A 57,671-nucleotide genomic window follows, 5' to 3' on the forward strand; every position below is an offset into this window, starting at 1 on the left:
GGATTGCCTCGCGGCCAAGGCTCACTGCAAGATGGGTCTTGCCCGTGCCCGGAGGGCCAAGGAACAGGACTGTGTCGCCGTGGGCGATCCAGCGGCAGGTCGCCTGACAACTGTGCCACACTCATCCGGCCAGCTGCGGACGCCGTGCCCGCTCGGGGCGAACCAGTCTCCAATCCAGCCCTTCGAACAAGGCCGCGAACATCGCCGGCGACATGCGCATCACGCCGTCGCGAACCTGCGGCCAGACGAACTTCGAGCCCTCGAGCCGCTTGTGCACCAGCACAAGGCCGGTGCGATCCCACACCAAAATCTTGATCCTGTCAGCCCTTTTGGCCCGGAACACGAAGGCTGCCCCACAGAACGGGTCGAGGCCTAGCATCTCCTGCACAGCCAATGCCAATCCGTCCATGCCGCGCCGGAAGTCAACCGGCCGGGTCGCCACGTAGATCTTCAGATCGTTGCCCGGTGCAATCATCGCGAGGCCCGAACCGCTCGGATCACCTGCGACAGCTGTTCGAGGTCAACCGCCGTTCGGATCACCATGTCGTCGATCACGATCTCCACCTCCGCCGGCGTCGATTTCGATGGCCTCATCCTCCGCTGAGGCACCGATGAGTCGTCCACCATCAACTGCGCGAACATCGGCGCCATGCTTTCCGGCAGTGCCAGTTGTCCCTGACGAAGGCGACGCCGCCAATCGTAGACCTGCCAGCGGGTCGCGCCATGCTTGCGTGCGACCGCCGCCACCTGCACCCCCGGCATCAGGCTCTCGGCCGCAATCCGGGCTCTCTCAGCCTCCAAGCGAACCCGCCGTCCCGTTGGACCCCAGAACCTCGAGCCGGCCTGCGTAGCCAGCTGTTGGGACGTCCAAATCGACGTCCATTTTGCCGTCTGCTCCCAGGTAGGCCCTCCGTCTCTCGCGATCGGGGGGATTCTTCGCACATTCACCTCATGCCCCGCACGAGGGGAGCGGCGTGGCGCTTACGGATAATCCCCAAACAAACACACTGATGAATATTGTGCAAAGTCTGTACTCAGGAGCGGATTGCTACCCGAACGCAAGACAAGGAGGTGCCGCGAGTCAAGAAGTGCGCATTGCGACCGTATCGCGCGCGAGGCTGCCGGCGCTGGAACACAGCCCGGATTTCAACGCCCAATCCGTCGCTAACGATCATCTCCGCGCGTGGCCAGCCCCGGCGGGGTGAGGGCGCACCCGGACGCCCGCGTCCACCGCTCCCGAAAGCGTGCTCGATGAGTAGGACCTGCAGGCCTCTCCGCCGGACGCGTGGTTGCTCGCCACAGGTTCGGGCTTCCGTCGAATCAGCTCTCGTCCGTTGCCTGTGTTCGATCCTTCGCAAAAGGAAGTCGAGGCTCACCGAGCGCAGCCAGCGGTTCGCTGCAGCTAGACTGGCCCGTTCCGTGCGGCTGAGGTCGAGCCGGAATCTTGCCCTCTTGCCCGCTCCATGCTGGACACAGCTAACTTCCTTAACCGAGCCAATTTGAACGGCTCTGCAGATACGATCGGCCTTTGGCCCGTGACCATATCAGCGACCAGATGGGCTGCCCCCGGCCCGATCCCAAATCCATGGCCCGAGAACCCGCTGGCGATTACCAAGCCCGGAATTTCGTCAACCGTGTCGATCACGGGCACCGCATCCGGCGTAACATCGATAGCGCATCCCCAGCTTTCTTCGAATTTGGCATTGGCAAACTCAGGGAAAACTTTCTTTAGGTTGCTCAGCCCCTCGCTAAGGATTTTCTCCGAAGGCTTTGGGTTGAGAACCCGGGTTGTTTCGAAGGGGGTGACCTGATCCGATCGCCACCTCTTCGGGGTGTTCATTTCCCTAAAGAACTGACTGCTGAAGCGAAGCCGTATTTCATTTCCTTCCGACCGAAAGGCGGGAAGAAACTGGAAGAACAAACGGAAGCTATCCGGAACGATTTGCGCGATGTTAGCGTTTTTCTGAGCGATCGTATAGCCACCGTCAAGGCGCTTGCGAAAAGCGAAATTCCGACCGGCGACCGCACACTCAGGAGGTCCGTCTAGCCGCTGCGTGCGCATGACGGATCCGATGACTTTCAATTGGGGGAAATCGATGCCCAAGTTGCCGCAGAATAGTCTCGTCCAGGCGCCGGTCGCCAGGACGACGGACTTGCAGCGAATCTCCCCATGCTCCGTTACGACGGAATGGACCGAGCCCGCCGTTGTTTCAATGCAACGCACAGCACAATCTTCAATGATCTGCCCGCCGCGTGTACGTAATGAAGCCGCCATGGCTTGCGTCGCCATGGAAGGTTCGGCGCGTCCATCGCTTTTGGTAAACAGCGCACCTTCCCATTGACCCTTGAGCGTTGGGAAACGCTCTTTCAAACCACTTTGCCTAAGTAGGGAGGAATCGAGATCATGCTGCTTGGCGAATGCTAGCCATTCTTCGTACTTTTGGATGTCCTTCTGGTCTTCGCACAAATAGTAGATGCCGGTTTCGCGGAATCCTGTCTCGATGCCTGTAAGCGCGTTCATTCCAGCCCATAGCTTTGCGCTGGCGATAGCCATGGGTATCTCGGCTGGATCGCGCCCCATCTTGCGCACCCACCCCCAATTGCGGCTGGATTGCTCGCATGCGACATGACCTTTTTCACACACGACGACCGACAGCCCCCGTTGTGTAAGGAACAGCGCGGTGGCTGTTCCGATGATGCCGGCGCCAACAACAACGACATCTGCTCTCGCGGGTATGGACTGGGGCGTCTGATTTGTTTGGTGAGAGATGGTGCTCGGATCGGTCATTTGTTGGATCCGCCCACTGCTCGATCAGACAGCGACCCTGCCATGGCCGATACGGCAACATGCAATGCAACCATGCCCGGATCGTCGCTTCCGACCCCTTTGGATGGCTCAAGGCGCAGCCTCCCCATGATTGCTGGGCAACTGCGAAACTCCGCCAGCGCGTCAGCGGTCGCTTGTCGCGCTGTGGCTCTTATCTCTTCTGCAGTAGAGATCCCCTCGATGCTCCGTGCGACCCGAGTTATTCCGTCCAGCACCGTCTTGTCGCCGAGTCTGGCCTTTGACCGGGCCTGCATAGTCTCAACGGCATTTGACAACGCGGGAGCGATCTCGATCCAGGCAACTTCGTGCTTCGCCGACCAAGTCTTTCCCAGTGTCATTAGTCCTGTCATTACTACGGCACTCAGGCTGGAGCCTGAGGTTCGTGCAATTGTTTTTGCAATCCGCGTTAGACTCTCGCCGACGTCATCCGGATAAAGTGTCTTATCGGCAAGCAACGCCTGTGAAACAGTCGCTAAGGTAGTGCCCATGTCACCGTCACCACCCGCAGCATCAAGCTTGTTAAATCGATCTTTGCTCTCGACGAGCGCTAGCGCGACGCGACGCATGGCTGCGCCGACATCTGTTCCGGTGAAGACGGTCGCCATCACGCTCTCCACAGGGGACATTGGGCAGGGGCATTCAACAGACCGAGCAGTTCATCGTCGACCTGCATAACGCTCACCGAGGCGCCCGCCATTTCCATTGAAGTCGCGTATTCACCAGCAAGTGAGTAGGCGATTTTCAGACCCGCTGCCTCGAGCAACTGGGCTACTTTGCGGTACAGGATATAAAGTTCCTCCAGCGGTGTGGCGCCAAGACTGTTGACTAGTACCGCTACCTTGGTCCCCGCTACGGGTTTGAGATCGTCCAACAGTCGCTCGACCATCTCTGCGGCAATTTCGTCAGCGGGTTTAAGTGCCCCGCGCCACAATCCTTTCTCGCCATGAATGCCCATGCCCATTTCAATGGCATCTTCTTCAAGATGAAAGGTCGGCTCGCCCGCCTGCGGTACTGTGCAGGCCGATAGCGCTACTCCTATGGACCGGCAACCAGCCATAGCCTTTTCAGTCACGGCTTTCACCTCAGGTAGACTAAGTCCCATTTCCGCCGCGGCTCCAGCAACTTTGAATGCGAATATGATCCCAGCCACACCGCGACGGGTCTCGGCTCGATCCTTGTCTGCACTTGCAACGTCATCGGCCACAATTACGGTGGCGCAATCCTTGCCCTCAGCGGTCAACGTGTCATTGACCATACCGAACACCATGGTGTCGCCGCCATAATTGGCAATGACCGACAGCACGCCGCCGCCGCGGTCAGCCGCGTTCAGGCTCTCGGATATATCGTCGTACGACGGGCCGGCGAACACATGCCCGACAGCGCAGGCATCCAGCAGTCCTTCTCCGACATAACCGGCAAAAAGCGGCAAGTGGCCAAAGCCACCGCCGGAAACAACTCCAACTTTGCCTCCGGCCTTTTTCTTAGCCCGTTCAACGACACGGCCGTTGCTGCCGCAAATCTTGTAGGCACCCTGGTGCGCCAAGCTCATCCCCGCCAGCGCTTCATCCACGTATTTCTCAGGACTATTGATCAGCTTCTTCATGTTCTCGCTCTGCCAGTCTATCGCTTCAGTACTTGTGGAAATCAGCCGTGGACTTCATTGGGCCTGCAACCCCGGCGCTGGCACAAACAGGCTACCACGCTCACGTTCCAACGTCCGTCCGATGCGAAGCGCCAAGGCATCGTCGAATTTTCTGACAACAATCTGCAGGCCAGCTGGCAGGCCATTTGATGTCAATCCGACCGGGACCACCAGGCTGGCGAGATCGAGATAGTTCACCAGTCTTCCAAAATGATTGGGAGGCTGGCTTTCGTCTACCTCGGCAAGCGGTACGGGGCTTCGATGGGAGCCAGGCGCGACGAACGCGTCAAATCCTGCTGCCGCTTCCTGAAAGCCGATCTGCGCCAGGCGGCGGGTTTCGAGAAGGCGGTAGTAAGCTGGTCCGCTGATGTCGCGGCCGCGGCTGATGCGTTCTGCAATGACCGGATCCACCAGGCTGTCCGGATGGTCCACATAAGCACTGAGAAGGGCATAGCTCTCGACGCTCATGATTTCGCCGCCACGGCCGAGATAATCGCTGATGGACAATGGCATAGCGATTTTGTGGAATTGGGCGCCAACAGCCGTCAGATCGGCGATGGCGCGATCATGCAGCATCCGGATGTCGGGCTCGACGCCTGCCAAATCCCGCTCGTGGAGCATTCCGATCCGCAGGCCCTTCACGCCGTCCTCGATCGTGGCAAGGGAATGCACGGAGGGAACGTGCCACGTGGCGAGATCGCGAGGATCTGACCCCACCATAGCTTCCAACAGAAGCGCGGCGTCTCGGACGGTACGGGTCATCGGCCCAACGCTGTCATGTGTGGGGCATAGCGGCACGACGCCGCCGCGCCCGACTAGCCCGACTGAAGTCTTGAGGCCGACGATTCCGCACCAGGCGGCAGGCGTGCGGATCGAGCCGCCAGTATCGGTACCCAAAGCGGCTGGTGCGAATCCACCTGCGACCGCTACTGCCGAGCCGCTGCTTGACCCCCCGGGAGCGACGTGAGTATCCAGACCCCAGGGATTGCACGGCGCGCCCTGAACTGGGTTTGTTCCCCATCCGCCATAAGCGAACTCAACCATATTGGTGCGGCCGATGGCCACCATGCCTGCGGATTCGAGCTTTTCGACGGCATTTGCCGAGCGGGTTGGCAGCCTGTCATTGAGAGCGTTTGAGCCGGCGTTCGTGTAATGGCCGGCCTGATCGAAGATGTCCTTTACGGCTAGCGGTACTCCAAGCAGGGGGGACGTGGAAGTTCCTCTTGCTCGTGCTTCGTCCGCAGCCCGGGCGCGTGCCAGCGCGCCGTCCTCATCGACCTGACAAAAGGCGCGCAGCCGGCCATCCAATGCCGCTATGCGCCTGACGAGCTCGGTTACAGCTTCCACGGATGACAGTTCCCGCCGGGCGAAGCGATCCGACAGTTGCTCGATTGACCAGAACGGGTCAAATGTCATGAATAAATCCTCTGGTGTGCTGCTAGGCAGCCGATCCGCGACTTCCGATCACCGCGTCAACGAACAAGACTGCCGCTACGTTAACGACGACGATGAGCGACGACACGGCAAACACCGCCGGGCTAAAGGATGTGTTCGCCTGTTGGAAAAGCCAGATGGAGAGCGGGAAGACATCGACGGAGTAGAGAAAATAGCTCAGCGTGAATTCGTTGAAAGACAAGATGAAGACGAGGATGGCGCCGGAGGCGATACCGCCGCTGGCAAGCGGTAAGACGATCTCCCGAAAGACCTTAGGCGCGGAAGCACCAAGCGTCATCGCAGCCTCCTCCAACATCGGATCAATGCCCCGCATCGCCGCCATGCAGTTGCGCATGAGGAACGGCAGCCCGATGATAGAATGAGCGACTACGATCTGAAACATGCCAAAATCGAGACCGGAGGCGCTTACCAGCACTAGCAAGGCAATTCCAAGAACAACGGCTGGAAATACCACCGGCAGACCGATCAACTCTTCGATAAGTGTCTTGCCGGCGAAACGATATCGCACCAGCGCATAGGAAGCCGGGACACCAGCAAGCACACACACAAGCGAAGTGAGAGCCGCGATTTCCAGGCTGACAAGCAATGACTCCCGCAATCTTCCGATGCCGGCGTCCGGACCGACCAGCATTGTCCAGACCTCCTGATACCAGCGCAGTGAAAGCGCCGGCGGCGGAAACTGCAGCGTCTCGGCACTGGTAAACGAAATCACCAGGACCATGCAGATTGGTGCAAGCATCAGCGCCAGCAGCATGCAGGTGATGCCTTTGACAAGCTGCCACTCGATTCCGAAGCGCCCGGTTGCGGTCGGCATGCTCATCGCTTGATCTCCACGTTGGTGCGGACGATGAGGCGGTTGAGCGACTGCACGGCGAGTGCCAAAAGGATCAGCAAGACCGAAAGCGCTGCACCGAGCGGCCAGTTGGAAAGCGAGCCCATCTGATCGCGGATTACAACCGCAATCGTCGTCACCTTCAACCCGCCAAGCAGCAACGGCACGACAAACGCACCCGTATTGAACCCGAAGACAAGAATGGCGCCCGCAGCCATGCCCGGCCAGGCCAACGGCAGAATTATGTGGCGATAGGTTCTGATCCGGTTTGCCCCAAGAACATTTGCTGCCTCTTCAAGCGATAGAGGAATTGAGCGCAGCGCGGCGGCGGCGGGCAAGACGGCAAGCGGGATGCTCGTCTGAACGAGTCCGAGCATGACACCCGTGCGGTTGAAGAGCAGCGAGAAGGGCCGTTCGGTTCCCGTTACGGCTGAAATCGCTTGGTTGAGGAGCCCATTCGGCCCGAGAATAGCCATCCAGCCGAAGCTTTGCACGAGCAGGCTGATGATCATCGGCAACAGAATAGCGATTAGCACGAGCCGTCGGGCGAATGCTGATGTTGTCCGTGTCAGGAAAAGCGCAATGGGGAATGCTACGAGCGTTGTTATCAGAGCACTCAGCAGTGCCATCCAGATTGTGTCTACTATGATGCCGATGTTTCTGGCGCTGGCCAATTGCGCGTAGGCCCTCAAACTCCAGCCTGTCCATTCGGCATCCCGTTCTCCGACGCTCATGCGCAGGACGACCAGGGCGCAGACCAACAGGAGACCGATCAGCATGCCAGCCGGAAGAAGAAGAAGCCTGATCGGCGGCTTGCGGATCGGCGCGTCTTTTTCCATCGACGGAAGCGGAGCGATGGGGTTCTCGATAGCGGTCATTGGCTAACGATTCTCGCTTTGCCGGAGTCAATCGTAACCCAAGCGGTATCGCCGGCAGATGAGGCAAGTCTGTTTTCGGTCGACTGCGCAATAAGCGTGTTGCCGCCGGGGAATACGATCTGCCAGCGGTGAAGACCGCTGCGAAACTGCGACGACACCACCTGGCCCTCAAAAGCGCCGCCGGGGTCGGCGGGATGAACGATTGTCTGCTCGGGTCGAAAAATAACAAACGCTCCTTCACCTATGTCGGTGCGATTTGCGACACGAATTGCCAGCCCGGCATCGGTCTGCACCAACGATGTCCCATTCGCCTGGTCGAGCACGCGCGCGATCCGAAGGGTGTTGGTGTCGCCGAGAAAATCGGAAACGAACCTAGAATTCGGTGCATCGTAGATTTCCTCCGGCGTTCCAGCTTGAAGGATCTTGCCAGCATTCATGATGATGACGCGGTCCGACATCATAGAAGCCGTTTCCTGATCGTGCGTGACGTAGACGGCCGCAACGCCGAGCTGCTTTTGGATAGCCCTAAGTTCGACCGCCATATAGTCGCGAAGGCGCCGGTCAAGTGCCGCCATCGGCTCGTCGAAAAGGACCAGCGCCGGTTCAGTCACCAATGTCCGCGCCAAGGCTACCCGCTGAAGCTGCCCTCCGCTCAGCTCGCTTGGTCGTCGTTCCGCAAACTTTTCGGGTGAAAGCTGTACAAGCTCCAACGCTTTGGCGACTTTGGTTTCGATCAGGCTGCTGGCGAGACCCTGCATGCGCAGGCCAAAGGCGACATTTTGTTTAACGCTCATGTGAGGAAAGATTGCCAACGACTGGAAAACCAGACCGACATTGCGCTTGTGCGGCGGCTTTCCCGCGACGTCTTTGCCGAGAATACGAACCTCTCCGGAAGTCGGACAATCCAATCCTGCAATGATGCGCATGATCGTCGTCTTACCGCAGCCGGAGGGACCGAGGATCGACACGATCTCGCCCGGCTGCACGTCCAGATCGATATCGTCGACAGCTCTCACTGCACCATGGGCGAAGGTGCGTGAAAGGTTGCGGATCTCAAGGACAGGATTCTGTACCATGTCACCTCAGAAGATAGCGCTTATGAAAGATGATGCGGGTCGGTGTTGGGCCAAGTGGCCGGCCCAACACTGAACGTGATCTTACATCACTGCGTCGGTATAGCGCTGGATCCAGTCGTCACGCACCGAAGCAAGGAAGCCAGAATCCAGCCGGTTGGCGCGTTCCTTGATCACTGCGGGGCTTGGAATGAACGGGCTCTTCTTTGCCTTGTCCGACAAAATTGCATCTTGGTTGATTGGACCGTACCAGACCTCCTCGGCCATCTTCCCTTGCACCACTGGATCAAGAGCGTGATTAAGGAAGGCATTCACGGTTGCAGTATCGCCTGGGTGACCTTTCGGGACAACCATGTACTGAAGATCCACGAAGAAACCTTCGGCCAGATCATACGTGCCACCAATGTTGAACTCCGGGTTCGGGATGAATGTCGAGAACGTTAGAGGGGACATTACACCTGCTGCATTCACAGCGTCCGAACGGAACAAGTCGGCGATTTGGTTCGAGTTCGTCGTGATGGCCAAGGCCTTACCCTTCATCTTTTTCAGCAGTTCGAATCCGGGGGCAGGATTCTTGAGGTCACCGCCAGCGGCCTTCGCTGCGACAATTATCAGCTCAAGCGCACCGAGATTATCCGGTGTGGGAAGTACGATCTTACCCTCATTGGCCGCGTCCCAGATTACATCGTAGGATTTCGGTGGGGTGGTATAGCGCTTCGTATTGTAGATAAGACCATCGCTCCAAAGGAAGTAGCCGATCCCATGACCATTGGCACCGGTTTGATACTTGGGATCGACCCGGGAAAGGTTGGCGATTGCGCTAGTATCGGGCTTTTCTAGAAGCCCGGCTTCGGCCAAAGAGTCCGCGCCAAACCCCGATAGGACGACGACATCATATTGCGGCTTGGATGCGGACGCCTTGATCTTCGCAATCATATCTGATGTGCTGCCGGTCAGGTCGGCAATGACCTTGGCGCCGGTCTTTGCCTCGAAGGTTTGCATAATGTTCTTGACGGCAGCCTGGCCAGTCGGATCGGACCACGTAAGGACCCTGATCTGCTTTCCTGCAAACTCCTGTGCAGAGGCTGATCTGATCAGAGGTGATGGCAGCGTTGAAGCTGCAATTGCAGCCGAGCCGGCAAGAAAGCTTCTGCGGTCAACGCGGATATTGAAGATTTTGTCCGTCATGCTCTTTACTCCCTTTGTTAGGACCCCTCTTAGTTTCTGATCACTTGATCAGAAGTGCACGCCCGTTCGAACCGGTGAGGCGCTCAACCCCATTGCTCGTCACGACGACAGTTTCACTGATGCCAAACCCACAGGCCAGCGCCAGCATGTGGAAGGCCATACCTTCCTTTAGTTCCCAATCTTCTTGTTCGTTGAAGTCGAGCGCTTCCCATTCGGCGGTCTTGGGCGGGAAGCCGATGCCGGTCGAGTAGCCACTGCGGTTGTAATAATCGGGCCGGATCTTGCGGATCGGCTTTCGCACCAGTGCATCGACTTCGCGGGCTGAGGCACCAGGCTTCATAGCCGCAATACCAGCATCCTGAGCGGATACAACAACGTCAGCGGCCCGCCTTACCTCATCCGACGCGTGGCCGATGGCCACCGTGCGCATCTGTGTTGCATGATAGCGCTCAATACATCCGTAGAGCTCGAAAAGCACCAATTCACCACGCTGAATGATCTTCGGGCTCCAGTTCGCATGGCAGACGTTATAGCGGTATCCGGACATGATATGGTGCGGTAGGCCGGTATACTCGCACCCGGCGTTGACGCCGGCCGCGAAAACCGCAGCAGCAACCTGGGCCTCCGTTGCGCCATCGCAAATGGTCGCAAACGCGACCTGCTGCTCGATTTCGGCGATCTGTGCTGCACGTCGGATGTAGCCCACCTCGGCGGGTGATTTGATCACGCGAACGCGATCGACAAGCAAGCTCGCATCCACAATCGTGGCATCGCTAAGTCCATTGGTGAGCGCATCTGCGATTGCAGACGTCAAAAACCAGGACCTTTTCTCCAGTCCGATGCGTTTGCCGGCGGTACCGAAACCGCGCACCAGGGCGAGCGTTTTTTGGATGAGGTCGTCGCCCTCCTTCCAGGTGGAGGCGTCCGGCAGCCACGAATATTCGTCGACATTGCCCTTTTCCAGAAAGCGCAACAGCAGTTGCGGGTCACCGGTCTGAGCGAGCACGACGGTCTGATAGGCGAAATAACCTGATGTCTGGTGTCCCGTGAGGTAGTAGATATTCTCCGGTGCGTGCAGCAAAAGAATATCGATGCCGCGCACCGACATTTCTGACTGCACCCGCGCTACGCGCGTCTTGAATTCTTCGGTTGTAAACGCTTGCCGGTTGCCGGTCATGTGCTCATCCCATGTATGTGCATTTAAAGTGCCGAAACAGAGAGTCGAAAGTGGCGGCCTTCGCGGAACGGGGCGCAATCGGCGGGAGGGTGCCGTCTTGACCACGCGATCCGCGAAGGCCGCGTGAGCCGCTGCTCGTCGCCGACGAGCACCCGGCCTGATCCCGGATCCACGACTTGGGGTAAACTAGTCGTCCGGTTGTCTCAACTTGATCAATGATAACCGGACGCTGTCCAGAGTCAGCAACGGCTGCCAGGAGCCCTTCCGACTGACTTAAAGTGCGATCTGCCACTGGTCTCAGCCTGCCAACTCGACATCCACGCATAATCCGTACTTCCATATTATGGGATTTACAAGAGCTTCTTTTCATATAATGGTAAAAATCATCGAAGAGCCTTCAATACCGTTCACAGGTGACAACCCCCACCATGACCATTGCCCGACACTTTGCAGATTTCCTTTCCGAAGTACGCGACATCGATGGTCCCGCTGTGGAACAAGCGAAGGCGGCGGTTCTGGATTTGGCGACAGCTGCGCTCGCCGGCGTCAATGAAGATGCGACGGTCGCAACGCGAAAGGCGGCCCTGTCCGTGTGGCAGCATGGAAACTCGCCGATTTGGTTCACAACGCATCGCACCAGCGCGGCCGGTGCAGCTCTCGTCAATTCTACAAGTGCGTCGAGCTTGGATCTGGATGATGGTCATCGCGCGGCGGCCGGACATCCCGGGGCATCGATCATTCCCGCTGTTATGGCCATGGCAGCCGAATGCAGATGTCCAACCAACAGGATACTACCCGCGATCGCGCTCGGCTATGAGATCGCCGTCCGCGTGGCTGCCTCGCGGGATTTTGGAACTCTGACGACACTCGTTTCAGGCCCATGGGTTGGCTACGGCGCTGCCGCAGCGGCGGCTTGGTTGCGCGGCCTAGAGCCGCGTGCGATCGAGCAGGCCATTGCCATCGCCGGCTCGACTGCGCCGAACCTTTCCGCGGTCGCATACTCGAAGGTAATGGGCAATCACTTGAAAGAAGGCATCCCCTGGGCAACCGCGACAGCTCTGGTTGCCGTCGAACTCGCGGCCCAGGGCTTTACCGGGCCGGTCGATCTTCTTGACAACGAAAGCATCTTCCACCGTGGTCGCCTGCTCGATGGGCTTGGAACCGAGTGGGCGATCAACGGCATTTATTTCAAGCCTTACGGTTGTTGCCGTTGGGCGCATTCTGCGATTGATGCCGTCTTGGCTCTTAAGGCTGAACATGGGCTGGATGATACCGAAATACAGGCGATAGAAATAGAAACGTTTTCATGGGCACTTCGTCTCAATAACGAAGTGGCGCCGCGCACAACGGAATCCGCCCAGTATAGCGTCCCATTCTGCGTGGCCATGGCATTGACAAAAGGAGCCGAGGCGCTTTTGCAGATCACGAACAGGGACTTAGCTGATTCCGGGACCATCGCACTTGCGAGGCGAATTCAGTTGCGGGTTGATCCCGATTTTGACGCGGCATTCCCTCAGTCTGTTCCAGCACGCGTGGTAATAAGGACGAAGAACGAGCGGCTGTCTAAGGAGGTCCTCGCCCCAACGGGTGAGCCCACAAACCCGATGGGCTGGGCTACTTTGGAGAACAAATTTCGAAACGTGGCACAGCCCAGGCTGGAAGAGCAGCATATGGAAATCTTTCTCGCAGCATTCCGGGATCTTCGACAGGGCGAGCTTGGCAGGCTGATTGAAACTTTGCAGCGACCAATTCCGCGCCTTTCGTCGATAGACGAGCCTGCATTCGAGGCAACGAGCTGTTAGTCCCGTGTAGCTAGCCTCGTTGAGAGCTGTCGTGATAATGGGGCGACGACCTTATGGATCGTTTTGATCCGCCGGCTGGTTGATCGAGGTGCACGTGAAGACGACGACCGAAAGCGAGGAGAAGGCGACGGGAACGCAATTGCTCGATCGTTCCATCGCTATCTTGAATCATCTTGGAGAGCTCGGCCGTGGCGGTGCGCGGGTTTCCGAGATTGCCGAAGCCTTCGGCCTAAATATGTCGACGGCACATCGCATCATCACCGGCCTTGAGCGGCATCGCTACATCGAGCGCGACGAGACAACAAAGCGGTACAGACTAGGGCTGGCCCTATTTGCCCTCGGAGCCAAAGCCGCGGACACGACGGGTATGCGGCGGGTTTGTCATCCTGCTTTGATGCGTATTGCGGCCGAAACGGGTGATACTGTTTTTCTTATGGCTCGCAACGGCTTCAACACCGTCTGCGTCGACCGACAGGACGGTGGCTACCGGATCGACAGCCTCACGGGGCAGGTCGGTGGCCAGATACCCCTTGGGGTTGGCCCCGCTAGCCAAGCGATCTTGGCCATGCTGCCACCAAACCAAGCCGAGGTCATTCTAGAAACCAACGCACCACAATTCGAGCGCTACCATGGATTGACAGCGGATGAGATCAGGCATGCGCTGCCAGAGATCCGCAGGCGCGGCTATGCCGTCGATGATGGGCACCTTGTGGAAGGAATTTCCGCGATAGCGGTGCCAATCATCCTGGAAAGCGGAAATGTAGCAGGCGCGCTCGCCATCAACATGACTAGCGCAAGGCTGCGGAGGAGCAGCGTGGGCGACTTCGTTCAGATTCTGCGACGTGAAATCGACGAAATCGAACGCACGATGAACCCACACGATATTTCGATTGCCGGCTAAGCTGGCAACCTTGCGAGAGCGGAGAGCTATCGAGACGGAAGCCGCTGCCTACTGAAATTTGATCGGAGACACACGATCGCGAACTCTACAATACAATAAGGCCGTGCGGTCGGCAATCACCCAGCCCTGGAGCACGAGCCCGGTCGAAGGCCAGATCAACCGCCTCAAGACGATCAAGCGCGGATTTACGGGGCGCGCCGCCTATCCACTCCTAAAGAGCCGACTGCGGATGCCGCTTGACCTAACCGGGCGCAGGGACACCGAAAAAGTAGTCCTTGCACCAAATATGCGGAAGAACCCAGAATTGTCGGGCCATAGGTCCGGCGGGGCTGTTTCTGGGCTTAATTCGTGACACTGAAACGCAGCGCGGAGATGGTTCACCATGATTTTGAGCACACATGCAGTCGTTGGCGGCGCGATTGCCAGTGTAGTTCCTTCCGATCCCATACTGGCAGCCGTGGCTGGCTTTGCGAGCCACTTTGCGATCGACGCCATTCCGTTTGGGACTACCCGCTTCGGTCGATCTCAGTTGGGGAGGGTGCCGACAATCGGCGCCTTAGATTGAACCGAGACGTAGTAATCGATCTGATCTGCATTGGTGTTGACGCCTGCGCAGGCCTAGCACTCGCGATGTGGCTGTTTGCTACACCTTCTTCAGCTTGGGTTGTCTCGCTCGGCGCCGTCGCTGCAATCTTGGCGGATCCGCTGCAGTTCGTGCATAGCATCCATCCACGAGAGCCCCTTGTGTCACTCCAGCGCTTTCATGAGTGGATCCACTCCAACCGTAAGTTGGGTTGGAGGTTAGGGGTCAGCTCTCAGATAACTTTTGCCGCCGTGGTGTCTTCGGTGGCGCAAGCCTTCAATTGAACAAGGTTCCTTTAATCGGCAAGTAGATTCCGAAGTGAAAGGCCAGCGGTCACGCCGCCGGCGTTTCATGGCTCGGGAGAGAGGACCATGAGTGCCGAGCCGTGGCAGATTATAGGAAAGCATTTGTCGGAATCGATGTTACCAAGCAGAATGCCGTCGCGGTTGCGGAAGCCGGCCGGGAAGGAGAGGTTCGCTTCTTCGGCGAGGTCGACGCATCGGATACAAGCAATGCGCCGCGTTATCCAACGGATCGCCGCCAAGGTCGATCGGATCCACCTTTGCTACGAGGCGGGCCCAACTGGCTATGGCCTCTACCGGCTGATCCGTTCCATCGGCCATGATTGCACCGTAGTCGAGCCGTCGCTGATTCCAAGGAAGCCTGGCGATCGGTGAAGACGAACCGCCGGGATGCTCTTTCATTGATAAGGCTGCTGCGCGCCGGCGAACTGACGGCGGTATGGGTTCCGGATGAAGACCACGAAGCCATGCGAGAACTCGTTCGCGCGCGGGCGGCCGAGGTCGAGACGCTGCGGGTCCATCGCCAGCAGGTGGGCGCTCTCATGCTCAGGCATGGTCGTATTTATCCGCGCACGAAGAACTGGACCATGCGCTACCTGCGGTTGGTTGCAGGAGCCGCGGTTCGATTATCCTGCACATCAGATCGCGCTCCAGGAGATGGTCGAAGCGGTGCACGTCTCGAAAGAGCGTGTGGAACGGCTTGAGCGCGTGATCGAATAGTTCATCCCGAACTGGTCGCTGGCGCCGATCGTACGAGCGCTCCAGACGTTGCGTGGGGTCGATCTGATCGTCGCCGTGACGTTCGCTGCCGAGGTCGGCGACGTGAGCCGCTTTGAGAGCCCTCACCAGCTCATTGGCTATCTCGGCCTCGTTCCCGGCGAGCGATCGATCGGAGGGACAATCAGGCGTGGCGGCATCACCACCGCAGGCAATGGCCGCGTTCGCCACATGCTGGTCGAGAGCGCCTGGACCTATCGACATCCGCCCCGGATCGGTAAGGCGAAGCTTTATCGGTTGGAGCAGGCATCGCCGAAAGTCCGTGAGATCGCATGGAGGGCTCTGGCCCGCCTGACGGCCCGCTATCGAAAGCTGGTCGCGCGAGGCAAGCGAACGACGGTGGATCTGCTAGGCAATCGCCTGGGAACTGGTCGGCTTCATGTGGGCCGTCGCCAGGGAGGCACGCTCACCTGATCGCTCGCCGCGGCAGTATACACCTCGCGCATGGGCGAAGGCGGGACCACGGCAGGGGAATGCCCGTCAGACGCTTTGTGGCCGGCAAATTGACCGATGCCCGCAGTAAGATAGGAACAGTCCCGGACGCACAATCGGGAATGCGGTAGCCAACCCGCGCATCAGAGCTTGATCACCGACGTCCATCACTTCCGCCCCTGCCATGCGCGATCGACAACCTGCACCTGAGTACACTCGGATATTTGAAATAAAGTTCCAACCTTACACCCTCTCCTTCACGGGCGTGCTAGGGAAATCCTGATCCCAAAGGAGAAAGTGATGAGATATTATGTGGCGGCGCCGGCGGCCAGTGTCAACAATCTCAAGACGAGTGACTTGGCGACAGTCAGTAGCGATATCCATACCGAAGTCAGCCCGCAAGGCAGCCCTCCTCGGACGCGTACACTCTGTCGGCCTGCAGGAGAAGTTGACAATCGAAAGCTCGGTGAAATCAGCGAGCGGAAGGCATGGAGCACGGGCAATCACGGCGTCGACTACGCTTCCGACTCTATGAACTTATTTTGCACAAAGTAGGCGGAAGAACCCAGAATTGTCGCGCCACATGTAACAGAATGAAAGCGCCATAACTGCCGTGTCGCATCGGCACTGTTAGACTGCGGACAAAAACAGAATGCAGTTGTCTTTAGCAGTGTGGATCGACGGCGAAGGAGAACCGCTCTCTGGTTGCCGGAGCCATGGAGTGCCAGCCGCTTGGGATCAGCATGAGCAATGAACACGGCCTCGATGCCGCGGGATGTCGCCCAAGTGCCTCTTGCCGGTTCCGGCCGGCCAAGGAAGCGAACGGCGGCGAGGATGAGGATGCATCTCGCGGTCGAATGAAGGCAAAAAAATCGAGGCCTGAAAGTGTTTTGATGGCGGCAAGGCGGCTCCTCCGTAAGGCCACAACGCAAGGCTCCACCTTTCCGACCAAGTCCGCAACGCCGTCACGACGAAGGCGACGTCGCAGAACAACAGCGCCAATCTCATCCAGTCCGACGAGGCTGCACACGTTCTTGCCAGCGTCAATTCCAAGCACAATTATCGACATCGGTCCGTTCCTCTCTCGCTCCAAACAATGCCATCCTAACGGATCGCTCCAGAGAGGGGCGGGCCCTCCCATAATCATAACTCGCCAGCAGGTGGAATCCCTGGATTGGTCGAAGTGGGAGGGAAGAGTGCATGTAGGAAATTACCCAATTCTACCCGATGCGTCGAGATCCGCGAATTGATTTGCCACTGTCCGACGAGTAAGCCTTCCTTCGGTGAGAGACCGCCGGTGAGGCAATACTCAGGAGGGAACCGAAATGGTCGCGGACAATTTGAACATTATCATTCTTTCCGATCACGCGCCCAGATCGGAGTGGATCCAAAGAGGCGCGGCGCTGTTGGAGACCAAAGGGATCACAACCACGATAATGCTAAGCAGCCCGTCATGGCGAGACGAACTGCGTTCGGCTCTACCGAGCGCAGATCTTCTTCTTGTAGCTCCCTGGACGGTGCCGGACATCGCCATGGACGACGAGTTTCTGGACAGCGCGCTGCGCCTGAAGGCAATCGGGGGAACTTTCGACAACCGCTTTTCTAGCTTCGTGTCGATCGATGCACTAACCCAGCGCGGGATCGTCTTAATCGACACCTCGCGCTCAATGACGCCCACCGTCGCGGAATTTGCATTGGCTCAAACTCTCAACCTATTGCGCGACATTCCGTCAGCGATTGCACTCATGCGAGCGGGTGGTTGGAAGCGATCTTCGTGGGACACGTTGGGGTACGTCTATGGCGATCTTGCTGACAAGAAGGTCGGTCTCGCTGGCTACGGCAGCATCAACAGGCGCTATCACCAACTGATCGGCGGTTTCGGCTGCCCGACCGCTGTCTACGATCCGATGCTCGACAAGTCCCGCGCGGAACGGCTGGGATTGACTTACACGGATTCGCTCGAAGAGCTCGCAGCCGCCTCGGAAATCTTCGTCGTAGGCATTCCACCCCTCAAATCGTCGCTACGCGCGATTAGCAAGACAGTCTTCGACGCCCTACCCATCGGTGGCCTCTTCATACTTGTGAGTCGCATGGCCGTGGTTGACGAGCCGGCGTTGTGGGCGGCGGTTAACAATCGCCGCCTCAAGGCCGCGGTCGACGTCTTCAGCACCGAACCGGTGCCCGCAGACGCATCATTCCGCTTCCATCCCAACGTGCTGGCGACACCGCACATTGCTGGAGAGGCGTTCTACTGCCACGACCGCTGTTTCTACGATGCGTGCGTTGACTGCCTTGCCGCGATCGAGCAACAGCCGCGACGCTTCGAGGCCGCGCGGATCGATGCGACCATTTATATGGGGGTAGATTGGTCGCAGAGTTGAAGCCCCGCCGGGTGGGCCACCCCACAGGCAAAGGGACTGGCTGTTTTACCGGGCTTTCGACCGTCGCCCCTGGGAATGTGGCGCCTTATCTGAGGCTACCGAAGACCGCATCCAGTCGAGCGCCTTTGGGTTCGGCCATGCCGCGCCCGTTGCGGCATCTGCTCCTTCTAGGGTCGGTGCGAGATAGCTGATGCATATGACATGTGCTGTCGCTCGACACCGACGCGATCTCAATCGGCGAAGATGTGAAATTGCTCAATGTAGCCCAGCGATTGGCCGGTATGCCTTTCGACCCCCTGCCCTCCAACCGGACTGTAGTATCGGTGCTCAAGCGAGGAGGGGCCGGACTGCGGAGTGCCCGCCTTATCACTGGTAAGGACAGGCTCACTGTCAGTCACCGCGACGACAAGGGCGATCAGGTTCACTTTGATTCGTCAGCCTTGTCGGCGCCCCCTCTGTCGTGGTCCCATTGCCAATCATATTGCGGAAGCGACTGCCCCAGCCGCTCGCCTTTGGTCGATTCAATTTGATCGTGGATTTACGCACGTCAAAGCGGCACAGCCGCCGCGCAGCCAGTTTATGACTCTTCGCACCTGCACAAAAATATCCCAACGCCCTTTCGGTCCTTCGAGGAGAGTCCAGGAAGGCATTCGGTAGCTGCGCCAGCGCTTATGGCTAAACTTGGCTAGTCTAGCCAATTGCACAGGTCCATCCCGACTATGATGTCGAGGCCGAAAGGACCCTTCCACTTAGTGCCGCATCGGCTGATCGCGCGCACCGTCCAGGTCCGGCTCACCCATCCGGTTGTCGAGATCTCCTACGGTCACCAGCGCCACGTCAGCCATGTCCGCCGCTCGCAGCGCTCCGGCCTGTCACCGTCAACGCCCACATGCGCAAGGCCCATTAGCGCTATGCCAATACGACGCGGCCAGCCTGATTGGCCGGACGGCCAAAATCGTCCCCAACACCGCCATTCTGGTTGCGCATTTCGCAAAAGCCGGACAGGGGTTCCGCTAATTCCCGGACTGCCCGGGATTTAGCGAAAAGGGTGGAGTGCACCCCTCACATGGGAACACGCAGGGCGTCACCGACTACGAGCACTTCATAAAGTCGGCGCCAGCGGCTTGAAGAGTTGCTAACGGGAGATGGACACGCCTTGCCGAGGCGCATGAAGACCCAGATCAGCCGAGAACTGGACCGGTTGGACCTGGTCATGAATCCAGATCAAGGCTGTCGAGGATGAACGCGAAGCTCATCGCGGCACAGATTACTGACAACACGAAGCCGTCGCCGGTCACCATGCTAGTGGAGATCAAGGGGCTCGGCGTGGAGTTTGCCAACATCCTCTGGTCAGAGGGACTGGTCCGGCATTTTGATAACCGCCGTCAAGTTGCTGCCTATGCCGGCCTGGCGCCAACGCCCTGGCAAAGCGGCTCGATCGACCGCGAGCAAGGCATTTCGAAGGCGGGCAATCCGAGATTGCGCACGACGTTGATTCAATTGGCCTGGCTGTGGTTGCGGCCGTGCCAATGACGGTCATTGCGAAGCGGCGGAGCGTGCAGGTTTTCGGAATCGATGGTGCTAGGCCGCCTTCCGCTTCCTGTGTGGCAACTCGACAAACGGCCGGTTATGCTCAATGGTCGCGATCTTCGTTCCTGGTTCCGGCGACGCCCTATCAGCCGTCCTTCGCCCTGGCGGCAAGCAAAGGAGCCAAAAAAGCCAGATGCAATAACCTCACTCGTGGCCTTCAGCTCATGTTGATCCCAAGCAACTGGCACACATGGCTGTGGCAGATTTCGGCCACCCGAACAGGCCAATCAGATCAAGCTGATTGCAACGGCCTTCCCTCTTTGTTTGCAACCTAACGATGTCGGGAATGCAACACGGACCTCGTGGAGCTATCATGCTGATAGCAACGTTCTTTCCATTTGGCACGGAACATGCTCGAGCAGTGGCGAACGAAATCAAAAGGATTAGACAAATGGACAATCATCGCGTCGGCAACCCCATTGCGTCTGCACAACCGCTGGCTTGACCAGCATGCCGCCCGGTTCAAAGCCGAAAACTGCAACTCTGCGGCGCAATCGTGCCTCCAGCGGATAATGCCCAGTATCCCTCCGACAATATGTAGGTAAACATAATGAGTACAGCTCTAGTTACCGGCGGCTCAGGGTACTTCGGGCAATTACTGTGCAAACAGTTGCTCGAGCAAGGGACCCACGTTCGAGTGTTGGACCTGAACTTCCCTGGCGTTAGTCATCCTAATCTGGAATTTATCAAAGGCTCGATTCTGGACCGCAACGCGGTTAAGCAGGCAGTCTCAGGTGCGAACAAGGTGTTCCACAATGCTGCCCAAAATCCTTTGGCCAAAAATGTAGACTTGTTCTGGTCCGTCAACAAGGACGGAACGCAGATCATTGCTGACGAATCAGCGGCGGCGGGGGTCGACAAGCTGATCTATACCTCATCCACCGCGGTCTTCGGCGTGACAAAATCGAATCCCGTCACAGAAGATACGGAACCCAATCCTGGCGAGGATTACGGGCGCGCTAAACTTGCAGGAGAGATCATTTGCAAGCAAGCAATGAAACGCCATGGTCTGGATGTAGCGATTGTGCGTCCGCGGACCATTCTTGGCCATGGCCGCCTTGGCACCGTCCACATCCTGTTTGACTGGATCGAACGGGGCCTCGACATTCCAGTGTTTGCTGGGGGGAACAACAGATTTCAGTTTATTCACGCAGATGATTTGGCCTGGGCATGCATTGCAGCGTCGAATGCAACAGGATCTGCCACATACAATATCGGTGCTGCTGAATTTGGCACAATGCGTGAACTTCTGCAGGCGGTGATCGATCATGCCGGAACCGGAAGCCGAATCAAGTCCATCCCGATGGGACCAACTGCAATAGCGGCGAATCTGGCAAGTGCGCTCGGCCTCTCCCCCTTGGGCCCCTATCATTTGCTGGCTTACGGGCGACCAATGTATTTTGATATATCGAAAGCGGAAAGAGAGCTTGGCTTTAGGCCAAGTTATTCTAATACACGAATGATCATCGATAGCTACGATTGGTATCGGGCCAACAAGGGGTCTCTCAGCAAAATTGTCGCGTCGCACCACAAGTCTCCAGTCAAACAGCAGATTTTGGCACTGATTCCTTATCTGTTGAGAGCGATCCCTGGATGAATGTACCGCCTCTGGTCTTAGTTCTTGCTGCGGGCCTTAGTTCTTGTATTGGAAATCTATTTCTGAAATGCGGCAGAGCCTCTCTGCCTGCCGACGCCGGACTGGCCGATAATTTTCTCTCAATGGGCTTTATGGGTGGACTGGCGTTTCATGGCATCAACCTAGTGTTGTTTGCAAAGGCTCTCGGCACCATGGAGATATCAGTTGCTTACCCCATTTTGGCTGGCTCGGGGTTTGTGATGCTGATGATCGCATCACACTATCTTTTCGGAGAACCATTCCACCCGCACAAGTGGATTGGTGTCGCCCTTGTTTTGGCCGGTATCGTTTTTCTGACCCGAGGGGGGTGAGATGGGATTTGATCGAGTAATCGTGGGTACGCTGATACCTTTGTGGCCATTGCTCGACGTCGAAGAAAGACCGGTTGCAGTAACTGCAGTCGCAGAAAGCGTCACCCTAGCTATTGCAGGCGCTCCCTTCCATATTCGTCTAGCCGTGCGAAGCGTTTCGATATTCCTGAGCCTTTGCGTCTCCTTGATTTCAGCCGGCGCTGGCGGTCCGTTGGCAAGCGCGCTCCGCGCAGACAGGTTTTATAATCTTGTGGAGAGATCGCCCGGTCCCATCAGGTCCGTCGTGCGCCTTTATCGATCGATTACGCTGCTTGCATTTTATGAGCAGATCCCCGTGGCAGCAAGGCTGTTGTCCTTACGGCCTGAAGGGAATTAAAGGACTAGGACATGAAAGGGAGTTTTCATCCGAGCAGCGCGCTGCAACTGGAAGCGGATGCGGTGATTATCGGCTCAGGTGCGGGCGGTGCCAGCGTTGCCGATGTGCTGACAGCTGCCGGCATTTCTGTAATCATGCTTGAAGAAGGTAAGCATATTCCTTCATCATCAGCTTCACCTAACGCAAGCGAGGCATTTTTGGCAGCCTGGCGCAGCGGAGGAATAACAGCTGCGATTGGCCGCCCCCCCATTAACTATGCGGAAGGCCGCTGCGTCGGGGGAGGAACAGAAATCAACAGCGCTATTACCCAGCGAGCCGACAGCGATCTCATTGATCAATGGCGCAAACTCTATAAGATCGAGAATTTTACGCCGGATGAACTGGCGCAATATTACGAGCGCGCTGAGACAGCGGTAAATGCAAGCCTGACCCCCGGTCCGCTCGGACGCGCCACCGACATTCTGCGGCAGGGGGGCGAAGCGCTCGGATGGAAAGTGTCGGAGCTGAAACGGGCGCAACGTGGCTGCAAGGGCGCCAACCGGTGTTCTTATGTTTGTCCGAACGGCGCCAAGCAGTCCATGGCGGTGACCCTTCTGCCAAAGGCAGTGGACCGCGGCATGCGGCTGCTGGCGCAAACGCGGGTGGACAACATACGAATTGAAAAAGGGCGTGCCACAGAAGTCCTTGCCCATTCACGCGATACAGGCGGACAAGCCGTGCCAGTGCGCGTAAAAGCCGGCATGGTGTTTGTTTGCGCAGGTGCAATTCACACCCCGGCGCTTTTGCGCCGCTCCGGCCCGCGTAAATGCATTGGCGATACGCTGCGCGTTCACCCGACTATCAGGGCAACGGCGCTGTTTAATGAGCCGGTCGATGCGCATCAGTCGCGGCTTCCTCTGACGGCGATTACCGAATTCATGCCGGAACAACGGATCGGTGGATCAGTATTTACGCCCGCGATCTTTGGCCTCTCGCTTGCGGAAGACTGGACCAATCGCGGCGATCTGATGCGGAACTGGCGTTTTTGCGGCTCATACTACGGCATGATACGGTCGCGCGGAATGGGCTCGGTGAGACTGCTTCCCGGAATCAACGAGCCGCTTGTCAGTTTCAAACTCGCCGATGAGGACTGGGTTGCTTTGAGCCAGGTTCTCACCCGTCTTGGCCAAGCCATGTTTGCGGCCGGTGCTCGCAAGGTTTTCCCGGGCATATCCGGCCATGAAGGGTGGACGAGCCCTGATCAGGTGCATGAGTTCTGGAACAAGCCTTTGCCCAAACGGGCAACCAATCTGATGTCCATACACCTGTTTTCGAGCTGCCCGCCTGGCGAGCATCGGGACGCTTGCGCCGTCGACAGTTACGGACGGGTGCGTGGCATCGACAACCTCTTTGTCGCCGACGGCAGCCTCATTCCGGAAGCGCCAGGGGTCAATCCGCAAATGACCATCATGGCCCTGGCGTTCCGGGTTGCGGAAGCAGCACTCTGCCATTCCGCACAAGAACGCGCCCGGTCAGCCGCAAGAGAAAGAAACTAAAACCTGCCGTGGTTAAGACCGGACAGATTACCGGTTTTTAAGGCTGAGCGGAGTATTGTGAGCTCTGACGCAGCATTGGCGAGCTTTAAAGGTAAGACCTTATGTCCTTTCTGGTTGCCGTCTGTGAGGTGGTTCGGGAGCTACGCCGAACGCTTCCGCAACTCCCTCACCGACGACGCCGCGCTCGCCAGGTCGACCAACGCGCGCTTCTCGGTGCAACTCCACAGCCTTCGTTGCCGCACGCGCCCGGGCACCGTTGCAAGATCTTCGGCCGCCGCGGCGCCGCTTAACTCGGCGACCAGATCGCCCCTTGCATGTTCCAATATCATGGCTCGAAAACTCCATGTTCATCGGCCTATTGCAAGGTGCCTGGGCGCATCGCTTACCTTTAAAGGCGTATTATCGATAAATCCGCCAGCTGCCTTTTTTCTCGGACACGAGCTTGTATACTGAACTGTTGTCCAGAACCGGTTTATCCCACAAGCCATCTCTCGTCGTAACCACAAGAGTCTTACAAAGATACCTTTCTTTCATAACTCTAAGATCACCTTCCGTAGCCTCACCTCTGAACGCATCGACGAAGAGCTTATAGACCTCTGATGCTTGATCTGGCGTAAGTTGAGCTGCATAGGAGCGCAATAACCCCAACGTCGTTGCGCAATTTCGCCTTTGTGACAATGTTGCCCAGGAAATGTTCCCTGGTTGATACGTCACGTTTGCAAAATCGAGCGGATTGTTGGCGACCGCTTCGTTCGAAGGCGTTACTTCTCGAACAGCTTTCCACATTTCAGGAGATGCGCTGAAAGCTGTGCCCTCTGATGTTTCAGGTCCTTGAACACGAAATTGGAGGTCGGACAAATATACAAATTGAGCACCAGCCAAAATTGAGGGCGCCAGGAATACAATTGCAGTTATAGTCGTTAGACGCCCGATTAAGGTGGCTTTACCAATTTGCAAAGAGAACAGCGCTGCAGTAACCGCCACCATAACTAGCAATGATGGAATTATCACACGCCACGCCAAGTCGTTATAGAATATGACGCTATGCATAAACTGAGCGCAAAATAGCGGAGCGACAACAATTACAATTATCGCCCGATCGATTTTGGAGTATATTGCTGTCTCTTCGTATGGCATCGATAATGCCCAAATGACAAATGACGCATACATAATACTGAAGTCGATGATAAGCAAGACGAACCAGAAACCTGGTAGATCCAGGAACCACCCCATTCCGACGAATATTGGAAATACCCAAAATTCCACGGAATTTCTGGCATGTAATATGACAGCCTGTTCGTAGACTAATACACCTGCGCAGAGTACGGCGATGGCAATAGTGACTGAAAGTAATATGATAACTTGCATCAGCCGTTCGGCCCTTACAACATCCGAAACCGACAGCACCCCCACAATGGGTAATATCAAAAGCAGTGAGAATCCGCCTGCCCACATTGAGCTGCCATAAGCAGAAGCCAGCATCGCCCCCGAAAACACTGTCAAGCTGAGATCGCGCCCGGCGTTACAATGTAGAATTCGTATGTAAGCCATGATGGCAATTAAGGCAACGGATCCGGAAAATACGTGCTGGGGTGCCCATGAGGTTTGAATGATCCACGCGTCGAAACTGTATTCCTGTGCCATCCAAGTGTCGAGCCACCTTCCAGAGACAAACCGCACGATTGGCTTAAGGGAACCGACAAGCAAGAGCGGGAGTGCCCACCATGCGGCATTTGCACTTCTGCTTCGTGCCACGGCCAGCCATGTTACGACAAACGTCGAGCACAACGCCGTCATGCCTGTAAGAGCAATATCGGCCTCCCAGCCGCTTGCGCCCGTGATGACGGATGAACACGCGGCGATGAAGTGCCAGACGTAATAGTAAATAAGTTTGCTGGGAGTACCTGCTTCGGAATAGTACGGATTGCCGGGAGGCAAGCCGTTTTGAGCTATTTCATTTATAATAGCTATTTTAGTATGGTCCCAGATCGGGTCACCGACGCCGGCACTTTCCCCATAATGCTGCGGAATGATCGCGAAGGTTGGCAAAAGGCAGAGGAGAAATGCAACAGTTAACCAGGAAAAACCAGGATTGGTCGGCGAGCGCAAGAGCGGATCGACGGCGCCTTTCGATAGCCAGAATGCGACAGCGAACAACGCAAGGACGACCAGAATAAGATTGATTGCGGTTAAAGGTAACAAATGAAAAACGGAAACACCTGCGGCGCCGAATATTCCCAGTCCGATGACCGGTGCTATAAGCAAGCGCATCCGGATATTGCTGTCGAAAAACTTCGAAACAGGCAGCCCTATGGCATATCCTATGGCAGTTGAAACGAGAGCACTGGAAATAACGGAAGAAGTTTGTACTAACAATGACAATCTCCGAATTCTTCGGCAAGCCTTAATTAAAATGCCTGACCGTTCGTCAGGCACCAATCGACCGAAAGTCGCATGCCTTCGCGCAAGGCGATTTTGGGCGCGTAACCGAGCACTTTTCTGGCTTTGGTGATATCGCAGGCAATTGTCTTGTTCATTTCGGACAGCACATGGATCTTCTGGTGATAGATGCCGGTATACTGGAGAGTCGCATCAACTATCGTTGCGACGTCGCCGACGATGTCCGGCAGATGGAACTTGTTGGGCTTGACCGTCATGCCAAAATCTTCGTGCAGGACCATGCCGGCGACCTCGACAATTTCGTTCATGGTGTACGGCGTCTCGTCTGCAAGCCAGAATATCTCTCCTGCCGCCCGCTCGTGAACTGCGGCAAGAAGGAGGCCCTGCGCCAGGTTGTCAGTGTAGCCCATCGAGCGGCGGTTCCGCCCCGATCCAACAATTGGAAACTTGCCATCCTTGATCATCTTAAAAAAGAGCGTTTGCCTTGGCGGCTGGTTGGGACCGTAAAACCAGGGCGCGCGGACGATGACGACTTCCATCGGGCTGCCAGCAGCAAGTTCCGCATGCAGTGCCTTTTCCATCAGCATCTTGGAGCGGCCATATCCCATATAGGGGTTATAGGGGCTTTCCTCCGTGAATCTGTGGTCCGGATGCGGATTGCAGCCGATCGGCGAATTAGATGACATGACGACCGCGCGCCTCGCACCTGCCTTTTGCGCTGCCGTAACCAGATTGATCGTGCCCTGTGTGTTGATGGCTTCAAATTGGGCAACCGTTTTGGGATGAATGATGCCGGCCATGTGGATCAATACGGCGCCCTCGGCACCAGCCACGAATGCGAGGACAGATTCCATGTTCCGGATATCACCTGTCACGATTTCCAGGCCCTGGTCGCACAGCTGCGATACGTCTTCTCCCGCAGGAACGAACGCCCTTACCCGGAAGCCGCCGCGTGCGAGAAGTCCTGCTTCCGGCAAACCCGTCGTCAGCGCCGCCGCGACGCGCCCGCCCAACCAGCCGGCAGCTCCAGTCAGGAGTACGAGGGGCGCATTCAGGGTTACTAGGTTCGTCTCTTGCATATTGGCAACCGCTTTGTTTTACACAGCCAGTGCAAACGCCAATGCGATGATGGCGCCGATCAACAAGCTGGTCTTGTCCTTGAGCGCAAAGACAATAGGATCGTCGTGCAAATCCATGCGATGACTCAGGAGCCATATCCTTTGCAGCCACATGAACACGCCCGCCGGTGCAACATAGAGCCATGCTGGATTGTGATATTCTTGCGTGACTCTGGCTTCGAGCGCGATGAAAAGCAGCATGATGACGATCGAAGCCGAGGCGGTAGCAAGGCCATAGCCCAAGGTGAGCGGCCAATCGTCAGGCAAGTATCCGCGACCTTTGATGGCGCCCTTCCCCTTTGAGCACGCGCGCATTGCTTCCACATGACGCTTTGCCAGAGACAGCGAGAAGAAGAACATGGCTGAAAAGGACAAAAGCCAAGGCGAGAATGCCAGATCATTCAGCACCTGACCCATGACAATCCTCAGTGTGAACAACGCTCCGATGACCGTCACATCGAGTAACGCGTAACGCTTCAAGCGGAATGAATAGGCCAGCGTCAGCACCAGATAGGCTGTGACAGCCAGTGCGAATTGAGGGTGCAAAAGTAGGGCCACCCCAATACCCGCACCCAGCATAAAGATGCTCGCCAGAAAGCCATTTATAACGCTTATTCTACCTGCAGCAATCGCCCGGAAGCGCTTGGTCGCATGCGCCCGGTCCGCCTCCACATCAGCCAGATCGTTGATGATATAGGTCGCCGAGGCAATCAGGCCGAAAGCAACAAAGGCGACTATTGTCCTCAGCACTGCATGCAAATCGCCCGCAATATGGCCGAGAAACAGGGGAACGAAAATCAGTACATTTTTTGACCACTGGTGTACCCGGAGTTCACACAGCCAGTCCTTCACCGGATTGGTTTTTTCAGGACTGATCGTCCTGACTTCAACGCCAGCTTCACGGAGCTGGCTTGCGTATTTCACTCCGTTGCCAACCAGAACCGCTCCGGAAGCCGCCTCCCAGATCGGCAGGTCGGCGGCACTGTCGCCCGCATAGATGAATCCCTCCGGGAAGCTATCCTGAAGCCATTTCAACTTGTTGCGGCTCTTCAGGTTCAATGACCCATCACTTCCCTTCGCGCCGGCGAAGCCGCCAAGGTGACAAATGATACTATCCGCTATGCTCTGATCCGCTGCCGTAACGAGATAAATTTCACGCGCGTCAGCTTTCGCGCCACGCATCAATTCCAACATCTCTGCACGATAGGGAAGGGCCCGCGGGGCTCAATCGAACAAACGTTTGCCAGCGTTTCCTTCAACGCCGCGCGGCCCTTGAACCAACTTGGAAAAGTGCGAAGCAGGTGCTGTGGCGAATGAAAGAAGGCTTCAAAGAAGCTCTCATGGAAAGTATCTGATCTTATCAGAGTGCCATCCAAGTCACAAACCAGGGGCAACTGACGGTCAAAGCCGTCCAGATCAAGCATCATCTCATTCCCCAAATCAGGTTTGTTCAGCTTCATCGCTGCCCTTCATCAAAGACGAAAACATTATCCGCGCCGAAGGTCCGATACGGGCAAAGTCCAGATCACTACGGCGTTGCTGGGCCGTCAGCCACGCGTGCCAATAGGTCGGCAGCTTAAGCTGCGTCGCGAAAAAGGAGCATCAAAAGTCGTGCCAACTGTGCACAAAGAGCTCCAAAAGAGATTTTCTGCGTGCTATTCAATGACATGCATGAGATTGGGACGGAAATTCTGCCCAATTGGACTGTGTCGCGAACTGGGCAAAATCGACAAGGTGTCGTTAGTTGACGTTCCCATCAGACCGTGAAGCATTCCAGCCACGAATATGTTCGCGACACGGTCCACGTCAATTGGTGGAGGGTTTCAATTCCCGCGTTCGGCGCACGATCGACCGTGTCTTTCACCATATCAGCCCGCAACATGCCGACCTGTATTTCCATGAAATTGGCTTCCGCTGGTCTCAGCGCGTCGCGTCCGGAAGCGCCGTTCGCAAAACTCGGCACGACCGGGAAATCTGCGAACTCTTGCCGCCAGCGCTGCAACTGCCGACTGTCCCTCGCGCTGCCACGGGACGTCAGATGCGCCGATGGCGGCATCACCATCAAATCAGCTGTAGCTGTCTTTGGTTGATAAAGGCCATGTCGGCAGAGGACAAATCGACAACAACCGGCGACGGCATCGAAAGTGTGGAAACACCTCAGACAGAAGACACCAACGAGAATGACGATGTGGCGAACGCCGGCCTTCGAGGCGAGCCGGGTCTGGAGGCGCACCAGGAGATAAACACCGGAACGGATGGTCGCGTCCATTAATGAGTTTGACGTGGATCCCGACGAGCCAGAACGCGACGCGGCTGCTATTCGCACGCTTGCGCGCCGCATGCGTCAGGGCGCGCGGCAGATATCAATGGACCCAGACGACGGGATGGAACTGTGAGACATGTCGGTACGGTCGGACAAGAAACAACGACTGTCGGTTATCTCGAGCCGGACCTGAAGCGGCGGCTTTTGGACTTTGCCGATCGGCGAGAGCAATCAGCTTAATCAGCTTCGCTCATCGCAGAGGCTGCCATTTCATCTTTCCTCTCCCCTGACACGGATGAGCGAAAAGAGGCGGACCATCGTCAAACGCCTGGATCGGATCGACCGTTGTCTTCAGCGGCTGGAGCGAGATCTGGAAATCACGAGCGAAACTCTAGCGTTATTCATTCGGTTCTGGCTGAATTCGACTGCTCCATTACCAGAGACAGCGCAGGCGGCCGCTCGAGTTGAGGGCGGAGAGCGCTATGACCAGTTCTTTGAGGCTCTCGGCCGCCGCCTGTCCCAGGGCCGAAGCTTCAGCACGAAGTATCTGTAGAGCTTGCTGAGAAGTAAGCAAATGCTGGGGAATGAAGTGGCGATTTCTCCATCCGCCGTTCAATCGAGATGTTGCCAAGAAGCTCTTTGTTTGAACGTAGAGTTCTCATCATATGATGCGGAATGCGTTCGGACTTGTCCAATGGGTCATGCCGACCACCAAGCTGAACACCTGTTCAAGGCCCGCCAACGGCGTCAGGAAGTCGAAACAGCCCCAGTGTCGTCTCATGAGCAAGCTCGGAGAGCTCGGCAAGCATGGCGTCGCTCGTGTGCCGTACTGCGATCAGTCCGCTCACGCCGATGGTGACGGCTTCTTGCGCCATCCCAAAACTGTCAACCACAGCGAGCGCACCGAACCCCTTTGCGACCGCCGTACGCAGCAGATTGATTTCGGTCGTCACCCCGTATCCGAAGTCCTCGAGGCTGACGCGCATTTCGCCGTCGATTGCGGTCACGCTCGGGAAGTTGACGACACCGGGGCAGCTGGTCGTCCCAAGAGCCTTCAGAATGTCCTCGTGGCGGCGGAATGGATCGAGGGCAAGCACACCCGCAAATATCTGGCTCCGGCGTGGAATTCCGTTCCGGAGCTCGGCCAGAAGACGTCCGTTTGTGTCGTGAATCGGAAGGAGCACGAGGCTGTCATAGGCGCTGCCCTGCAGTCCTTCGCAGGAAGGGCAATAGAGTGTCACGGACTGTTGCTCGTCGGAGATGGCGGCGAGATCCGTCACGATCGGGATGGGCCGAAGAGTGGAAGGAGAGTGCATTTGTGTACCTGCGGGACGATTGCCCAATTCTACCCAAAATGTCGATATGCGCCAATTGATTTGCTGCTGGCAAGGCGACTAGGATTTTGTGAGGTCAGGGCGGCTGACTGAGGAATGGCCGGGAGGACAACAATGAAAATTGTCTATGTTGTTGGGACCTGCGATACAAAGGGCAGCGAGCTGCGCTATCTCCGCGATCTTATCCGGGATGCAGGGTGCGGCGTCGTTCTGGTCGACGTTTCGGTGTCGGAGTTTCGCAGCGACGCTTCGGATGTCGACGTCCAGCCGGCGGAGGTGGCGCGCTTCCATCCGAACCCGCCGAAGGCCGAGGAGCTTAAGGATCGGGGCAAGGCAGTCGCCGCTATGTCGCAGGCTTTGGTGGAGTACATCCGATCACGCCCGGACGTCGACGGCATCATCGGTGCGGGCGGCTCGGGAGGAACTGCCTTGATCGCGCCAGCAATGCGCGCTCTCCCGATCGGCGTACCGAAGGTGCTTGTTTCGACCGTCGCCTCCGGCAATGTCGCCCCTTATGTGGGACCGACCGACATCAGCATGATGTATTCGGTGACCGACGTGTCGGGGCTCAACCGCATCTCGCGGGTGGTCCTCGCTAACGCAGCCCATTCCATTGCCGGGATGGTACTCAATCAGGTCGGCGCCGCAGCCGACGAGAGGCCCGCAATCGGGCTGACAATGTTTGGTGTCACGACGCCCTGTGTCCAGGCAGTAACACGGGCGTTGGAGGCAAACTTCGACTGCCTGGTGTTTCATGCTACCGGAACAGGTGGGCAGTCCTTTGAGAAGCTCGCGGACTCTGGCCTGCTGGTCGGCGGGATTGATGTGTCTACCACCGAGGTCTGCGACTATCTGGTTGGAGGCGTTTTCCCCTGTACGCCCGATCGCTTCGGGGCATTCGCGCGGACCAAACTGCCTTATGTGGGCTCCTCCGGCGCGCTCGACATGGTCAATTTTGGGGCCATGGAAACGGTTCCGAGCCAATTTCGCTCGCGCCGGCTGCACGTGCACAATCCCCAGGTCACGCTGATGCGAACGAACCCGGAGGAGTGCAGCAGGATCGGTCAATGGATCGGCGAGCGACTGAACCTCTGTGAGGGGCCGGTACGCTTTCTCATCCCGGAGCTGGGCGTCTCGGCGATCGATGCGCCCGGTCAGCCCTTCCACGATCCCGAAGCCGACGCTGTCCTGTTCGCAGCGCTTGAACGCACACTCCGCCGCACCGACAAGCGACAGCTGACGCGCGTTCCCCTTCACATAAACGATCCGCAATTCGCGGACCTCCTTGTCACAAACTTTAAAGAGGCTTTTCGTGAGCACTGATCGCTGCATCAAGCGTCCGACACGCTCGGAGCTGGTCGACCGTTTCCAGAAGAAGATCCGGACCGGAGAGCCGATCATCGGCGGCGGCGCCGGCACCGGCCTCTCCGCCAAGAGCGAGGAAGCGGGCGATATCGATCTCATTGTGATCTACAATTCCGGCCGGTATCGCATGGCCGGCCGTGGTTCGCTTGCCGGACTTCTCGCCTATGGCAATGCCAATCAGATCGTCGTCGACATGGCCCGCGAGGTTCTGCCGGTCGTGACGCGCACCCCTATCCTTGCCGGCGTCAATGGCACTGACCCGTTCGTGGTCATGCCGAACTTCCTACGCGAACTGAAGGAGATCGGGTTCGCTGGCGTGCAGAACTTCCCGACCGTCGGACTGATCGACGGACTCTTCCGCCAGAACCTCGAAGAGACGGGCATGAGCTATGCGCAGGAGGTCGAGATGATCGCTGAGGCGCATAAGCTCGATCTCTTGACCACGCCATACGTGTTCGGCCCCGAAGATGCGGCGGCGATGGCGAAGGCAGGGTCCGATATTCTCGTCTGCCACATGGGACTGACGACGGGTGGCGCGATTGGTGCGCGTTCGGGCAAGTCGATGGACGACTGCGTCGTTCTAATCAATCAGTGCATCAAGGTTGCCCGAGAGATCCGCGGCGACATCATCATCCTTTGCCATGGTGGTCCGATTGCCAATCCGGAGGACGCTCGCTTTATTCTCGATTCCTGCCCTGGATGTCACGGCTTCTACGGAGCAAGCAGCATGGAGCGGTTGCCGACGGAGGAGGCGATCAAGTCCCAAACACTCGCCTTCAAGGCGATCCGCCGCAAGACAGCCTGATAGTAGAAGGGAAAGAAAAAGATGTCGGTTTTCAAAAGCGGAGAACAGCCGCCGGATTGGTGCGAGCTTACCAGGTTCGAGTTTGTCGAACTCACCGGGCAGCCTCGACCGATTACCGTCACCGACCAAAAGCAGCGTCTCCTGGTGACGCGAGGCTCGTGCCGGTTGGCGAACGGGAAGGGAGCGCAAGTGCTCTCTGAAGGGCAGTTCTGCGACCTGGAAGAAGCCAGTGGTCCCTTTGCCGCAGATGCCGGCGATCGAACAGCGCAGGTCATCATCTTTTCCGGCAGTTGGGGCACTGAACTGGGCGGATGCGGCATTTTCGAACTCACTCCCAGCACCCCGGCTTGGGTAACCGGAGACCCTGTCAGCTATCCCAAGTCGACCAACTTCGACTCTCACTATCACGACTGTGACGAGTACTGGGTGATCATCGAGGGGGCAGGCACGGTCGTTGTCGGATCGCGCAGCTTTGAAGTCGAGGCGGGTGACTGTGTCGCCATCGCGATGGGACACCATCACGATCTTCCGCAGGTTTGGGCTGACGTGAAGGGTGCCTATTTCGAGACAACACTCGAAGGCAAGAAGCGGTTTGGGCACCTTTGGGACTACAAGCACGGCCCCGCTAATCCCCGCCGCGAGCGGGTTTGAACTCAGCACAAGCTTTCCCGTTTTGGAGAAGACACATATGACCTATAAGGTCTTACATATTGGAGCCGGTGGCTTTGGAGAGTATTGGTGTCATACATTTCTTCCGCTGAATGCGGCAGACGGGATTATCGAGGTGGTGGGCTTGGTGGATATTGACTCCAAAGCTCTGGAAAAGGGCCGCAATCACCTCGGACTGAACGCGGAGCAGTGCTTTACCTCGGCCCAGGAAGCCTTTGAGGCAGTGGATACGGACTTCTGTACCATCGTGATTCCGCCGGCCCTGCACGAATCCATCGTCGACCTGGCCCTTGCCCGAGGCATGCACATTCTCTCGGAGAAGCCGATTGCCGACACCATGGAGGCCTCCGTCCGTGTCGCTGACAAAGTGAAATCAGCGGGACGAAAGATGGCAGTGACTATGAGCCACCGGTTCGATCAGGATAAATCGACGCTGAAAGCGCTGGCCAGTGAGGACGCCCTCGGCCGTGTCAACACGGTGTCATGTCGGTTCGCCGGCGACTTTCGTGCCTACGATTCTTGGAGGCGCTTTCGCCACGAAATGGATCATCCGATGCTAATCGAGGGTGCGGTGCATCACCTCGACATCATGGCCGAGTTAGCCGGGGCCCCTTGCACGTCGATCTATGCTCGCACCTGGAGGCCGGAATGGGCGGAATACAAGGGCGACACCGACGTTATTGTGGTCATGGACTTCGCCAACGGAGCGCATGGTGTTTATGAAGGGTCGTCAGCACAATCCACGGGGCTCAATGATTGGTGCTTTGAATACTTTCGAGTGGAAGGGGCATCCGGGACGGCGATCCTCGATCATAGAGAGGTCGAAGTCTTTCACAGGGATACGAAGCGGACCTATCAAAAGAACCGGCAAGGGAGAGGGCAGCAGGTGTCTCTGCTTCTTGGGAAGAAATGGGGAAATACACTGTTGATTGAGCAATTCTGCCATTGGCTCGATGGCGGACCGCCGATGGCTACCAACGTCGAGGACAACCTGCAGTCCGTGGCGCTGGTGTTCTCCGCCGTTGAAAGCGCACGCCTCGGCCAGCCCGTGAAAGTACAGGAATTCCTCGAGTCCTTTAGAAAGAGCGCTTCGATCGAAGCTCAATAAAATGTAGGTTGGCCCCACGATGGCTGATCCAATCATTCATTCTGGGGATCCTCGCTTTACATTATCCGCTCTCGCGCACACGAGAGCGGATATCGTTGCGGCCCTTAAGGCCACGCTTGGCAAGCCCAATTCGACTCTCGTCGGCGCGGCGATCGGCACAGGGATGGCCGCCCAGGCGGCCTCACGCGGCGGCGCAGACTTTATCCTCGCAATGAATGCGGGGCGTTTGCGTAGTATGGGCGCGCCATCCATCTTTTCTCTGCTCGCATTGCGGAACAGCAATGACTTCGTCCTGGATTTCGCCCAAGCGGAAATCCTGCCCTTCGCCAAGGTCCCGGTCTTTTTCGGCGCCTGTGCTTTCGATCCCCGATGTTCGATAGAAGCGGAAGTCGAAAAAATTGCAGATGCGGGCTTCGGCGGCATCGTGAACTTCCCGACCTGTATCTTCCTCGATGGACGTTTCCGGGCTGACATCGAGGGAGCAGGGCTGGGTTTCCAGCGAGAACTTGAAATGCTCCGGACCGCCCAGAACAGAGGCATGGCGACTCTCGCCTATGTTCGAACGGTGACAGAGGCGCAGCAGGCGGCTCAGGCCGGCGTGGACATCGTCAATCTCAATCTCGGCTGGAACGTCGGAGGAACTATCGGAAGCCGCACCGGGGTGAGCCTGACCCAGGCGGCCGAGTATGCGAAAATCGTCTTCCGTCATGTACGCGCCATTTCGGAGGATACCCTCTGTGTCCTGGAGGGCGGCCCCATTGTCAGTCCAGATCAGATGTACGAGGTCTCGGCGGTTTCCAAAGCGGACGGATACATCGGCGGCTCCACCATCGACCGGGTGCCCCTCGAGGCCTCGATGGAGCAGATCACATCGGCCTTCAAATCGGTCGGCACGTTGCAAAAGCGGATTGATGAACTGGAGCGCCAGCTCGAGCATGTGCAGCGCGAATACTCGATCGTCGGGCGGTCGCCGTCGATCCAGCGGATCAAGCAACGGATCGAAAAGCTCGCAGCCTCTTCTCTGCCGGTCCTGATTACCGGGGAAGCCGGAACGGGAAAGAGGCTTCTGGCACGAGGCATTCATGAAGCTGCCAGACGGCCCGCCAGCAAGCTCATCAGCGCGAGCACCGCGGAATCAAGCGGAGAGGCACTGTTCGGCTCTGCCCCCGCCGAGGGCGGTCGCAAGGTGCTTGGGCTGCTTCAGTACCATTCCACGGCAACCTTGCTGATCGAGAATGTCGAAACCCTGTGCGTTGACGCCCAGGAACGGCTGATGGAGGTCATTGAAACGGGGGGCTACCGGCGCCTAGGCGATAACGACAGAGGGCGGTTCGAAGGACGCCTCATCCTGACATCGACGCAGCCGCTCTCCCAGCTCGGCTCAAGCGGGCTGCTGATACCTTCGCTGGAGTCGCGTCTCGCCCCCGGACACGTCTTCCTTCCCAATCTGCGCGATCGCCTTGAAGACCTTCCCCTTCTTGCGGAACACTTCCTCCAGGCCCTCCGAAAAGATCGTCGAAGCCGCAAACTGTCGGTTGACCACTCGGCCTATCGCGTTCTCATGACATATGGCTGGCCCGAGAACATCCGTGAGCTGCGTTCCGTGCTCGAGACCGCCGCCATTTGTTGCGAAGGCGACTGGATCAAGGCCGAGCATCTACCGCCCCTAAGCGATGCGGGCGCGCCGCAGCCGCATCCGGCAGACGAACGGGAATGGATACTCGACGCACTGCAGCGTCATCGTTTCCGCCGCGGAGAAACAGCGCGCTATCTCGGGATTTCGCGAAAGACCCTTTACAACAAGATGCGTGCCTACGGCCTGCCACTGACAAACGCGTAAGCCAAGGAACCCTGCCCGATCTAAGGACACTTTCTATTTGTCGCGAAAACCCTGCGTTCTTCCGCTGATTGCGAATGCCCCTTCCCGGAGATCGCAGTGGGCGTCGAAGCTACGCGCTAGTAACCTAGCAACTGCAGCAGGTTGGGCGCATCAAGTGACCAACCATTCCTAGGGAAGTACCGTCTCCTTCAATGTCATCGTCTCTCGCCCATCATCTCATGTCGCGCCAGATGGGCTGAGCTTCACACTTACCCTCCAGCGGCGCCAAAGCCACAAGAACGCGGCGCCCTGGATCAGGATACCGACCCCAGTTACCATCGAGGCAACGGCTGCGATGCTGGGCGTAATCTCAAGATTGATGGAACGCCACATCAAGCTCGGAATAGTGAGTGTTCCGCCTTGTCCGACAAAAATGGCAATGACAGCTTCGTCGAACGAGTTCACGAACGCCAGCGCCGCTCCCACCACGATTGCAGGCACTACAAAGGGAAGCAAGACGGTCCGCCACGCGTAAACACGCGACGCGCCAAGCGACTCCGCAGCTTCAATAAGCTGATCATCGAAATACTCGAGCGCCGTGGATACCGAAACGAAGACAAATGGCATGACGAGCAGGCCATGCCCAATCGCCACACCAAATCGCGTCCCCACGACGCCAAGTTTGGCCAGCACGAAGAAAAGGGCGATCGCAAGTACGATGACAGGGACAACCATAGGGCCCGCGGCCGCCGACCTCACGAATGCCCGCCACCCAGGTGGAGCGTAATGGTTCGCGAGCGCCAGTCCGAGCCCGGCGGGAAGTGCAATAGAAACCGCGAGCAATGCTATCGAAAGAGAATTCAGAGCGGCTTGGCGCCACTGACCGTTCGTAAGCACTTCTTGGTACCATCGAAGTGACAATTCCTTGGGCATCGTGAGAAACTGTCCTGCAGAAAACGACATAATGACAATCACGGACAGCGGCAGCAAAAGGAAAAAAATTGTCATGATCGTCCAGAGGATCAGGAATCGCTCGCGCCATCCCTCTGCATCGAACGACCGTCTCATTGGTTTTCTCCGTGCGTTTGGCAGAACCGCCGAACCGTAGGCCGATTCACGTTGGTAGGATAATTTCGGAGATGTGCTGAGTGACATTGTCGAGTGTCCTATCGTCTAGAATAGCGAACGCAGTGACAAGCCGGGCTGCTTTTGAAGGACCATGACCAAAAGTGCAGAGCCGCTCAAATTTCTCCAAGAGTTCGGAGCGGGTCATTGCGTTGTCTGGCTCTCCCTTTGGGAAGTCGACTTGGTGTTCATAGACGCCTGATCGCGTCTCCACGACCAACCGGGCGCTGGTCCGAGCCGGGAAAAGGGCGTCGAGTTGGGGATCGATCCTTAGGTCGACCTTCCGCGCGAAGCTGATGAGGTCCGATCGGTGAAGGACGGCAGTATCGGGCAGGACCAGGGCATTGCTTCCTTCAATCGCTGCCACCGCAAGACAGAATGGAACACTGAACTGGGCCTCGAAATGTGCCGATGGATCCGGTTTGTTGTTCAATCGTACCGCGGGTCCGATGGTATGGACCTCTACGCGGGAGATGTCACGTGCCTGCACCGCCTCGCGATCCATGATAATGCGCAGAGCATCAATGGCTGCGTGAATCCATCTGCAACACGAATAGGGTTTAGTGTAGGTGCGCTCGATCTCGAACAGTTCGCCCCAGTCGCGATGCAATGCGCTCCCATCGAAAAGCTCTGGTATATCGAAGATGTCGAGCGATGCAGTGAATCCGTTCTGTGCAAGGTCGACCGCCACGAAGCCGGTGAAGGAAGCCCAAGCTATGCCCTCCTTAGCGTGTCCTAACTGTTTGCTGGTCCCACTTGGCAGTTGCGCTGGGCGATGGGTCGCGGCTATCGCCAAGGCCTGCGTAAGTCTCGCCCTGTCGAGGCGGCGGAGAAAACCAAGCCCCGCAGCAACAGCGACCGGTGCCCACCGGCCCGTCGCATAGAGGCGGCTGTCCTGTCTGTTGGACTGGGCTGAGGCGACACGGATGCCAGCCTCATATCCGATAACGATCGCGGCGAGCAGCTCCTCGGAACTCGCGTCGCTTGCTTCCGCTTCAGCGATCATGGCCGGAATGATTGCCGCACCCGGATGCCCGATTGCTCGCCGGTGTCCATCATCAATGTCGAGGGCAACTGCAGCCGCGCTATTTGCAAACGCAGCGGCGGCAGGTGAGAGCCTTTTGTCCGTGAACCAGCACAGTGCCAAGCCGGGAGAGAAGAGGCCTTGGCACACGGCGCGGGTTGCAGCGGCGGCCTCAGTGCGAACCCCTGCCGCGGCGGCGCCAACGACGTCAATGACCAGATCGGATACCTTTCCACGCGTGGCCTGCGAAATGACCGAAGGATCAAATTCGGTGATGAGGCCCGCCAATTTTTCCGCCGACCACATCAGAGGATCCCCAATTTGCGTTCATCGGCCCGTGAGCTCGCCGAGGCTTCGTGAAGGCTCACCCACCTCCGTTCCGCGAGCGAAGTGCCGATGGCTTTGAGGGCGCGCTGGCTTTCGAGTCCGTCGTGAAAGCCCGGGGAGCGCCTGGGAGCCCCTGCGATCTCGGCGGTGAACTGGTGGGCGAGGCCGCTCATGAAGCAAGCACGCCACGATTCCGCCCAACCGACACGGTCGGTATAGCGCCGGTCGATCTCGATCGGCTGCATCTCTCGCGTGGGATCGATACTTGACAGAACTTGGCAAAATGGCCAGCTTTCGGTCTTGCGCCAGCCTAAAGCTCCGTTCTGACCGAAGACCGCAAACTCGACGCCAAAGCTAAGACTCGAACTCCAGCTGACGTGGAATAGGCCCTCCGCCCCTCCGGAAAAGTTGGCAAGCCAGGAGCAGACTTCATCCACGTCGACCTTCTGCATGGCGCCTCCGACATCCGGCCGTTCGGGAACAAGCGTGCGTGCATTGGCGCACAATTCTGTAATATCTCCGGCCACGGATCGAGCGAGGTCCAGACCATGGCAGCCGTATTCGACTGAGACGCCGCCGCCGGTGCGTTCGGCGTTCATTGTCCAGTGGCAGGGCGTCTGCGGATCGAAGAACTGAGCAAAATGCGAATGGTAAAGGATGCTGTGAATTGGACCCACAGCACCACTTTCAAGCAGCTCCTGCAACTGAAGGAAGGCTGGGCTGAAGCGCAACATAAAGCCCATGCAATCAACCACTCCGGCTGACCCGGCCATCTCCTTCAGTGCCGCAGCTTCGTCAACCGTGCGTGCCAGTGGCTTTTCGCACAGTACATGCACCCCCCGGCGCAGCGCCGCAGACGCTATCTGGAAATGCTGGTCAACAGGCACAGCAATCGTGACGGCGTCCACACCGCCGGCAAGCACGTCCTCGTGATTATCGTAGACGCTGGGTATACCAAAACGGCTGGCAAGCTCCCGCGCTCGATCGGTATTGGGGTCCGCGATGCCGACGATCTTAACTCCGCTGATGCGGGCAAATGCTGGCAGATGCGCTCGCTCAGCCCAAACGCCGGCCCCCACGATGCCGAGCCGAATATGTTTCGAACTCATTGTCTTTGCCCCGCCCTGAAGACCCACTGCACCGCACTGAGCAGGAAAAGTGTGATCACCATCAGCAGGACACCGGCCGCCGCCGCAAAGCCGAAATCACCGAACTTCGATATGCTGATGGCGATCAACTGCCCCAGCATCATTTCGCTTGGACCGCCAAGGAGCGCAGGTGTGATGAAGAATCCTAGCGCAATCACAAAGACTAGTGACGCGGCGTTGATGATGGACGGCAGCGCAAGCGGTAAATAAACGGTACGCAGCGCGTACCAGCGCGATGCGCCAAGACCTTCGGCTGCTACCACCAGATCAAAGGGCATGTTGCGAAATCCCGCGAAAGCGGTCAGCGCGTAGATAGGAAGGAGGAAATGGATCATGCCGACAACCACCGCTACCTGTGTTGCGAGGAGGGTATGTACGTCCAACCCTGCTACGTTGAGAATTGCCACGATCGGCCCCTGTGCTCCGAACAAGATCATCCAGGCGAACGCGCGTATGAGCGAACTCGTGAGAAACGAGAGTCCCAACACGGCGAGGGTAGCGACGACCAAGGCGCGACGCTTCGAATGGGCAATTGCATAGGCAACTGGCGTGCCGATGAGGACGCACCCGGACATTGCAAGGAAGGATATCCAGATGGTGCGCCACCCCACTCGTAGGTAAGTCTGGGACCCTAGTACCGCTTTATAGTTACCCAAGCCAAACTCCGGGTCCGTGAGACTGCGAACTGTTAAGTTGGCGAGCGGAATGGCAAAGAAGATGACGAGCAGAGCAATTCCGGGGGCAGCGGCGAGAACTATCGGGTTGATTTTGATCCGGTGAGCTGGCATGGCAATCAACTCTCTGGCAGAACGATTAGATTTCCGGCGCGCCAGGCAACGTCTACTGACTGGCCAGGCGCATAATCGTTGTTCAGGTGAGCTGTGATTTCCCCATGCCGGGTCGAAAAAACCACTTGGTAGTGCGTACCCATGAAGGTCGTGCTCAACACCGGCCCGGACATGGAGACCACGCTCGTATCGATACCATAGCCAGTCTCGGCTTTCTCCGGTCGTAATAACAGAAGCGATTTTTCGCCCACACCAAGCCGCTCAGTGACACCTGCCGGAATGGGAACACCGACCTCCGTCCCCTCTTCGAGCCTGACCGTTGCGAGCCGCCCATTGCGAGCAGTGACGGAGCAACACACGATGTTGCTGTTGCCGATAAAGCCCGCTACAAAGCGGGAATTCGGTTCGAGATAGATCTGCTCGGGTGATCCCACCTGCTCCAGTCGACCATCACGCATAATGACCACCAGCGAGGAAAGCGCCAGAGCCTCAGACTGATCGTGCGTAACGTGAACAAAGGTAATGCCCAGGTCTCGCTGCAACTCCTTCAGGAAGTCCTGCATCTGCCCCCGTAAATGTTTATCGAGCGCGCTCAGAGGCTCATCGAGCAGCAGAAGCTTGGGTCCGTAAACCAGGCTGCGTGCCAAAGCCACGCGCTGCTGCTGTCCACCGGACAACTCGCGCGGATAGCGATCGGCCCACTCTGACAGGTGCACCCGCTCCAGGTATTCCAGCGCACGTCGGCGTCGCTCCTCGCGCGGCAACCTGCGGACTTTAAGCGGGTACTCAACATTTTCTCTCGCCGTGAGATGGGGGAAAAGGGCATAGTTTTGGAAGACCATGCCGATACCCCTGGCGCGGGCAGCTCTGTCGGTTACGTCGACACCTGAAATGCTGACTGTCCCCTCACTAACACTGGCAAAACCAGCGATAATCCTGAGGAGGGTTGTTTTTCCAGAACCGCTCGGCCCAAGAAAGGTTGTGTAGGAACCTTCCGGAATTGTAAGGTCTATACCTCGCAACACTTCCACTGCACCATAGCACTTCTTCAGTCGGCTGATCTGGATTGCGGGTGGCGACCCGCAATCCTTACTGGTGTTGGACACGATTGTTACCTCATTGCTTGCTATCGACCCGTAGGCGATCGAACTCGCCTACTTGGTGAGCCATTCATTAAAACGCGCGGTGACCTCCCGTGCGTTTTTTGCCCAATATTCGTCGTTCCACACGACGACGCCCTTCAGATTATTCGGGTCGACAGTGAACTTCTGATTGGCAGGCAGCAGGTCGTACGCCTTACGAAGTGCTGGAGCGTAGCCGATGCAGGTTGCGAATTTGGCCTGTCGTTCAGGGTTGTCGATGAAGGCAAGAAAACGAGCGCCGAGTTCGGAGTTGCCCCCCTTTGGCAGAATCCAAAGATCCGGTTTAACGATCGCCTGCTCAGTGGAGAATTCGATCGTACCGCCGTCTCGCTGAAGGGCTTTCACTCGGCCGTCCCAACCGGCCCCGATCACTGCGTCGCCTTGTTGCAAAAGCGCGACTTGCTGAGTTCCAAAATCATACCAAAGGATGTCGCTCTTGATAGAGTCCAACTTTTTCAGCGCACGGTCTACATCCAGTGGGTAGATATTTTCAGGCGCGACCCCGTCGGCCAGAAGGGCAACTTCCAGCACACCGAAGTCGACGGGGACGTTGGAAAACAGACGTTTGCCAGGGTACTTTTCGGTATTGAAGACATCAGCCCAGGTCTTGGGCTTGTCGCCTTTGAAAGCCTTGGAATTGTAGGTGACGACAGTCGAGAAAATTTCGGTGGGTAGAGCATAGATCTTGCCATCAAACTTGGGCACTAGGCCCGGAAAATCGACGAGGCCTCCATTTCTATTAGGGAGTTCGGGATCAATCGGCATAACCCACCCATTTTGGACCAGCTGGCGCAACTGGCCGGGGTCCGACGTGGCAACGTCCCACTCGGTCTTCCCCGTCTCCTGCTGTGCCCGCCAAACACCGAGGTCCCATGCCCCACCGCCTACAACGACTTTAATGCCTGTCTCTTTCTCCCATGCGTCAAGATAGGCTTCCTTGACGCAGGCGTCGTACGACCCCCCGGAAGCAGAAATGGTAAGTGTCTCCTGGCTCTGCGCATGCGAAACATGGAGCAGCAGAGTAGCCACGATTGCTCCAATTGATGTCTTCGAAATGGTTCCTATATTGTTCATATTTTCCTCCCGGGTTGCCTGAACTGAGGTCAGTTCAGGTGGACTTTCCCTTCTTGACTGTGGTTTCGACCAGCGGATGGTCGATCAAGCATGGGATTTTTCTCGATATGACTCAGCCTCAAGGGACGACGAATCGGCGGGCCGTCCTATTTTTCCGCCTCTTCGAGGGCCGAGAGCACAGGCGGCGTTCCAGTGCCCGTAGCGACCCCGTCCTCGATCAGCGTTCGCCTGTCAGGCAGCTTACGAGCCAATTTGTAGTGGTGGGTTACAGGCAGCAGCACGGCCACTTTATTCCCCTTTGTTGAAGTTGGTAATTTATGTGCTTGCCGAAGACAGCGCCGTCCTTAAGTGTGTATCGGACAAGGTTTTGGTCGATCAGATATGGCAAATCTCGATAGGTCGGCGCCTCAAGGACCACCAGGTCTGCTGGCCGCCCGATCGCGATCTGGCCGGCGGTTGAGGCGCCTCTGATGGCGCAAGCGGCGTTCCAAGTCGCAGCAACCAACGCCTCAGCTGGGTCCATTCGCAACCAGGAACATGCCAGGCCCATGACGAACGGCATCGAAAGGGTCGGACTGCCTGGCCCATGATCTGTCCCGAGGGCAATCGGTACTCCGCTGTCGATGAGTTGGCGGGCGTCCGCGAACCTGGGAGCAAGCAGATAGTGAAACGTCGCCGGAAGCAAGACTGCAACCGTTTGTGCCCTGGCCAGCGTTTGGGCAGTGTCTTTTCCTAGGAAACACAAATGGTCGGCTGAAACAGCGCCGAGCTCAGCTGCGAGTTCGGCACCGCCGGCGGCGGAAAATTCATCGGCGTGAATCTTGAAGTTTAAACCGCGCCTGCCCGCTGCTTGCAATATTTGCCGCGCCTCATCGTGCGAGAAGGCCCCGACATCGCAAACGACGTCGCAAAAGCGTGCATGGGAGGCAACGGACGGTAGAAGGTGGTCGATGACGTATCTGGCATATTCCCCAGATCCTCCAAATCGTGCCGGCGTGCCCAACGCGACATGGAACGTTTGAACGAGATCGATTGGCTGAGACGCTGAGACTTCGGCTATGATATCCAGCGCCGCGCATTCTCCTTCCGGAGCGACCCAGTAACCGGTTTTGATTTCCGCAGTCGTTGTCCCATTCAGCAACGCTTTCTCCAGCCTCGCCGTCAACGCCTGCTTCAGTTCGCTTGAGGTTGCGTCGGTGCTTTCGCGAATTGTGCGGGTGACGCCGCCGCCGCTGGAACTAATTTCACTATAACTAGCGCCCGCGACCCGCATTGGGTACTCGTCAGCACGCGAGCCGCTATAGAGCAGGTGGGTATGGCAGTCGACGAAGCCAGGTATCACCGCGCCTCCGAACGCATCAAGAACTCTCGGCGCGGCTCCCTTCGGCAATCCGGCCATCACTCGTTCGGCAGGCCCAAAATCCCTTATCCGCCCCTGAACGACATGGATTGCAGCGTTCCTGATCGCCTTTAGGTGTTTCAGGCCACCTCTCTGAGGACCCGGCCCAAATTCATCAAGGGGTGTTAGTTCCGCAATGTTCGTGATCAGCAGCCCGGCAGCCTCGCCTTTCCCAAGATCGGAATTCGGGCCGGAAAAGGCGCTGGCCGACGAGGTGGGACTATTGGGCAATGTAGAGCTCCCGCGGCAGGGATGTCAGGCGTTCCGAACCCGTTTCCGTCACCAGAATAGTCTCGCTGAAGGAAATGCCGTTGGCATTGACGAGCATGTGAAAGATCATCCCGGCCTGGAGCAGCCAAGTATCGCCTGCCATGAAGTCGCATACTTCCCATTCGCCGGAAACCGGTGGGAAGCCGATGCCCAAGGAATAGCCAACTCGCGGATAATAGGTTTTCCGAAGTCCCGCTTTCAGGACCGTTTGGCGCACTGCCGCATCGACTTCGCCAGCAACTGCGCCTGGTTTCATCATGCTGAAGGCACGGTCTTGGCAACTTATTAGAAGATCAGCCGCCTGAGCGATTTCGGCAGCCGGCGCGCCCATCACGGCAGTGCGCATCATTGCTGCACTGTAGCGCTTCACGCAACTGGTGATCTCGAATTTGAGGACGTCGCCGGCCTCGATCACCTTCTCGGTTGGCGTGGCATGACCGATCCTCATTCTATAACCAGATGAGAGGTAATTCGGCAGGCTTGTGTACTCAGAACCGCCCAGGACTTGTTGTTCCTGGATCGTCGATGCGATTTCGAGTTCCTTTTTCCCGACGGCGAGGGCCTCGAGTCCTGTGCGCATCGCAATGTCGGTTATTTCCGCAGCTCGACGCGCATAAGCGATCTCCTGCGACGATTTGATGAGCCGCACGCGACCGACGATACCTGATCCATCGACTACTTTATTCGGCCTCGCAGCATGGCAAAGCTCCTCGTAGTCTCTTACTGCCAGATTGAAGCAGGTTTTTTCGACACCGATTGGGTCGCTGGCTGCCGTCCATCCAAGTTCAGCCAACCACCGACCCGTCACGGAAGCCGGATCTTCGTTGTCGAGATAAACGGACTGCCGGTCGAGAGCCAGCCACGAATACTCGTCTGCATTGGTCCGTTCCAGTTCACGGACCAATAACAGCGGCTCGCCGTCGGCGGGGACGAACAGGACTTGGTAAGCGAAAAAGCCCGAGGTGTGATAGCCGGTGAGATAGCAGATATTATGCGGCGAATGCACAAGCAGGCCAACCATCCCGAGCTGTTGAATGGCGTTTTGGACCTTTGCCAGCCTTTCTCGATATTCTTGAGGCGAAAATGCCATATTACGTCCAGTCACGGCTTTATCTTCTCTCTAATTATTGCGCTGTGTCGATCACGGCCTTTGATGCCTCCTATGGGCACATGAGTTTATTTTCTTGTCAAGAAAATTCTCGTGCATACGCTGCCATCTGTTTTTTCCGATTGAGGCGTGATAGGGGTAAGCGAAGCGGCCCCGAGATTTCCCCTGCGTTCCCCGTACGCGTTAGGTGCAGTGTAGCGGCCGCGTTCGAAGCAAGCGCGCAGGAGCGGTGATGGACGCAAGATCCGAGGTGGAAAAACAGATCAATGGCTTGGTTGGAAAGCGGCTGCGCGAGGCCCGAAAAGCCAAGAGCCTTAGTCTCGAGGCGCTGGCCGGAAAGGTCAGCATGTCTGTGTCGCAGCTGTCGAAGCTTGAAACGGGAAAGGCCCCGGCGTCGATCGCAGCTTTGGTGCGTTTCGGCCTGGAATTGGATCGGCCAGCGCAATATTTTCTTCAGTCGGATTCTGAAATGCCGCGTTGTTTGGGCACTCTGGTACCGTCCTGGGATCCTGAGGGCAGAGCTATCGAGATGTTCTCGTCCCTAGTCAGCCAAAAAACAGGATACGATCTTGCGATTTCGGTATTTCCCGGGGGGCAGCTTGGTCCCGCTGAAACTCAAGTGCGAGCCCTCGTCAATGGAATTATTGACATTTTCGTCGAAAGCCTGGGGTTTTTTCAGCACTATTCGGATCCCGTTAAGCTAGCATCACTCCCGTTTTGCTTCGACGATGAAAAGCATCTGGAACGATTTTCGGAGAGCTCCTTGTTTGATCGAGAAGTCAGGCAGGCCCTCCGAAGCAATTCGGTCGAACTTCTAAATCCGAGCTTGAAGTGGAAGCGGGGTCCTTCCCTAGTTTTGCTATCGCGGACTCCTATCTTATCACCGGATGACCTAAGAGACTTGCCCATAAGGTGCCCCGAAAACGATACAATGTTCCGCTATCTGGAGATTATGGGGTGCCGACCTGTAGTTGTTCCGTGGAATGAGGTGGTGGACGCGTTCCAGGACGGCAAATTTGCAGCGATGATTACCAATCTCAGTCATGTTGTGAGCATGCGTTTCACGCGATTTGCTCGGTTCATGACAGCATTGGACTACCGGCCGCTCGACCTGACATTTGCAATGAACCTACAGCGTTATCAAATTCTCGCTCCACACATTCAAACCGGGCTGGAACAAGCTGCCGTCCAGGCTGCGGAATTTTGTTCGAATTTGCTTGGCCACACGCGTGATCTTTTGCCTGCCCTATTGGAGGAGGACGGAGCGGTTCTGTGTACTGTCGGGGTAAAGGCGTGGCGCGCAAAGTCCCGCCAGGTGTTTGAAGAGATGGAAAAGGAGGGAGCCTGGCGTAGTGGTCTGGTCAAGGAGATCAGCGGACTAGCCCAAGTTGCAGGCGACGCGTGAATTTTCTTGACAAGAAAATTTGGAGGGCTAAGAGGGGATCGTAATTTTCCGCCTGACAAGGGCCGCAATTTCGATGGCGTCTGCGCTACCTATCCCAATTATGGTATTGTCGGGTTCTCCATACGAGCGTGGCTTTCAGCATGGCAATCAGTTCGCTGACCTAATCGGTCAGGCCTTGGGCCGTCGTTTAGCATCCTTGTCAGCCGCGGATTTGTCCCAGGCACACAAGCGCGCTAGCGCTGTTCTGGCAACGGTCGATGTGATGGCTCCTCATGTTGGAGCCGAGTTGCGCGGAATCGCGGACGGTGCTGGTCGCGAGGTGTTGGGTATCGTCCTGCGCAGCTCATTTGAACTTCTTGCGCCGCCTGCGGCGACCGGCTGCAGTGGTCTGGCGGTGCAAACGCGTGACGGAGCGCTGATTGCACAGAACTGGGACGGGCCGCCCGGGAGCGATGCGGAACAGGCTCTTTTCATTCATGTCGGCCCAAGTGGCTTTGAATTCGCCACCGTGGCAGCCGTAGGTGGTCTCGGTTGGGTAGGGTTCAACCGAGCGGGCTTTGGTTTCGTCAACAATGACCTCGTATTGAAGTCACGTTGCGACGGAATTCCGAGCCAAATCGTTCGCCGCGTTTTTCTTGGCTGCCGGGACGTGAATACAGCAATCGAAGCGGCAAATTCGCTGCCGCATATGGCTGGTCGGGCATATCTTTTCGGCGATGCGTCAAAGCAAATCGCCTCGATAGAGGTTTCCGCGAGACATGGCGTGTCAGTGTTCAGATCGGGTTCATTCTTTGCCCACACCAATCATGCCTTGAATGACCAAATTCGCGCTGACGAAGACTCTGAGCTTTTGGCCAAGCAATATCCGTCGACCCAGAAGCGCCTCGAGGTTCTGAAGATACGAGAAGCGGGCTGCACGAACGCCTGCGAGGTCATGGATATTCTGCGGGATCGGACCAATGCACCTGACTCGGTCTGCAAGCAGACCTCGTTGCGTGAGCCGACGCAGACGGCCTTTTCGGTCGTCATGCAGTGCTGGAACAGGACCTTGTTCCTGGCTCGAGGAATGCCCTCAGCGACCGAGTATCAGCGGATCAGCCTGTAAGGTAACACCATCGGATTGCGAGGCGACTATGAAAATTACCGGCGTCAATATCTATTTGCTCAAATCTGGCCGCCTGCATCCTGTCTTGCTTGAAATCTTGACGGACGAAGGCATAACGGGGGCCGGCGAGGCGGGAATAGCCTATGGCGTTGGCGGGACCGCAGCGGCAGGGATGATCAAGGATCTCTCGGAACGATTCTTAATCGGCAAAGACCCCGGCCGGATCGAAGAGCTGTGGTCTACAATGTATGATCATTCGTTCTGGGCAAAGAATGGTGGCGCGATCATCTTTGCCGGCATCAGCGCGATAGAGCAGGCTCTCTGGGACGTCAAAGGCAAATGTCTCGGGGTCCCGGTTTATGAGCTTTTCGGCGGAAAAATCCGGGACCGTGTGCGGGTCTACGCGAACGGTTGGTACGGTGCGGCTGATACGCCGGACGAATTTGCCCGTGCGGCAGAAAGCCCTCTGAAGGAGGGATATGGGGCGCTCAAATTCTACCCTTTGGCACAGCGGGTCGGCTCGGCTTTGCAACACGTGACACGCCGATCAATGTCAGCCGAAGCAATTGAGCTTGCATACCGACGGGTCAAGGCTGTCCGTGATGCGGCCGGGCCCGAAATTGAACTCATGATCGATCTCAGTGGCGGCTTGACTACCGATGAGACGATTCGGTTTTGCCGAAAAATCGCTGAGCTCGATATTTGCTTTGTCGAAGAGCCCTGCGATCCATTCGATAACGGGGCGCTGAAAATAATTTCGGAACAAATTCCATTACCGATTGCTGTTGGAGAACGTGTCTATACGAAGTTCGGGTTCCGTAAGATCTTCGAGTTGCAAGCCTGCGGGATTATCCAGCCTGATATTGGGACAGCGGGAGGCTTGATGGAGACGAAGAAAATTTGCGCTATGGCAGAAGCCTACAATATGCGTGTAGCTCCACATGTGTGCGGTAGTAGTCTAATCGAAACTGCAACGCTCCAGATTGAAGCCAATATCACCAATTTTATGATCCATGAACACTATCCTGCCTTCAGGGACGATGACGGCTACGTAGAGGTGCTTGAGAATCCCCCGTCGAGCAGTTCTGGATATTTCGAAATATCCAACGCGCCCGGACTGGGAGCAGTTCTTATAAAACGAAACATCGAACCGTACCTCTGGGCCTCATGCACATAGGCATCACCCCGATAGACTTCCCCGAGTACGGCTTTCGGGATGCGACCCGTGGCCTCATTTGGCCTCATCGATGGGGACTGTCGAAGAGGCCCAATCGCTCACCTGCGGCGACCCTCGAATTGCTCTCGCCAGCATCCATCGAGTTCAACCTGCCGCGCAGACGCTTGAGAACCGTGGCCAGGTATTCAGCTGCAGGGGAACTGATCCGGGCGGCTCGTGAAAAACTCTATATCGACGCGCGCACCGTGGTTGTCCAAATCCGTCGGCTCAGATTCTCAAATCGAGGTCATCCTTGAAATCAATTAACTTGCCAAGGGTGATCGTTCTCGTCATCTTTCCTCTCCTACCACCTAAAGAGGGAAGCAGCGAACGTGGGAACGACTGGTTCTCCGGCAAAGAACTGTTGGAGCAGCGCACTGGGGAATTTGCCTGCTTTGAAGTCACCAGCGGCGTCCCTATGTATGCCGCTGGCGATGAAGAGCACGTCCATGCCCTCGTTTCGACCACCCGCAACGTCGGTCCGTAGCGAATCACCCACTGCGAGCACTTGATGTCTTTCGTAGCCGAGAAGGTCGAGGGCGCGTCGGTAAGCCGATGAATACGGCTTTCCATGGTAGAAAACCTCCCCTTCCAACGCTTCGTATTGCTCGGCGAGCGCCCCCGCACAAACAACAAGTTGATCGCTAACTAAAACGACCAGATCGGGATTCGCGCAGATCATTGGAAGTTTGCGCAAAGCACATTCCTTCAGCAGTGCCGCAACTTCATCTGGCGGCTGAGTGCTCGCCCCGGTGGTTAAGATAAAGTCGGCGTCTCCAGGTGAAAAGACCTCGAACCGATCTAATCCCCGGAGCAAGCCCGCCAGCTCAGGTGGTCCGATGTGGAAGTAGCGAGCTGCTAGTGCTCTATGCCAGTCGTCTGAGGCATTTTCTAGCGCCTCGTAAACCAGCTCTCCAGATGTGACAATATAGTTATATTGAGACGGTTCTATTCCAATCGATTCTAAGCTTGTAGCAACTTCGTAGGCACGACGGGGAGAGTTCGATAGGAGGCAGATATCAAGCTTCTTGTTTCGCAAAGCATTCAGGGCGGTGATCGCGTGAGGAAAGGCAACTTCCCCGTCGTGCAAGACACCCCATATATCCAGAACGACAGCACGATACTTTTCTATGACCGTTGCAATGCCTTCAATTATGATTGGCGCTTGCAAATTATTCATTGACCTTAGCTCCTTTTTCACGCCTTCCTGCAACTCCTGAGACAGCCAAACGTCAGTGCTACGGGCGCGCCGCGAGTCCGGCCATCGCTAGAAGGTACCCAACTGTTGATGCGATAATGATCCCACCCCCAACGAGGGTCGACAGGGAGGGTCTTTCGCCGAATGCGAGCCACACCCAAAATGGAGCGAGCGGCGTTTCTAGCGCTCCAATCAAGGAGGCTTGCGAAGCTGGAACGCGACGAGCGCCAGCCGAATAGAACACAAAAGCCAATCCCACTTGCACCAGGCCAAAAAAGCGCAAGATATACCAGATGTCTCAGAATTGGTGATAGCGGCGCAGCGAAGCACAAGCTGAGCAGTGAGACGAAAACGTTGGCCGCGCAGATGGAAGCCAGAAACGATTCTTCGCGGTGGATACACACAGCAACAAAGGCGGTCATGAAGGTCATGGCGACGGCAAGGGCGTTGCCAACAACGTCGGAGTCTAGACCTGTTCCCCAGACGAGCACGCAGTTACCTGCGGCCATCGTTACTATTGCCAATAGGGCCGCAGGACGAATTTTCTCTCCCAGCCAAAGGCACCCCAGGATAGCCGTGAAGACCGATGTCGTCCCATAGAGGGCTGCTACGTTGGCGATCGAGGTTAACTGACACGCAGGGATGAACACTAGCATGGCGATTGCCATGCAGGCTGGAACAATCATCCCTCGCCCTGTTGGACGAAGGCTATGTCTTGGCCCATCTACAAAGAGATCAAGTTGCCAGGAAAGCCGCTGCAAACAGACTGCGCCAAAACAAAATTGTCCAAGCGTCAAGTGGCAGGCCCCTGACGAGCAGCCCTGCGGTGCTCCACGCGACTGCAGAGATCGTGACAAAAAGAAGCCCCTTCCTATAAATATCTTGAAGCAAGGCAGTCGGGCCTCTTCGCTGTAGCCGAGGATGGCGCGCGGATCGTGGCCATAACCCGCATTAGTAAAATTGCTCGGGAAATCCAGCAGATGCAGAAGAACTATTCACATACCGCCTTGCGCAACCGACACCAAGCCGCGTGAGCACTTCTTGCGGATGAACTCCAGCGGTCGCGGCAAGGTCATCGACGGTGAAATCGTCGCCCAGCAGTTCGACATTCGTACCCGGACCACAAAGCGTCTCAGGAACATCCGTTACATCAATTGTTATGTATTCCATGGACACCCTTCCGATTAAAGGAGCAGGATATCCAGCAAACCGGACGGATATCTTGTTGGCGCAGACCCATGGAAGGCCATGCTTATAGCCGATCGCGACGACCGCTATGCGCCTGGCTCGGGCCGTGCGGAAAGTCGCACCGTATCCAACTGCCTCACCCCTTGCTACATTGCGCACCTCGAGTGTTTTCGCCTTGAGGCTGGCAACGGGCTTTAAAGGATTTGGCCGGATGCCGGCATTGTTAAGCCCGTAAAGTGCCGAGCCCACCCGTACCATATTGAAGTGATAGCGTTCCCCTAGCCACACACCGGCGGAGGCAGCGAGGCTGCGAAGTGTCGGTTTAAGCAGATCTGACGTCGCCCGAAAGCGGTTCCTTTGTAGCAAATTCATTGGGTCCCCAGCGCGTTCGCTGCATGCGAGGTGGCTGAGTACGGCCGAAGGCGGATGCCGGTTGAAGATACCACAAAGATACTTGCGCCGGACGTCGTCGAAAGCGAGGCCAAGGCGAGAGAGCCCAGTCTCCACGTTGAGAAAGTATGTTTGCGGCTCCGGTGCACCGCTAATGGCATCCAGTTCGACACAATTGTTCACAACTGGTATAAGGCCGTTCGATCGATAATGTCCGCCATACCTCGCAAACTCATCGCAAAAAACCGCGATTGCCGCGCCCATGTGGGAAGACCTCAGAAGTAGCGCTTCGTGGAGATTGCCGACGAAGAGCAGATCACATCCGGCGTCAATGAGCGCGCCTGCAATCTTAACCAAGCCAAGCCCATAGGCGTCGCTTTTGACGACAGCGGCTACCCTTACCTGTGGCCCAACGAGGGCCGATATGGTCCGAAAGTTCGCCTGAATCGCGCTGAGATCGATTTCGAGAACAACATCGGCAGGTCGTACCGAGCTCAACATGTCTTGCTCTCCACGGTCCTCGGCCCGTCTTTCGAAGCACCGCAAATTTGCCGGGCGGCATCCAAACCGTAACATCGAAAAGCTCAGCCGCACTCCATACCTCCTGCCACGCGTCAGCGAGTATCAGCTACAGGCTTGGTATAGACAGATAAGAGCAGAGACAGTTCCCCCTGCATAGTGGTTATACGTAATATAATGTAAAAGTTATATTGCAATTGTTTCACTATGTGGCATAAATTTCACGGAAATATCCTTCCATCCTTGCGAACTCCACGTTAGAACCTTCGGCAACGAACCTGGAGAGCTGCAGTGAATGGCCGCGTAAAGATTCTGATCGTTGGGCACGGCGTACTTGGTGGGGCCGTTCTTGATTTTCTCTGCCAAAGCGGCAGACCCTACGATCTGCACGTTGGAGCGCGAGATCTGCAGCGAGCCTCGTTGAGGGTCAACCTCGCGAAGTACACCGCCGTAAACCTCGGTCTCTCTCCGACCATCGAGGTAGTTCCGCTGGAATTGTTGAATACAGAGGCTACAGCAGAGCGCTTAGCGGCCCTCCGTCCTGATATAATTTTTAATGCCACGACTTTGCATTCCTGGTGGCGGATAACGCAATTGCCGACCGATGCCTATCAGCAGATCGATCGAGCACGCGGCGGCGTATGGACACCTATGCATCTAATGCTCATACGACGCCTCATGAGGGCTGTGCGGCAAGCTGGTGTGGAGAGCATCGTCGTAAACGCATCCTACCCTGACGTGACGAATGCCGCACTTGCGGCCGAAGGTCTCTCGCCGACAATTGGGATCGGTAACATCGCAAATGCCGTGCCGGGCATCAGGTTGGCAGCTGCACATCTTCTGGGTTGCGAACTGAAAGCGGTGGATGTGCAGTTTTTTGCGCAACATTATATCAGTTATCGTATGCCAAGCACCGGTTCCACGGACGGGGCACCCTATCACTTGACCATATATCGGAACGGCCAGGAAGTTAAAACACAGGAATTGGGGCACGATGAGATCTTCGCGAACGTAGCCGGACGTTTCCGCCGGGTGAAAGGTCTTGCGGGGCAATCCGTCACCGCTTCGTCAGCGACAGCGATTCTGCGTGCCTTTGCCGATCACTTGGAACGCGTTGTTCACGCGCCGGGGCCACTAGGTCTCGTGGGAGGCTATCCCGTTAGGATTGCTCCAACTGGTATTTCGATCGAACTGCCTCAAGGCTTATCCTTGGACGATGCGGTGGAGATCAATTCGCAATGCCAGAAGCACGATGGGATCGAGGCGATCGAAAGCGACGGTACCGTGCGCTTCACGGGAGAATCGGCAGGAATCCTGCGTGAGTTACTCGGCTATGATTGCGAAGCAATGGCGCTAGATGAGTGCGAAAAACGCGCAGAGGAGTTGGCAGCTAAATACGCCGAATATTGCGGTCGCCTTCAATCAGGCGCCACTCGCGCCGCCTAACTTCATAACTCACGGCCTGGCTTCCCAATGTACAGCTGTTTGTTCGATCTGAGCCCTTTCACCCTCCCGGGCGCCTATAGGTTGTCCGCCACCGCAAGCGTCTCGCCTGATTGCACAAAAAATGCAGCCGACCACCGGCAGAACTTGGAACACCGTTTTCTCCACTGTATCGATCCGGTCTGGGCACCCCGGCGGGTGCGGTCTGTGTTAAGCTGCAGCGATGGAGATCGACACCGACAAGATCGATGATGCGGTCCTGGCACTGCTTTGGCCGGCCCTGCACAATGAACGGTGCACCTGGAAGGGCTTTGACTGGGACGTGACGGATCGACTTCACCGGATGGGATTGATCGGCGACCCAGTCAACAAGGCAAAATCCTTGGTGTTGACGGACGAGGGTCTTCGGCGCTCGGAGGAGCTGTTTCGCGCGCTGTTTACGCGGCCGACGCCATGAGCGCCCGAGCGGGCTGCCAGTTCCATGGCAGCAGGCCCTCGAGCCGTGTGATCGGCGTGTCGGCGATGCGGGAGAGAACGTCGGCAAGCCACGCCTGCGGATCGACGTCGTTGAGCTTGGCGGTTTATGCCGACCGTCGAACTATGCCGAGTGAGCAATTTTTTACCAATGCTTTCCGTAACGTAGCGATAGCAGGATCGGCATAGCCTAGGCTCTCTCCGTCGCAATTGATGCGAAGGAGAGGACACATGAACGCAAGTGATTATCTGCAACGCAGCACACTTTATCGAAAGCTGATCCACGGGTCGTATGGCGAGTTCGCCCGCATTTACGCGGCCAGATTGTCGAACGAAGGCTTTGGTCGGCAATGCACCTGGCGATCGCTGAGCCTGCTTCGCGAGCTGATGGACTGGCATGTTGGCAACGGGCACGATCCCCACGATTTAAGCGAAGTTCACGTTGACCGGTTTCTTGAGCACCGTTCCAAACACTGGAGCCTCGACTCGGGGGACCGATCGGCGCTCCGGCGCTTGCTTTCTTCATTACGGCAGGAAGGTTTGATACCAGCCGTGCCTCCGATTGAGCGCACGGAGCAGAGCAGATTGTTGATGTGTTCGCGGCTTATCTCACAAATGAGAGAGGGCTCGCCGCCTCGACGGTGGAAAGCCATAAGCTGCTCTCACACCGATTTCTGCAAGAGGTCTGCTCGGCTGGCGCAGGGGGGTTTGCAGCGCTTACCCCGGAGATCGTCATCGGTTATGTCGAGCGACATGCTCTCGATGGCTCCGCCGACAGCGGCAAGGCGATGTGCGGGGTGGTGCGCGCCTTCCTGCTGTTGATTTCCACCGAGAACTGATCCGGGATTGAGAGATTTTTCCATCGAGAAGTGACCCATGTTTGAACCTGCTGCGTGTTTCATAAATTCGCGGACACCCATTCCGCTAATTCGCGGACAGCGATTTCACTAATTGCGGGACAGCGATTCCGCTAATTCCCGGACAGTTTCGGAGCGGATATAACGGTCGGTTCTCGGGAGCGCCGTTCTGGCATTTTGCCCTCTCATCATCGGGTTGAGAGGGGCCATGCCAAGACGGAAGCAAGCGAGACGAACGACAGTGAAAGACCTACGATCAATCCTGCGCCTGACGCATGAGCAGGGCGTGCGGTGTCGGAACGGCTGAAGATCAGCAAGACTTCGGTTTCGACCTATCTGTTGCGGGCGCGTGAGGCTGGCATCTCGGACTGGCCGCTTCCGCCGGGCTGTGACAATGACGTATCGCTTGAGAGGCTTCTGTTTCGCCGGGTTGGCCGTCCGCCGCAGGATCTGGACGAGTCCGATTGGGCGATGATCGCGCGCGAGTTGAAGCGCAAGGGCGTGACGCTGACGCTGTTGTGGCAGGAATACCGTGCGGCGCATCCCGATGGTTATGGCTACACGTGGTTTTGCGACCGGTTCGGCGCTTTCCAGCGCCGGGCGAGCGCAACGTTCCGCAACCGCCACGAGGCGGGCGCAGTGATGCAGACCGACTATGCGGGCCACACCGTGCCCGTCGTTGATCCCGATACTGGCGTCATCTACCAGGCTCAGATCTTCGTTGCGGTGCTGGGCGCCTCGTCCTTCACCTTCGCCCATGCCAGCTTCAGCCAGAAGCTGCCGGACTGGATCGAGGGCCAGTGCCGGGCACTCGCCTTCTTCGGCGGGGTAACGAAGGCGATCGTCTGCGACAATCTGAAGGCCGGCGTCGCCAAGGCGCTGTGGTTCGAGCCGACGCTCAACCAGACCTTCGCCGCCAGGCCGAACATTACGACACGACGATCCTGCCGACCCGCAGCCGCAAGCCGCGCGACAAGGGCAAGGTCGAGGGCGCGGTGCTGATCGTCGAGCGCTGGGTCCTGGCCCGGCTGCGCAACGCGGCGCTTCTTCAGTCTCGGCGATCTCAACGCCGCAATCGCGGGGTTGCTGGAGGATCTCAACAACCGCCCCATGCGCCATGTCGGCAAAAGCCGCCGCGAACTGTTCGAGGAGATCGAGCGGTCGGCTCTGGCGCCGCTGCCGCCGGCGCCGTTCGAATATGCGGAGTGGAAATCGGCCAAGGTGCATCCCGACTACCATGTCGAGATCGACAGGACCTTCTACTCGGTGCCGCACGCGCTGATCGGGCGGCGCGTGGATGTGCGGCTCACCCACCGGGTGGTCGAGCTCTTCCATGATCACAAGCGCGTCGCCAGCCATGTCCGCCGCTCGCAGCGCTGCGGCCATGTCACCGTCAACGAGCACATGCCCAAGGCGCATCAGCGCTATGCCAACACGACGCCGGCGAACCTGATCCGGCAGGCAGCCGGGATCGGCGCCAACACCGCCATGCTGGTCGAGCGGATGATGCGCGACCGTCCCCATCCCGAGCAGGGATACCGCTCCGCGTTTGGCATCCTCTCGCTGGCCCGTCGCTACGAGCGGGATAGGCTCGAGGCGGCCTGCGAGCGGGCGCTGGCCATCAATGCGATCACCTACTCCTCCGTCAACGCCATCCTCAAATCCGGCCTCGACCGCGTGCCGCCCGCGGCCGAGCCGGCCAAACCCACGCCATCGCACACCAACATCCGCGGCGGCTCCTATTATCAGTGAAGGAAGGAAACCAACCATGCTGACACATCCAACCCTCGACCAGATGCAGGCTCTCGGCCTTGGCGGAATGGCCGCCGCCTATCGGGACCTGGCCGACCAGAGCAACGCCGACGATCTCAGTCGCGACGAGTGGCTTGGCC

General features: G+C 57.3%; 45 protein-coding genes and 10 pseudogenes (1 of these 55 running past the window's edge). 25 read left to right on the plus strand and 30 right to left on the minus strand.

Annotated features, from left to right (window positions below; translation table 11 throughout):
* From NKH78_RS23365 to NKH78_RS23420, 12 genes and pseudogenes are all read right to left on the minus strand, one after another.
* A pseudogene (locus tag NKH78_RS23365) lies at positions 1 to 103 on the minus strand (ATP-binding protein); the annotation flags it as partial.
* A gap of 18 nt (positions 104 to 121) precedes the next feature.
* Complete coding sequence (gene tnpB, locus NKH78_RS23370) at positions 122 to 475, minus strand: IS66 family insertion sequence element accessory protein TnpB (RefSeq protein ID WP_352480788.1); 354 nt, start codon at positions 473 to 475, stop codon at positions 122 to 124.
* Entirely contained in the window at positions 472 to 762 is a 291-nt protein-coding gene (locus tag NKH78_RS23375; RefSeq protein WP_352884290.1) for a transposase, read from the minus strand. Before NKH78_RS23375 ends, tnpB begins: the two co-directional genes overlap by 4 nt.
* A gap of 640 nt (positions 763 to 1,402) precedes the next feature.
* Complete coding sequence (locus tag NKH78_RS23380) at positions 1,403 to 2,788, minus strand: NAD(P)/FAD-dependent oxidoreductase (protein ID WP_352884293.1); 1,386 nt, start codon at positions 2,786 to 2,788, stop codon at positions 1,403 to 1,405.
* Entirely contained in the window at positions 2,785 to 3,432 is a 648-nt protein-coding gene (locus tag NKH78_RS23385; RefSeq protein WP_352884296.1) for a DAK2 domain-containing protein, read from the minus strand. Before NKH78_RS23385 ends, NKH78_RS23380 begins: the two co-directional genes overlap by 4 nt.
* Positions 3,432 to 4,430, minus strand: coding sequence for a dihydroxyacetone kinase subunit DhaK (locus tag NKH78_RS23390; protein WP_352884299.1), 999 nt, complete (start codon positions 4,428 to 4,430; stop codon positions 3,432 to 3,434). The genes NKH78_RS23385 and NKH78_RS23390 overlap by 1 nt, the downstream gene beginning before the upstream one ends.
* A gap of 54 nt (positions 4,431 to 4,484) precedes the next feature.
* Positions 4,485 to 5,885 carry an amidase gene (locus NKH78_RS23395; protein ID WP_352884302.1) on the minus strand — a complete coding sequence of 467 codons (1,401 nt, stop codon included), beginning with the start codon at positions 5,883 to 5,885 and terminating at the stop codon, positions 4,485 to 4,487.
* A gap of 22 nt (positions 5,886 to 5,907) precedes the next feature.
* Positions 5,908 to 6,744: an ABC transporter permease gene (locus tag NKH78_RS23400; RefSeq protein ID WP_352884305.1), complete on the minus strand. Its 837-nt coding sequence runs from the start codon at positions 6,742 to 6,744 to the stop codon at positions 5,908 to 5,910.
* Positions 6,741 to 7,634 carry an ABC transporter permease gene (locus tag NKH78_RS23405; protein ID WP_352884308.1) on the minus strand — a complete coding sequence of 298 codons (894 nt, stop codon included), beginning with the start codon at positions 7,632 to 7,634 and terminating at the stop codon, positions 6,741 to 6,743. The genes NKH78_RS23400 and NKH78_RS23405 overlap by 4 nt, the downstream gene beginning before the upstream one ends.
* Entirely contained in the window at positions 7,631 to 8,710 is a 1,080-nt protein-coding gene (locus NKH78_RS23410; RefSeq protein WP_352884311.1) for an ABC transporter ATP-binding protein, read from the minus strand. The genes NKH78_RS23405 and NKH78_RS23410 overlap by 4 nt, the downstream gene beginning before the upstream one ends.
* Before the next feature lie 81 nt (positions 8,711 to 8,791).
* Positions 8,792 to 9,895 (minus strand): extracellular solute-binding protein, encoded by a 1,104-nt coding sequence (locus NKH78_RS23415; RefSeq protein ID WP_352884314.1) that lies wholly within the window; start codon positions 9,893 to 9,895, stop codon positions 8,792 to 8,794.
* Positions 9,896 to 9,935: 40 nt separating this feature from the next.
* Positions 9,936 to 11,072 carry a M24 family metallopeptidase gene (locus NKH78_RS23420; RefSeq protein ID WP_352884317.1) on the minus strand — a complete coding sequence of 379 codons (1,137 nt, stop codon included), beginning with the start codon at positions 11,070 to 11,072 and terminating at the stop codon, positions 9,936 to 9,938.
* Positions 11,073 to 11,500: 428 nt separating this feature from the next.
* On the opposite strand from NKH78_RS23420, the gene NKH78_RS23425 reads away from it, so the two are divergent.
* The 9 genes and pseudogenes from NKH78_RS23425 (at position 11,501) to NKH78_RS23470 (ending at position 23,698) form a co-directional block, all read left to right on the plus strand.
* Positions 11,501 to 12,874 carry an MmgE/PrpD family protein gene (locus NKH78_RS23425; protein ID WP_352884320.1) on the plus strand — a complete coding sequence of 458 codons (1,374 nt, stop codon included), beginning with the start codon at positions 11,501 to 11,503 and terminating at the stop codon, positions 12,872 to 12,874.
* 94 nt (positions 12,875 to 12,968) lie between these two features.
* Positions 12,969 to 13,775, plus strand: coding sequence for an IclR family transcriptional regulator (locus tag NKH78_RS23430; RefSeq protein ID WP_352884322.1), 807 nt, complete (start codon positions 12,969 to 12,971; stop codon positions 13,773 to 13,775).
* A 968-nt stretch (positions 13,776 to 14,743) separates the two neighbouring features.
* A pseudogene (locus tag NKH78_RS23435) lies at positions 14,744 to 15,843 on the plus strand (IS110 family RNA-guided transposase); the annotation flags it as partial.
* A 1,351-nt stretch (positions 15,844 to 17,194) separates the two neighbouring features.
* The gene (locus NKH78_RS23445; protein WP_352884324.1) at positions 17,195 to 18,250 is read left to right on the plus strand and encodes an NAD(P)-dependent oxidoreductase; all 1,056 of its coding nucleotides are present in this window, start codon (positions 17,195 to 17,197) and stop codon (positions 18,248 to 18,250) included.
* Positions 18,251 to 18,950: 700 nt separating this feature from the next.
* Positions 18,951 to 19,264: pseudogene (locus NKH78_RS23450) on the plus strand (IS21 family transposase); the annotation flags it as partial.
* 97 nt (positions 19,265 to 19,361) lie between these two features.
* Positions 19,362 to 19,771: pseudogene (locus NKH78_RS23455) on the plus strand (transposase); the annotation flags it as partial.
* A gap of 619 nt (positions 19,772 to 20,390) precedes the next feature.
* Complete coding sequence (locus tag NKH78_RS23460) at positions 20,391 to 21,437, plus strand: NAD-dependent epimerase/dehydratase family protein (protein ID WP_352884326.1); 1,047 nt, start codon at positions 20,391 to 20,393, stop codon at positions 21,435 to 21,437.
* Positions 21,434 to 21,787 (plus strand): DMT family transporter, encoded by a 354-nt coding sequence (locus NKH78_RS23465; RefSeq protein WP_352884328.1) that lies wholly within the window; start codon positions 21,434 to 21,436, stop codon positions 21,785 to 21,787. Before NKH78_RS23460 ends, NKH78_RS23465 begins: the two co-directional genes overlap by 4 nt.
* A 387-nt stretch (positions 21,788 to 22,174) precedes the next feature.
* Positions 22,175 to 23,698, plus strand: a complete 1,524-nt coding sequence (locus NKH78_RS23470) for an FAD-dependent oxidoreductase (protein WP_352884330.1) — start codon at positions 22,175 to 22,177, stop codon at positions 23,696 to 23,698.
* 399 nt (positions 23,699 to 24,097) lie between these two features.
* Here NKH78_RS23470 and NKH78_RS23475 read toward each other — a convergent pair whose 3' ends face one another.
* The 4 genes from NKH78_RS23475 to NKH78_RS23490 are packed head-to-tail and all read right to left on the minus strand — an operon-like array spanning position 24,098 to position 28,676.
* Complete coding sequence (locus tag NKH78_RS23475) at positions 24,098 to 26,074, minus strand: hypothetical protein (RefSeq protein ID WP_352884332.1); 1,977 nt, start codon at positions 26,072 to 26,074, stop codon at positions 24,098 to 24,100.
* A gap of 32 nt (positions 26,075 to 26,106) precedes the next feature.
* Entirely contained in the window at positions 26,107 to 27,177 is a 1,071-nt protein-coding gene (locus NKH78_RS23480) for an NAD-dependent epimerase/dehydratase family protein (RefSeq protein WP_352884334.1), read from the minus strand.
* 18 nt (positions 27,178 to 27,195) lie between these two features.
* Positions 27,196 to 28,410: a UbiA family prenyltransferase gene (locus tag NKH78_RS23485; protein ID WP_352884336.1), complete on the minus strand. Its 1,215-nt coding sequence runs from the start codon at positions 28,408 to 28,410 to the stop codon at positions 27,196 to 27,198.
* A complete protein-coding gene (locus NKH78_RS23490; protein ID WP_352884338.1) occupies positions 28,398 to 28,676 on the minus strand; it encodes a hypothetical protein in 279 nt (92 codons plus the stop codon). Before NKH78_RS23490 ends, NKH78_RS23485 begins: the two co-directional genes overlap by 13 nt.
* Positions 28,677 to 28,970: 294 nt before the next feature.
* Here NKH78_RS23490 and NKH78_RS23495 point away from each other — a divergent pair.
* From NKH78_RS23495 to NKH78_RS32650, 3 genes and pseudogenes are all read left to right on the plus strand, one after another.
* Positions 28,971 to 29,306: pseudogene (locus tag NKH78_RS23495) on the plus strand (transposase); the annotation flags it as partial.
* A gap of 8 nt (positions 29,307 to 29,314) precedes the next feature.
* Positions 29,315 to 29,488 carry a hypothetical protein gene (locus NKH78_RS23500; protein WP_352884341.1) on the plus strand — a complete coding sequence of 58 codons (174 nt, stop codon included), beginning with the start codon at positions 29,315 to 29,317 and terminating at the stop codon, positions 29,486 to 29,488.
* Between the two features lie 127 nt (positions 29,489 to 29,615).
* Positions 29,616 to 30,032, plus strand: a pseudogene (locus NKH78_RS32650) (CopG family transcriptional regulator).
* A gap of 175 nt (positions 30,033 to 30,207) precedes the next feature.
* On the opposite strand, the gene NKH78_RS23505 reads toward NKH78_RS32650, so the two are convergent.
* A complete protein-coding gene (locus tag NKH78_RS23505) occupies positions 30,208 to 30,759 on the minus strand; it encodes a phosphoenolpyruvate hydrolase family protein (RefSeq protein ID WP_352884343.1) in 552 nt (183 codons plus the stop codon).
* 168 nt (positions 30,760 to 30,927) lie between these two features.
* Between NKH78_RS23505 and NKH78_RS23510 the strand changes: the two genes are divergently transcribed.
* From NKH78_RS23510 to NKH78_RS23530, 5 genes are read left to right on the plus strand one after another with little or no spacing between them, the layout of a single operon-like run.
* Positions 30,928 to 32,136 carry a Tm-1-like ATP-binding domain-containing protein gene (locus NKH78_RS23510; RefSeq protein ID WP_352884345.1) on the plus strand — a complete coding sequence of 403 codons (1,209 nt, stop codon included), beginning with the start codon at positions 30,928 to 30,930 and terminating at the stop codon, positions 32,134 to 32,136.
* Positions 32,137 to 32,143: 7 nt separating this feature from the next.
* Positions 32,144 to 32,983 carry a phosphoenolpyruvate hydrolase family protein gene (locus NKH78_RS23515; RefSeq protein ID WP_502899834.1) on the plus strand — a complete coding sequence of 280 codons (840 nt, stop codon included), beginning with the start codon at positions 32,144 to 32,146 and terminating at the stop codon, positions 32,981 to 32,983.
* Positions 32,984 to 33,004: 21 nt separating this feature from the next.
* Positions 33,005 to 33,634: a cupin domain-containing protein gene (locus NKH78_RS23520; protein ID WP_352884347.1), complete on the plus strand. Its 630-nt coding sequence runs from the start codon at positions 33,005 to 33,007 to the stop codon at positions 33,632 to 33,634.
* A gap of 37 nt (positions 33,635 to 33,671) precedes the next feature.
* Positions 33,672 to 34,760, plus strand: coding sequence for a Gfo/Idh/MocA family protein (locus tag NKH78_RS23525; protein ID WP_352884349.1), 1,089 nt, complete (start codon positions 33,672 to 33,674; stop codon positions 34,758 to 34,760).
* 19 nt (positions 34,761 to 34,779) lie between these two features.
* On the plus strand, positions 34,780 to 36,600 hold the full coding sequence (locus NKH78_RS23530; protein ID WP_352884351.1) for a phosphoenolpyruvate hydrolase family protein: 1,821 nt from the start codon (positions 34,780 to 34,782) through the stop codon (positions 36,598 to 36,600).
* 216 nt (positions 36,601 to 36,816) lie between these two features.
* Here the strand turns inward: NKH78_RS23530 and NKH78_RS23535 are convergent, their stop codons facing one another.
* The 8 genes from NKH78_RS23535 to NKH78_RS23570 form a co-directional block, all read right to left on the minus strand.
* Positions 36,817 to 37,647: an ABC transporter permease gene (locus NKH78_RS23535; protein WP_352884353.1), complete on the minus strand. Its 831-nt coding sequence runs from the start codon at positions 37,645 to 37,647 to the stop codon at positions 36,817 to 36,819.
* Between the two features lie 46 nt (positions 37,648 to 37,693).
* Positions 37,694 to 39,034, minus strand: coding sequence for an MmgE/PrpD family protein (locus tag NKH78_RS23540; RefSeq protein WP_352884355.1), 1,341 nt, complete (start codon positions 39,032 to 39,034; stop codon positions 37,694 to 37,696).
* Positions 39,034 to 40,164, minus strand: coding sequence for a Gfo/Idh/MocA family protein (locus NKH78_RS23545; RefSeq protein WP_352884357.1), 1,131 nt, complete (start codon positions 40,162 to 40,164; stop codon positions 39,034 to 39,036). Before NKH78_RS23545 ends, NKH78_RS23540 begins: the two co-directional genes overlap by 1 nt.
* Positions 40,161 to 40,991, minus strand: coding sequence for an ABC transporter permease (locus tag NKH78_RS23550; protein ID WP_352884359.1), 831 nt, complete (start codon positions 40,989 to 40,991; stop codon positions 40,161 to 40,163). The genes NKH78_RS23545 and NKH78_RS23550 overlap by 4 nt, the downstream gene beginning before the upstream one ends.
* A gap of 5 nt (positions 40,992 to 40,996) precedes the next feature.
* Positions 40,997 to 42,097 carry an ABC transporter ATP-binding protein gene (locus NKH78_RS23555; RefSeq protein ID WP_352884361.1) on the minus strand — a complete coding sequence of 367 codons (1,101 nt, stop codon included), beginning with the start codon at positions 42,095 to 42,097 and terminating at the stop codon, positions 40,997 to 40,999.
* Between the two features lie 48 nt (positions 42,098 to 42,145).
* Positions 42,146 to 43,207 (minus strand): ABC transporter substrate-binding protein, encoded by a 1,062-nt coding sequence (locus NKH78_RS23560; protein WP_352884363.1) that lies wholly within the window; start codon positions 43,205 to 43,207, stop codon positions 42,146 to 42,148.
* A gap of 265 nt (positions 43,208 to 43,472) precedes the next feature.
* The gene (gene hutI / locus NKH78_RS23565) at positions 43,473 to 44,837 is read right to left on the minus strand and encodes an imidazolonepropionase (protein ID WP_352884365.1); all 1,365 of its coding nucleotides are present in this window, start codon (positions 44,835 to 44,837) and stop codon (positions 43,473 to 43,475) included.
* The gene (locus NKH78_RS23570; RefSeq protein WP_352884367.1) at positions 44,827 to 45,966 is read right to left on the minus strand and encodes a M24 family metallopeptidase; all 1,140 of its coding nucleotides are present in this window, start codon (positions 45,964 to 45,966) and stop codon (positions 44,827 to 44,829) included. Before NKH78_RS23570 ends, hutI begins: the two co-directional genes overlap by 11 nt.
* A gap of 250 nt (positions 45,967 to 46,216) precedes the next feature.
* Between NKH78_RS23570 and dctP the strand changes: the two genes are divergently transcribed.
* The 3 genes from dctP to NKH78_RS23585 all read left to right on the plus strand — a co-directional run bounded on the left by dctP (position 46,217) and on the right by NKH78_RS23585 (position 49,671).
* A complete protein-coding gene (dctP, locus tag NKH78_RS23575; protein ID WP_352884369.1) occupies positions 46,217 to 47,389 on the plus strand; it encodes a TRAP transporter substrate-binding protein DctP in 1,173 nt (390 codons plus the stop codon).
* A gap of 100 nt (positions 47,390 to 47,489) precedes the next feature.
* A complete protein-coding gene (locus NKH78_RS23580; protein WP_352884497.1) occupies positions 47,490 to 48,494 on the plus strand; it encodes a C45 family autoproteolytic acyltransferase/hydrolase in 1,005 nt (334 codons plus the stop codon).
* 28 nt (positions 48,495 to 48,522) lie between these two features.
* Entirely contained in the window at positions 48,523 to 49,671 is a 1,149-nt protein-coding gene (locus NKH78_RS23585; protein WP_352884371.1) for a mandelate racemase/muconate lactonizing enzyme family protein, read from the plus strand.
* A 343-nt stretch (positions 49,672 to 50,014) separates the two neighbouring features.
* Here NKH78_RS23585 and NKH78_RS23590 read toward each other — a convergent pair whose 3' ends face one another.
* From NKH78_RS23590 to alr, 4 genes and pseudogenes are all read right to left on the minus strand, one after another.
* Positions 50,015 to 50,890, minus strand: a complete 876-nt coding sequence (locus NKH78_RS23590; RefSeq protein ID WP_352884373.1) for a TIGR01459 family HAD-type hydrolase — start codon at positions 50,888 to 50,890, stop codon at positions 50,015 to 50,017.
* Positions 50,891 to 50,948: 58 nt separating this feature from the next.
* Positions 50,949 to 51,191 (minus strand): EamA family transporter, encoded by a 243-nt coding sequence (locus NKH78_RS23595; RefSeq protein ID WP_352884498.1) that lies wholly within the window; start codon positions 51,189 to 51,191, stop codon positions 50,949 to 50,951.
* A 211-nt stretch (positions 51,192 to 51,402) separates the two neighbouring features.
* A pseudogene (locus NKH78_RS23600) lies at positions 51,403 to 51,594 on the minus strand (EamA family transporter); the annotation flags it as partial.
* Positions 51,595 to 51,859: 265 nt separating this feature from the next.
* Entirely contained in the window at positions 51,860 to 52,987 is a 1,128-nt protein-coding gene (gene alr / locus NKH78_RS23605; RefSeq protein ID WP_352884375.1) for an alanine racemase, read from the minus strand.
* A gap of 309 nt (positions 52,988 to 53,296) precedes the next feature.
* On the opposite strand from alr, the gene NKH78_RS23610 reads away from it, so the two are divergent.
* Both NKH78_RS23610 and NKH78_RS23615 read left to right on the plus strand, forming a co-directional pair.
* Positions 53,297 to 54,451 carry a hypothetical protein gene (locus NKH78_RS23610; RefSeq protein WP_352884377.1) on the plus strand — a complete coding sequence of 385 codons (1,155 nt, stop codon included), beginning with the start codon at positions 53,297 to 53,299 and terminating at the stop codon, positions 54,449 to 54,451.
* Positions 54,452 to 54,671: 220 nt separating this feature from the next.
* A complete protein-coding gene (locus NKH78_RS23615) occupies positions 54,672 to 54,905 on the plus strand; it encodes a DUF6429 family protein (RefSeq protein ID WP_352884379.1) in 234 nt (77 codons plus the stop codon).
* Here the strand turns inward: NKH78_RS23615 and NKH78_RS23620 are convergent.
* Positions 54,886 to 55,029 (minus strand): annotated as a pseudogene (locus NKH78_RS23620) (transposase domain-containing protein); the annotation flags it as partial. The gene NKH78_RS23615 and the pseudogene NKH78_RS23620 sit on opposite strands and share 20 nt — an antisense overlap.
* A gap of 486 nt (positions 55,030 to 55,515) precedes the next feature.
* Here NKH78_RS23620 and NKH78_RS23625 point away from each other — a divergent pair.
* From NKH78_RS23625 to NKH78_RS23635, 3 genes and pseudogenes are all read left to right on the plus strand, one after another.
* Complete coding sequence (locus tag NKH78_RS23625) at positions 55,516 to 55,761, plus strand: site-specific integrase (RefSeq protein WP_352884381.1); 246 nt, start codon at positions 55,516 to 55,518, stop codon at positions 55,759 to 55,761.
* Between the two features lie 226 nt (positions 55,762 to 55,987).
* Positions 55,988 to 57,531, plus strand: a pseudogene (gene istA, locus NKH78_RS23630) (IS21 family transposase).
* A gap of 16 nt (positions 57,532 to 57,547) precedes the next feature.
* A pseudogene (locus tag NKH78_RS23635) lies at positions 57,548 to 57,671 on the plus strand (ATP-binding protein) (its annotated part continues 511 nt past the right edge of the window); the annotation flags it as partial.

Source organism: Mesorhizobium sp. M0910, assembly GCF_040319465.1.
GTDB lineage: Bacteria > Pseudomonadota > Alphaproteobacteria > Rhizobiales > Rhizobiaceae > Mesorhizobium.

Excerpts from the sequence above, each read along its gene's own strand:
- tnpB (WP_352480788.1), bottom strand. The coding sequence starts at position 475 with ATGATTGCACCGGGCAACGATCTGAAGATCTACGTGGCGACCCGGCCG.
- NKH78_RS23375 (WP_352884290.1), bottom strand. The coding sequence starts at position 762 with ATGCCGGGGGTGCAGGTGGCGGCGGTCGCACGCAAGCATGGCGCGACC.
- NKH78_RS23380 (WP_352884293.1), bottom strand. The coding sequence starts at position 2,788 with ATGACCGATCCGAGCACCATCTCTCACCAAACAAATCAGACGCCCCAG.
- NKH78_RS23385 (WP_352884296.1), bottom strand. The coding sequence starts at position 3,432 with ATGGCGACCGTCTTCACCGGAACAGATGTCGGCGCAGCCATGCGTCGC.
- NKH78_RS23390 (WP_352884299.1), bottom strand. The coding sequence starts at position 4,430 with ATGAAGAAGCTGATCAATAGTCCTGAGAAATACGTGGATGAAGCGCTG.
- NKH78_RS23395 (WP_352884302.1), bottom strand. The coding sequence starts at position 5,885 with ATGACATTTGACCCGTTCTGGTCAATCGAGCAACTGTCGGATCGCTTC.
- NKH78_RS23400 (WP_352884305.1), bottom strand. The coding sequence starts at position 6,744 with ATGAGCATGCCGACCGCAACCGGGCGCTTCGGAATCGAGTGGCAGCTT.
- NKH78_RS23405 (WP_352884308.1), bottom strand. The coding sequence starts at position 7,634 with ATGACCGCTATCGAGAACCCCATCGCTCCGCTTCCGTCGATGGAAAAA.
- NKH78_RS23410 (WP_352884311.1), bottom strand. The coding sequence starts at position 8,710 with ATGGTACAGAATCCTGTCCTTGAGATCCGCAACCTTTCACGCACCTTC.
- NKH78_RS23415 (WP_352884314.1), bottom strand. The coding sequence starts at position 9,895 with ATGACGGACAAAATCTTCAATATCCGCGTTGACCGCAGAAGCTTTCTT.
- NKH78_RS23420 (WP_352884317.1), bottom strand. The coding sequence starts at position 11,072 with ATGACCGGCAACCGGCAAGCGTTTACAACCGAAGAATTCAAGACGCGC.
- NKH78_RS23425 (WP_352884320.1), top strand. The coding sequence starts at position 11,501 with ATGACCATTGCCCGACACTTTGCAGATTTCCTTTCCGAAGTACGCGAC.
- NKH78_RS23445 (WP_352884324.1), top strand. The coding sequence starts at position 17,195 with ATGGTCGCGGACAATTTGAACATTATCATTCTTTCCGATCACGCGCCC.
- NKH78_RS23460 (WP_352884326.1), top strand. The coding sequence starts at position 20,391 with ATGAGTACAGCTCTAGTTACCGGCGGCTCAGGGTACTTCGGGCAATTA.
- NKH78_RS23465 (WP_352884328.1), top strand. The coding sequence starts at position 21,434 with ATGAATGTACCGCCTCTGGTCTTAGTTCTTGCTGCGGGCCTTAGTTCT.
- NKH78_RS23470 (WP_352884330.1), top strand. The coding sequence starts at position 22,175 with ATGAAAGGGAGTTTTCATCCGAGCAGCGCGCTGCAACTGGAAGCGGAT.
- NKH78_RS23480 (WP_352884334.1), bottom strand. The coding sequence starts at position 27,177 with ATGCAAGAGACGAACCTAGTAACCCTGAATGCGCCCCTCGTACTCCTG.
- NKH78_RS23485 (WP_352884336.1), bottom strand. The coding sequence starts at position 28,410 with ATGTTGGAATTGATGCGTGGCGCGAAAGCTGACGCGCGTGAAATTTAT.
- NKH78_RS23490 (WP_352884338.1), bottom strand. The coding sequence starts at position 28,676 with ATGAAGCTGAACAAACCTGATTTGGGGAATGAGATGATGCTTGATCTG.
- NKH78_RS23500 (WP_352884341.1), top strand. The coding sequence starts at position 29,315 with ATGTCGGCAGAGGACAAATCGACAACAACCGGCGACGGCATCGAAAGT.
- NKH78_RS23510 (WP_352884345.1), top strand. The coding sequence starts at position 30,928 with ATGAAAATTGTCTATGTTGTTGGGACCTGCGATACAAAGGGCAGCGAG.
- NKH78_RS23520 (WP_352884347.1), top strand. The coding sequence starts at position 33,005 with ATGTCGGTTTTCAAAAGCGGAGAACAGCCGCCGGATTGGTGCGAGCTT.
- NKH78_RS23525 (WP_352884349.1), top strand. The coding sequence starts at position 33,672 with ATGACCTATAAGGTCTTACATATTGGAGCCGGTGGCTTTGGAGAGTAT.
- NKH78_RS23530 (WP_352884351.1), top strand. The coding sequence starts at position 34,780 with ATGGCTGATCCAATCATTCATTCTGGGGATCCTCGCTTTACATTATCC.
- NKH78_RS23535 (WP_352884353.1), bottom strand. The coding sequence starts at position 37,647 with ATGAGACGGTCGTTCGATGCAGAGGGATGGCGCGAGCGATTCCTGATC.
- NKH78_RS23540 (WP_352884355.1), bottom strand. The coding sequence starts at position 39,034 with ATGTGGTCGGCGGAAAAATTGGCGGGCCTCATCACCGAATTTGATCCT.
- NKH78_RS23545 (WP_352884357.1), bottom strand. The coding sequence starts at position 40,164 with ATGAGTTCGAAACATATTCGGCTCGGCATCGTGGGGGCCGGCGTTTGG.
- NKH78_RS23550 (WP_352884359.1), bottom strand. The coding sequence starts at position 40,991 with ATGCCAGCTCACCGGATCAAAATCAACCCGATAGTTCTCGCCGCTGCC.
- NKH78_RS23560 (WP_352884363.1), bottom strand. The coding sequence starts at position 43,207 with ATGAACAATATAGGAACCATTTCGAAGACATCAATTGGAGCAATCGTG.
- NKH78_RS23570 (WP_352884367.1), bottom strand. The coding sequence starts at position 45,966 with ATGGCATTTTCGCCTCAAGAATATCGAGAAAGGCTGGCAAAGGTCCAA.
- dctP (WP_352884369.1), top strand. The coding sequence starts at position 46,217 with ATGGACGCAAGATCCGAGGTGGAAAAACAGATCAATGGCTTGGTTGGA.
- NKH78_RS23580 (WP_352884497.1), top strand. The coding sequence starts at position 47,490 with ATGGTATTGTCGGGTTCTCCATACGAGCGTGGCTTTCAGCATGGCAAT.
- NKH78_RS23585 (WP_352884371.1), top strand. The coding sequence starts at position 48,523 with ATGAAAATTACCGGCGTCAATATCTATTTGCTCAAATCTGGCCGCCTG.
- NKH78_RS23590 (WP_352884373.1), bottom strand. The coding sequence starts at position 50,890 with ATGAATAATTTGCAAGCGCCAATCATAATTGAAGGCATTGCAACGGTC.
- alr (WP_352884375.1), bottom strand. The coding sequence starts at position 52,987 with ATGTTGAGCTCGGTACGACCTGCCGATGTTGTTCTCGAAATCGATCTC.
- NKH78_RS23615 (WP_352884379.1), top strand. The coding sequence starts at position 54,672 with ATGGAGATCGACACCGACAAGATCGATGATGCGGTCCTGGCACTGCTT.